Origin of the sequence: Streptomyces sp. MS19 (genome assembly GCF_047200595.1) — a bacterium.
GTDB lineage: Bacteria > Actinomycetota > Actinomycetes > Streptomycetales > Streptomycetaceae > Streptomyces.
The window spans coordinates 450,264-507,048 of sequence record NZ_JBJZOH010000001.1; the positions used below are offsets into that span (position 1 = coordinate 450,264).

Sequence of the window (56,785 nt, forward strand, 5' to 3'; positions counted from 1 at the left end):
TCTCGACGTCTGGCTCCTGGTCAACTGCCTCGCATGCGACCGGACCGGCAAGCTCACCGTCCACGACCGCGTCCCGGTCCGCGCCCTGCCGCCCGTTCTCCTGGCCGGGTACGCGGCCGACTCGCCGTCCCTGGTCGCCGACACCCTCCTCGACCCGCAGCTCGCCCGGCGCAACCGGTTCGCGCTCGCCTGGGACGGGTGCTGGGAACTCGACGCGCCCCCCGTGCCCGCCGACAGTCCGTGGCCCCTGCGGATCACGGTCGCCTTCGCCGATTCCGTGCCGGTCCGTCCGGAACGGCTGCTCGCCCAGGGCCTGGGCATCGGCCGCAAGGAGATCGCCGCCAGGGTCAAGACCGACATCCCGCTGAACCGCAGGACAAGACGGGACTTCTCGTTCGTCCTCATGGGATCGGCCGGATAGGGGTCGGGGACACCGGGGCGGGACGCGGGCGGTCCGTGTCCCGCCCCGGTCACGTCTCCAGCGCGAGCCGTATCCCGAGGGCGATCATCACACCGCCGGATATCTGCTCCAGCCTGCGCCGTACACCGGGCCGGGACAGCGTGACGGACAGGCGGCTGACGCCCCACACGTAGCAGGCGTAGAAGCCGACCTCGAAGACCGCCCAGATGGCCGCCAGCGCCACCATCGCCGCGAAGTGCGGCGCCCCCTCCGGCACGAATTGCGGCAGGAACGCCAGCGCGAAGACGCCCGCCTTCGGGTTGGCCAGATTCAGCAGCAGCCCCGACCGGTAGTCGCGCCAGTCGGTGGCCCCCTCGGCGGGCGCGGCCGGGGCGAGCCCGGCGAGGTCGCCCCGCCGCGCGGCGCGTAGCGCCTGGACGCCGAAGCCGAGCAGTACGACCGCGCCGACCATGTGGATCACGTCGTAAGCGACCCGCGACGCCTCCAGCACCGCCGTCAGGCCGAGGGCGGCGCACAGGCCCCAGACGAAGACGCCGCTCTCGTTCCCCAGCACCGTCCACATCCCGGCCCGGCGGCTGCGCAGGGACTGGCGGACGATCAGCACGGTGCTCGGCCCCGGTGAGAGGGCGATCAGCATGCAGGCGCCGATGAAGGCGGCGAATTGGCCCCCCATGTTCCCCATGTTTCCCGGTCCCCTCGGTCCTCTCGGTCCTCTCGGTCCTCTCGGTCCTCTCGGTCCTCTCGGTCCTCTCGGTCAACTCAAGGCCATTCTGTCCGCGCCCGCCACGGCTTTCCACCGGGCTGTCCACAGGCGGGCGCCGAAGTACGATCCACCGATGATCGACACGACTCAGCAGCCCTACGACGTGCTCGTGGTGGGGGGCTCCGGGGTGGACACCATCGTCCGCGTGGACGAACTGGTGATCCCCGGCGGGGACTCGGTCGGCGTCCCGCCCGTCCGGGACTACGTGGCCCACACCGGCACGGGCGCGGCGCTCGGCTTCCACGCGCTCGGCCGCAGGACCCAGTTCATCGACTATCTCGGCGACGACCTCCAGGGCGCGCAGGTCCGCGAGCGCTTCGCCGCCGCCGGGGTGGACCTCGACACGCTGCCCGCGCCCAACGGCACGCCCCGCAGCGTCAACCTGGTGGACGCCCGGGGGCGGCGCTTCTCCTTCTACGACGGCCGCCATCCCGACGACCTGCTGATGCCGCTGGACTTCGCACTCGCCCACGCGACACGGGCGCGCCACGTCCACCTCTCCCGCAGCGGCTTCACCCGCGAGCTGGTCGGCGAACTGGCCGAAAGGGACATCCCCACGTCCACCGACCTGCACGCCTGGGACGGCATCGCCCCCGACGCGCTGCCATGGGCCCTCGGCTGCGACACCGTCTTCCTCAGCGCCGCCTCCGCCGGCGAGCGGACCGGCGACGTGATGCGGATGATCCTGGACGAGGGACGGGCGCGCCTGGTCGTCGCCACCGACGGCGAGCGGGGCGCGTACGTGCTGGACGCTGCGGCAGGCGGGACGGTCACGCACCACCCGGCCGTCGTCCCGCCGCTGCCCGTGGTGGACAGCAACGGGGCGGGCGACGCGTTCGTGACGGCGTTCCTGCACAGCAGGCTGGACGGCGCGCCCCCGGAGGGCTGCGTGCTGGCCGGGCTGGTGTCCGGCGCGTTCGCCTGCACGCAGTACGGGACGCACGAACGGCAGATCACCGCCGCGGAACTGGCCGCGGCGGTGAGCGAGCTGAACGGGCTCAGCCCTGCGGCTCCAGCCGGATGGCGATGGAGTTGATGCAGTACCGCAGGTCGGTGGGCGTGTCGTAGCCCTCGCCCTCGAAGACGTGCCCGAGGTGCGAGCCGCAGGTGGCGCACAGCACCTCGGTGCGGGGCCTGCCGGGCAGGGACGTGTCGGTCCGCGTCTCGACGGCGTCGCTCTGCGCCGGGTCGTAGAACGACGGCCAGCCGCAGTGCGACTCGAACTTCTCGCCCGACCTGAACAGCTCCGTGCCGCAGGCACGGCAGTTGTAGACGCCGACGGTCGTGGTGTCGGTGTACTCGCCGGTGAAGGCGCGCTCCGTGCCCGCCTCGCGCAGCACGTGGTACTCCTCGCCGGACAGCTCCCGGCGCCACTCCTCGTCGGACTTCTCGACCTTGTATGCCACGGGGCTCTCTCCTTGCTCCTGCTTCCCTGGGCGCGTCACGCGCCGAGCCGGGCGAGGATGACGGGACCGAGGTCCGTCACGTCGCCCGCGCCCATGGTGACAACGAGATCGCCCGGTTTCGCCATTCCCGCGACGGTGTCGGCCACCGCGTCGCGGTCGGGGGCCGGGCGGACGTCCGCGCCCGCCGTACGGGCGGCGTCGGTGATCAGCGCGCTCGTGACGCCCGGCAGCGGGTCCTCGCGCGCCGGGTAGATCTCCAGGACGAGCGACGCGTCGGCCAGGGCGAGCGCCTGCCCCATCTCGGCGCCCAGCTCGCGCGTACGGCTGAACAGGTGGGGCTGGAAGACGACGAGGACCCGGCCGCCCGCCTGGTCCGCGGCGCCGCGCAGGGCCTCGATGTCGGCGGCCATCTCGGTCGGGTGGTGGGCGTACGAGTCGATGACCTGGACGCCGCCCGCCTCGCCCTTGACCTGGAGGCGGCGGCGGACGCCGGTGTACGTGCCGAGCGCGGCGGCGAGCCCGGCCGCGGGCACCCCTGCGGCGACACCGGCGGCGAGGGCGGCGACGGCGTTGTGCGCGTAGTGGCGGCCGGGCACGGAGACGCGGAACGTCAGCTCCTCCCGGCCGGTCCCGCCCTCGCCCGCCGGGAGTTCCACGGTGACGTCGCTGGTCAGCCCGGCGGACACGACGCGCGTGACCCGCACGTCGGCCTCCGGCGCCTCCCCGTACGTGACGATCCGCGGCCCCCCGCGCCCGGCGAGGCGCGCCGTCAGCTCGCGCGCGCCGGCCTGGTCGGCGTTCACGACCAGCGTGCCGCCGGGCACGACGCGGTCGGCGAACAGCGCGAAGGACTCGTGGATCTCCTCGATCGAGGCGTAGTTCGCGTGGTGGTCGAGCTCGACGTTGAGGACGACGGCGACCTCGGGCGCGTAGCGGTGGAAGCTGCGGTCGCTCTCGTCCGCCTCGGCGACGAAGAGGTCGCCGTCGCCGTGCTCCGCGTTCGACCCGGGCGCGTCGAGGTCGCCGCCGATGGCGTACGACGGGGCGAGGCCCAGCGCGGTGAGGGCGACGGCGAGCATCGAGGTCGTCGTCGTCTTGCCGTGCGTCCCGGCCACGGCGATCGCCCGGTGGTCCGCCATCAGGGCGGCGAGGGCGTCCGAACGGTGTACGACGGGCAGCCCGCGGCGCGCGGCCTCGGCCAGCTCCGGGTTGTCGGGCCTGATGGCGCTGGAGACGACGACCGCGGTCGCGTCCGGCGCCAGCTGCTCGGCGGCGTGCCCGACGTGGACGCGGGCGCCGGCCGACCGCAGCGCGGTGGCGGTCGCCGAGTCACGGCTGTCGCTGCCGGACACGGCGGCGCCGCGCCGCGCGAGGATCTTGGCGATGCCCGACATCCCGGCGCCGCCGATGCCGACGAAGTGGGGCCGTTCCAGCGCGGGCGGGATGGCCGGTGTCATGCGCGTCGCTCCAGACAACGGGGGGGCTCCTGACGGCGAGGGGGCTTCCTGACAGCGGAGCTGTCCCGGCCGGGTCTCCCGGTCCGGTGCGGCGATTCTCGCACCAGGCCGCGCGCGGAACGGCCCCGGCTCATTCGGCGTGGGCGAAGAGTCGCAGCACGGGGACGCCGACCTTGTGCCGGGCGCGGGACGCCCAGTCGCGGTGGAACAGCTCCTCGACGTAGTGCGGCGCCGTCAGGACGACCACCTCGTCCGCGCCCGTCTCGCGGACCACCGCCGCCAGCACGTCGAGCGGATGCTCGCCGATCAGCCGCCCGTCGGCCTCGGCGCCCGCCGCGCGCAGCGCGTCCAGCGAGCGGCGCAGGGCGACGGAGGCGGGCGAGTCGGGCTGCTCCTCGGGCGCGGTGGCGCCCTCGGGGACGTCCGCCTCGCGCACGGCGGTGCCGAACTCGCCGAGCGCCACGTCGTCCAGGGCCCGCAGCAGCTGGTCCCGGTCGCCGCGCGGCTGCATCAGGACCACGACGGACTGCGGCGCGTCGTCGTGCAGGGTGGTGACGAGTTCCACGTCGGTGGGCGCGATAGCTTTCTCGATCATCAGAATTGTTGTGACCATATGAGCGCCCTTCGTCGAAACCGGACCCCGCGCGCGCCGGCAGAAACCATCCTTCCCCCGGGACGCATGGGGTGTCGCGTTGTTCAGTCTGCCCGGGACGCGAGAAGCGGAACGTCGGCTTCCGGGACCGCCGTCACGGTCACGGACCCGGCGCGCGCCGCCGCGGCGCCCTGAGCACCCGGGCGTGTACCCCGGACACGCGCCGACGAGTCAACGGCCGCGCGGGACAATTCGCTCTCCCGGGTGGCGGGCGCGCGCCGTTCAGCCCCTGCGGTAGCGCGCGAAGAGGAACCCGCCGTCCTCCAGCAGGTCCGTGAGCAGCATCTCCCGCGGGTCCGCGATCTCGGGACCGCTCATCAGCCGGGGCGCCGTGCCGACCGTGTAGCGCGGCGACGTGGCCAGGCACAGCTCGTCCACCACCCCGGCGGCGGCCAGCTGCCCCAGCAGCCGGGGCCCGCCCTCGGTCAGCAGCCGCGTGTGCCCGCGCGTGACCAGCTCGCGCTTCAGCCGCACGGGGTCCACGCCCGCCTCGTCACCGGCCGTCACGACCTCGACGCCCGCCGTGCGCGCGGCGGCGAGCCCCGCGTGCGGCGCCCGCGCGCCCGTGACGACGAGCGTCGGCACCTCCGGCTCGGTGAACAGCGGCAGCGAGAAGTCCAGGTGCAGGCTCGCGCTGACCACGGCGATCGCGGGCACCGACGTCTGACCGGCCGCCCTGCGGCGCTCGGCGAACTCCGCCCGCCGCCGCGCCGGGCGGTACTGCTCCTCCCGCACCGTCTCGGCGCCGACCACCACGACGTCGGCCAGCGCCCGCAGCACCCCGAAGATCCGCATGTCGGCCGGGCTGGACAGCGGCTTGGACCTGCCCCCGTGGTGCGCGGCGCCGTCGAGCGAGGACACCATGTCGGCCCGCAGCCAGCCGTCCCCGGCACGGTGCTCGTCCGGGTACGCGTAGGCGTCGGCGATCTCGGTCGCCTCCCACTCCCGGTCGGTGGTCGCGTCGGGGTCCTGGGTGGCGGGGAACAGGCGTCGCATGCGCCGCAGTGTGGCACAGGGCGGCGGACGTCCCACGGGGAAGGGGCAGGCCGCGGCGCCTAGACTGGGAGATTGTGTCCGCACCCAGCACGTCCGCGTCCCCAGCGTCCCCAGGACCGGTGTCACTCACCGGCAGGGAGCCCCAGGTACCGCCCGAGCGGCTGGTGGCCGAACTGGTCCCGCCGCCCCGCTTCGACGCGGCGCGCTTCGACACGTACATCCCCGACCCCGCGCAGCCCAGCCAGTCCGAGGCCGTCAAGGCGCTGGGCGCGTTCGCCGGCGGGCTCGGCGACGCGGGGCCCGCCGGCACCGCCCGCCGGGGCCTGTGGCCGCTCCGCTCGCGCCGCCCCGCGCCGCGGCGGCGGGACGGCCCCAGCGGCGTCTACCTCGACGGGGGCTACGGCGTCGGCAAGACGCATCTGCTCGCGTCCCTGTGGCACGCGGTGGCGGCCCCGCCGGAGCGGAAGGCGTTCGGCACCTTTGTGGAGCTGACGAACCTGGTCGGCGCCCTCGGCTTCCAGCAGACGGTCGCGACCCTCTCCGGCCACCGGCTGCTGTGCATCGACGAGTTCGAGCTGGACGACCCGGGCGACACCGTGCTCGTCTCCTCCCTGCTGTCCCGGCTGGTCGGGGAGGGCGTGGCCCTGGCCGCCACCTCGAACACCCTGCCGGGCAAGCTGGGCGAGGGCCGGTTCGCCGCCGCCGACTTCCTGCGCGAGATCCAGGGCCTGTCCGCCCACTTCCGCGCCCTGCGGATCGACGGCGAGGACTACCGGCACCGCGGCCTGCCGCAGGCGCCGCCGCCGCGCCCCGACGCGGAGGTCACCGCCGCCGCCCACGCCGTCCCGGGCGCGTCGCTCGACGACTTCGGCGCGCTCCTCGGCCACCTCGCGCGCGTCCACCCCAGCAGGTACGGGGCGCTGTGCGACGGCGTGGCCGCCGTCTGCCTCACCGGCGTCCGCCCGGTCCCCGACCAGAGCACGGCGCTGCGCCTCGTGGTGCTCGCCGACCGGCTCTACGACCGCGAGGTGCCGGTCCTCGCGTCCGGCGTCCCGTTCGACCGGCTGTTCTCGCCCGAGATGCTGAACGGCGGCTACCGCAAGAAGTACCTGCGCGCCGTCTCCCGGCTGACCGCGCTGGCCCGCGAGGCGGACGGACTTCCCTCCGCCGTCTGAGTGGCGGACGCCGCGGGCGGGGTACACGATCTCCCCATGGGGACAGACATACGCGGCCTGCTCCGCGTCACGCCCGGTTCGCCGGTGGACCTCGCGGCGCACCCGGCCGGGGCGACGCCGGGCTTCGACGGCGGCAAGAAGCGGGCGAAGGAAGAGCTGGCGGACATGGCCGACGACCTGGCCGCGCTCCAGGAACGGCTCTACGCCGCCGCCACGGCGGGCGACCGGCGGCGCCTGGTGCTCGTCCTCCAGGGCATGGACACCTCGGGCAAGGGCGGCACGGTGAAGCACGTCGTCAGCCACTTCAACCCGGCCGGCTGCCGCATCAGGGCGTTCAAGGCGCCCACCGAGGAGGAGCGGCACCAGCACTTCCTGTGGCGGATCGGCAAGGCGCTGCCCGCGACCGGCGAGATCGGCATCTTCGACCGCTCGCACTACGAGGACGTGCTGGTCGTGCGTGTGCACGGCATGGTTCCGCAGCCGGTGTGGGAGCGGCGGTTCGACGAGATCGACGCGTGGGAGCGCGCGCTCGCCGACGACGGCGTGACGTGGGTGAAGGTCTTCCTGCACATCAGCCCCGAGGAGCAGCGCGAGCGCCTGCTGCGGCGCCTGGACCGCGCGGACAAGCACTGGAAGCTGAGTCCGAACGACATCTCGGAGCGCGCCCTGTGGCCCGACTACCGGCGCGCGTACACCGCGGTGCTCGAACGGTGCTCGACCGACGCGGCGCCCTGGTACGTCGTCCCGGCGGACCGCAAGTGGTACCGCAACTGGGCCGTCAGCCGCCTCCTGCTGGCGCACCTCCGGGAGATGGACCCCCGCTACCCGGCGGCGGGGTACGACGCGTCGGACCTGCGCGCGAAGCTGCACGACGAGCGCCTCGCCGCCCCCGCCCGCGACTGAGCCACCAGAAAGCTCAGATAATCCTCTGAACATGACACTCCGTCGTTTGGCGGCACCCCCGTGCGATGAAGACTGACCCCGGAAGGGGACGGGACCATCGCACGGGGGGAGCGGGACATGCGGTCACGTTTCGGCACACTCGGCACCGGCATCGGCTGGCGCCCCGAGATCGCCGACGGCATCGAGGCACTGCCGGGTGTCGACTGGGTGGAGGTCGTGGCGGAGAACGTCTGCCCCGACCACCTCCCCGACGCACTCGAACGCCTCCGGGCACGCGGCACCACCGTCGTACCCCACGGCGTGTCCCTGGGCCTGGGCGACGCCGGACGCCCCTCCCCCGCCCGGCTGGCGCGGCTGGCCAGGGTGGCGGAGTCGCTGGGCGCGCCCGTCGTCACGGAGCACATCGCGTTCGTCCGCGCGGGCGGCCTGGAGGCGGGGCACCTGCTGCCCGTGCCGAGGACCAGGGACGCGCTCGACGTGCTGTGCGAGAACGTGCGGATCGCCCAGGACGCGCTGCCCGTGCCGCTCGCGGTCGAGAACATCGCGGCCGTCCTGAACTGGCCGGGCGAGGAGCTGACGGAGGGCCAGTTCCTCACCGAGCTGGTCGAGCGCACCGGCGTCGGCCTGCTCATCGACGTCGCCAACCTGCACACCAATCACGTCAACCGCGGCGAGGACCCGGCCACCGCCCTCGACACCCTGCCGCTCGACGCCCTCGCCTACGTCCACGTCGCGGGCGGCGTGGAACGCGACGGCGTGTGGCACGACAGCCACGCGCACCCCGTCCCGCCGCAGGTCCTCGGCGTCCTGGAGATGCTGCGCGACCGCACCGAGCCGCCCGGGGTGCTGCTGGAGCGCGACGAGGCCTTCCCGCCCACCGCCGAGCTGGCGGCCGAGCTGGACGACATCCGCGCCGTGCTCACGGGGGCACGCCGTGGCTGAGCCCACCGCGCCCGGTGCCCAGGACGGCACGGAAGCGGCACGCGCCCGGCTCGGCGCCGCCCAGTACGCCCTGCTCGCCGCCCTCACCGCGGGCGCGCCCGACCCGGACGGTTTCGACCCGGCCAGGCTCCGCGTCCAGCGCGACGTGCTCGCCGCCAAACGCGCGGACGTCATCGCGAAGATCGCCCCGCAACTGCCCGAGATCCTCGGCGACTCCTACCGCCGCCTCGCGCTGGCGCACACCCGGTCCCGGCCGCTGACCGGCGGCTACCGGCAGGACGCCGCCGCGTTCGTCCGCGCCCTGCTCACGGACGGCGGCCCCGGCGCGGGCGACCCCGTCCGCAACGATCCCGTCCTCCTCGATCCCGCCGTACGCGATCGCCTGGTCCGGTGGCTGGGCGAGGACCCCGGCACCACCCCCACCCCGCCCGGCCGGTTCGCCCGGCTGCGGCGCGGCACACGAAGCCAGCGGAAAGCCCGGTGACCAGCATGATCCTCTTCACAGCCGCCGCGACGGCCGTCCTCGCGGCCGGCCTCCTGAACCTCCTGCTCGCCCGCGCGCGGGCCCACCGCGCCCTCCCGTCGCTGGCGGCCACGACGACGGGCTCCGTGTACGAGACGGCGTTCCTCACCGGCGGCCCGCGCCGCGTCGTGGAGACCGTGCTGTGCGCCATGATCGGCAAGGGCAGGCTCACGATCGAGGACGGCGCGATCCACGTGACACGCCCGGTCGCCGACGACGACCTCGAACGCGGACTCCTCACCCTGGTCGGCGACTCGTGGCGCCCCCCGGCGGACCAGGTCGTCCTGGCGTTCGCCGCCTCGCGCCCGGTCCAGGCGATCGGCGACGCGCTGCTCTCGCGGGGCCTGCTGTGGGAGCCGAGGACGCACCGGACCTGGCGCCGCGCCGGGTGGGTCGCCCTGCTGGCCGCCGGTCTGGTCTCGGCCTCGACGCTCGTCGCGACGGTCGTCACGGGCGAGGTGGCGCTCCTCGTCCTGATCGCCGCCTCGACGCTGGTGCAGATCACCGCGTTCACGCTGCGCCCGCGCCGCGGGCGCCTGACCGACGCGGGCCGCGCCGCCCTGGCCGGCCTGCGCCACCGGTCGCCGTACAGGCTGGCCAAGGCCCCGGTGACGCAGGTGGCGCTCGACGGCCCGTACGGGGTGACCGACTCGAAGGTGCGCCGCCAGCTGACCACGGTCGTCCTGACCTCAGCGGCCGTCTCCACCTTCACGGCGGCTCCCGCGGTGGCGGACGGCGGCGCCTCGTGGGGGGCGGCGTGCGGCTCGTCGGGCGACTGGACCGGCGGCGGTGACGGCGGCGGCCACAGCGGGGGCGGCGGCGACAGCGGAGGCGGCGGGTCGAGCTGCGGGGGCGGCTCCAGCTGCGGCGGCGGGTCGAGCTGCGGTGGTGGCTGTGGGGGCGGTGGCTGCGGGGGCGGCGGCTGACCCCGGCGCCGACCCCGCCCGGTCCCCGGCGCGCCCGGCGCCGGGGACCGCGGGAGGCTCAGGCGAGCCCGGCGACCAGTTCCGCCAGCGGCTTGCGGCGCCCGGTGTAGAACGGGATCTCCTCGCGCACGTACAGCCGCGCCTTCGAGCCGCGCAGGTGGCGCATCAGGTCCACGATGCGGTGCAGTTCGTCCGCCTCGAACGCGAGGATCCACTCGTAGTCGCCCAGCGAGAACGACGCGACGGTGTTGGCGCGCACATCCGGGTAGCCGCGCGCCATCTTCCCGTGCTCCGCCAGGAGCTGGCGGCGCTCGTCGTCCGGCAGCAGATACCAGTCGTACGAGCGCACGAACGGGTAGACGCTCACGTACTCGCGCGGCGTCTCGTCCGCGAGGAACGCCGGGATGTGCGACTTGTTGAACTCGGCGGGCCGGTGCAGCGCCATGTTCGACCAGACCGGCTCCAGCGCCCGGCCGAGCCGCGTGCGGCGGAACCGGTTGTACGCCTCCTGGAGCGCGTCCGACGTCTCCGCGTGCCACCAGATCATCACATCGGCGTCGGCGCGCAGCCCCGACAGGTCGTACGTGCCGCGCACCGTCACGTCCTTGGCGGCGAGCTGCTCGAACAGCTCGGCGACCTCGTCCGCGTACCCGGCGCGGTCCTCGGGCAGCACGTCGCGCAGCCTGAAGACGGACCAGAGGGTGTAGCGGATGACGTCGTTCAGTTCCTTGGCGCGCTTCCCGGGCGATGCAGCAGTCATGGCGTCATTCTCCCGCGTCACTCGCCGGGCTCCTCACGCGGGCCCGGCGACAGCGTCCGCACCAGCTCGCCCACGGCCCTGGTCGCGCTCGCGACGCACGCCGGGATGCCCACCCCGTCGTACGACGCGCCGCACAGCCGCAGCCCCGGCAGCCCGGCGAGGTAGCCCCGGACGCGGGCGACGCGCGCCGCGTGGCCGACCGTGTACTGCGGCAGTCCGTCGACCCACCGGGTGACGAGGGAGTCGACGGGCTTCGCCGCGAGCCCGGCCGCCTCGCCCAGGTCGTCCAGCGCGGCCCGCACCAGCTCGTCGTCGTCCCACTCCAGCGGCCCGGCGTCGCCGAAGCGCCCGGCGGAGGCCCGCAGGACGAACAGGCCCGGGTCCGCGCCCGCCGCCCAGTCCCACTTGCCGGTCGTGAACGTCGCCGCCTTGATCACGCGGCGGTCCACGGCCGGGACGAGGAAGCCGCTGCCGCGCGGCAGCGTCCCCAGGTCGGCGCGGCGGAACGCGAGCGTGACGATCGCCATCGACGCGTACGCCACCGCCGCCAGCTCACCGGCCGCCGCGGGCGCCTCCGCCGCCAGCAGCCGCCCGGCCGCCGCGGCCGGCGCGGCGAGCACCACGCCGTCCGCCACCAGCGAGCGCCCGTCGTCCAGCGCCGCCGCCCAGCCGCGCGCCGTACGGCGCAGCCCGGTCACCGCGACGCCGCTCTCCAGCGCGCCGCCCCGCGCGCGGCAGGAGTCGGCCAGCGCCTCGGCGAACGTGCCGACGCCCCCGTCGAACCCGGCGAACACCGGCTCACCCGCCGCCCTGGGCGGGGTGGCGCGCTGGACGGCGCGCACGGCGGCGAGCAGCGTGTCGTGGTCGCGCAGCGCGTCGTACAGGGCGGGGACGGCGGAGCGCAGGGAGATCTGGTACGCGTCGCCCGCGTAGACCCCGCCGAGCAGCGGCTCGACCAGCCGGTCCACGACCTCGCGGCCCATCCGGTCCGCCACCAGCCGCCCGACCGCGACGTCCTCGCCGATCTCGACGGGCGGCAGCTCGCTGTCCCGCGCGATCTGCGCGAGACCGGTGTCGGACAGCACCCCCGCGAGGGCGGCAGCCGTGCCGGGCACCCCCATCACGTGCCCCTGCGGCATCGGCCGCAGGGCGCCCCGCGTCCAGATGGCCGAGGTGGTGACGGCCGGGGACCGCAGCGCGTCGGCGAGGCCGATCTCCCCGGCCAGGTCGACGGCCTCGGGTCTGCGGGCGAGTACGGACTCCGCGCCGAGGTCCACCTGGACGCCGGCGACACGGCCGGTGCGGAGCTTGCCGCCGAACCGGCCGGAACTCTCCAGGAGGGTGACCCGGAGCCCGGCGGCCAGCAGCCGGTGGGCGGCGGTGAGGCCCGTGACCCCGCCGCCGACGACGATCACATGCATGGGTCCACTGTCCCAGATGCGCGAACGTGGCCCGCACGTGACCTGTTCGGAACCGGCCGGACCGAACCGGCCGCCTCCCCCGCCCGTCCAAGACACGAACGACGACCAGGACTTGGGAACCAGGGGGACCGGATGACGCACAGGACAGGACCCGTACGAAGAGCGGCGCTCGCCGCCGTTCCGCTGCTGGGCGCGCTGCTGCTCGCGGGGTGCACGGGCGGCGGCAGCGACGGCGGCGGGTCGATGGCCCGGGAGGGCTTCGCCGCGGACGACCGCGCGGACGACCGCGCGGGTGACAGCGCGGGGGACAGCGCCGCCGAGCCCGCCCCGGAAGGCTCCTCGGATGCCGACGGGCAGGACGGCGCCGTGGAGCGGGCGGACGACGGCGCCGCCGCGGAGGCGCTGCTGATCCGCACGGCGCGCCTGGTCGTGGCGGCGGACGACGTGCCCGGGGCGTACGAGGGGGCGCTGTCCGCCGTGGCGGCGGCGGGCGGCTTCGTCAGCGCGGAGAACACCGTGGGCGAGCCGACCGCCGGCGACTGGTCGGAGGTGACGCTGCGCGTCCCCGAGGAGTCCTACGAGGACCTGCTCACCGACCTGGCGGCGCTCGGCGAGCTGCGCTCGCGCGAGGTGACCACCGAGGACGTGACCGAGGAGGTCGTGGACGTCGAGAGCCGGCTCGCCACCCAGCGCGAGAGCGTGGCCCGCGTCCGGGCGCTGATGGAGGAGGCCGTCTCGATCCGCGACATCGTGGACCTGGAGGCGGAGCTGAGCCGGCGGCAGGCCGACCTGGAGTCGCTGGAGTCGCGCAGCGAGTCGCTGCGGGGGCGGGTGGCGATGGCCACCGTCACCCTGGAGCTGCACGAGATGGACACGCCGGTGGACGAGCCCGCGGACTCCGACGACGACCCGTCGATCCCGGGCGCGCTCGCGGGCGGCTGGGACGTGTTCGTGGCGGCGCTGGTGTGGACGGGCGCGGCGCTCGCGGCGGTGCTGCCGTTCGCCGCGGCGACCGCGCTGGTGGTGCTCGTCGTACGGCTGGCGCGCCGCCGCCTGCCGCAGCGGCCCGCCCGCGAGCCGGAACCGGCTCCGGCCGACCAGGTGTTCCGGGCGCCCGGCGCGTGAGGACGCCCGGGGGGCCGCGCCGTGTGACGCGTGACGGCGCGGCCCCCTGGCCCTGTCAACCGGTGTCTACCGGGCTGTCTGCTCGTGGACGTACGAGACGAGGCGCGTCAGCGCGTCCGGGTCCGTGGCGGGGAGTACGCCGTGACCGAGGTTGAAGATGTGGCCGGGCAGCCCGGCGGCGGCGTCGAGGACGCGGCGCGCCTGCGCCTCCACGGCCTGGCGCGGCGCGAACAGGACGGCGGGGTCGAGGTTGCCCTGGAGCGCCTTGCCGGGACCGACGCGGCGCGCCGCCTCGTCCAGCGGCACGCGCCAGTCGACGCCGACGACGTCCGCGCCCGCCTCGCCGAGCAGGCCGAGCAGCTCGCCGGTGCCGACGCCGAAGTGGACGCGCGGCACGCCGTGGTGGGCCACCGCGTCGAAGACCTTGCGGGAGGCGGGCATCACCGAGGCGCGGTAGTCGGCGGGCGCGAGCGCGCCGACCCAGGAGTCGAAGAGCTGCACGGCCGACGCGCCGGCCTCGATCTGCACGGTGAGGAAGGCCGCGGTGATGTCCGCGAGCCGGTCGAGCAGCTCGGCCCACAGCCCGGGGTCGCCGTACATCAGGGCCTTGGTGTGCTCGTGGTTGCGCGACGGACCGCCCTCCACGAGGTAGCTCGCGAGGGTGAACGGCGCCCCGGCGAACCCGACGAGCGGGGTGTCGCCCAGCGCCGCCGTCACCATGCCGACCGCCTCGGTGATGTACGGGACGTCGTCCGGCTCCAGCGGGCGCAGCCGGTCGAGGTCGGCGCGGCTGCGGATCGGCTCGGCGACGACCGGGCCGACTCCCGGCCTGATGTCGAGGTCGATGCCGATCGCCTTCAGCGGGACGACGATGTCGCTGAAGTAGACGGCCGCGTCCACGTCGTGCCTGCGCACCGGCTGGAGGGTGATCTCGGTGACCAGGTCGGGCCGCATGCAGGAGTCCAGCATGGCGACGCCCTCGCGCGCCTTGCGGTACTCGGGGAGGGAACGTCCGGCCTGGCGCATGAACCACACGGGCGTGTGCGGCACCGGTTCGCGGCGGCAGGCCCGGAGGAAGGGGGAGTCGGCGAGTGTCACACGCAGAAGTCTCGCACGACCGGCGGATTGACCCGCGCGGGCTGGTGTGGCGTCCCCGCGTCCCGGCGGCCCGGCGCCTAGGGTTACCGGCCATGGCATCGTCTCGGCACCGGCAGGCGGAGGAGACCGGAGATATGACCGACCCCGGCCCGCGGGTGCCGTTCGCCTTCCGGCAGGCGGTCGCGGGACTGACCGCGGCCAGGCCCCGCGCGGAGGTGCGCCTGACCCCCCTCCCCGCGCCCCGGCGGCTCGCGCCGCACGCCCACGCGCTCGGCGCGGCGGTCGCCGTGGACGGGGAGGAACTGGCGGACGGGCGCTTCGTCCTGCTGCACGACCCGGAGGGCGACGAGACCTGGCGCGGCGACTTCCGCGTGGTGACGCTCGGCCGGGCCGACCTCGAACCCGAGCTGGCCACCGACCCGCTCGTCCCCGAGGTCGCCTGGTCGTGGCTGACGGAGGCGCTCGACGCGCGGGGGCTCGCGTACCGGGAGGCGGGCGGGACCGTGACCCGGGCCGACTCGCAGTACTTCGGCGCCATGGCGGAACGGCCCTCCCGCGCCGAGCTGGAGCTGCGCGCCTCGTGGACCCCGGCGGACGGCGCCGACGCGGCGGGGCACCTGCTCGCCTGGTGCGCGCTGCTGGCGCAGTGCGCGGGCCTGCCGCCCGAGGCGAGCGGGACGGCGGTCACGGCGCTCCCCCGGCGCAGGGGCCCGCGGACCGTCTGACGGGGGACGCGGGAGGGGACGGCTGGGTCGTGTCGTCCGGATCGTGGCGGATCGGCCCGCGTCGTCGGACGCCGTGCGTCGCAAGGCACCGGATCGCCACACGTACCGGGCGTACCCGGGCGACGCGGTGACGCGGTGACGCGGCGAGGCGCGGTGACCGGCGGCGCGCGCCAGGCAAGACCCGAACGACACGGCCTGGGAGACAGCGGGGAGACACGGGCGGGTCCGCCGGGCGTCAGTACCGGACGGCGTATCACCGGTTCGTGATCTTTCTCTAAAGGACCAGCGGCTTCCTGCCGAAGGAGTAGTGACCCTTCCATCCGGAACGCCCCGACTCCTCCCCCGGAGTCGGATTCGGTCCGCCCCCACCCCACCCCCTCCGGGAGGCCCGGTGTCTGTTCTTCTTGAGCACCCCACAAGCCTGGTCGCCTACCGCCCGAACAAGCCGACCGCCATGGTCGTCGTGGCCGACCCCCGAGTCCGTTCCACCGTGACCCGCCATCTGTGGGCCCTCGGAGTCCGGGACGTGATCGAGGCGTCGTCCATCGCGGAGGCCCGCCCCCGAGTCGCGAACCCACGGGACATCTGTGTCGCCGACGTGCACCTGCCCGACGGCTCAGGTCTCACCCTGCTGTCCGAGACCCGCGCGGCGGGCTGGCCCAACGGCCTCGCGCTCTCCGCGGCCGACGACATCGGCGCCGTGCGGAACGCGCTGGCGGGCGGCGTCAAGGGCTACGTCGTCACCGGCACCCGCAACAACCTCGGTCCCCCCACCCGGCACGGCGCGGCGCACATCGGCGCGGCCGCCGCCCGGGGCATGCACCGGCGCCAGCCCGGCGCCCCCGCCCACCAGGGCGGCTACCGCGAACTCTCCGGCCGCGAGGTCGAGGTGCTGCGGCTGGTCGCCGAAGGACAGTCCAACAAGGCGATCGGCGTCTCCATGGGCCTGTCGGCCCTGACCGTCAAGAGCCACCTCGCCCGCATCGCCCGCAAGCTGGGCACCGGCGACCGCGCGGGCATGGTCGCCGTCGCGCTGCGCACCGGCATCATCCACTGAGCGGGCGACCACCGGGAGCCGCCGAGACCCGCCGAGACCCGCCGGGCCCGCCCGTCACGTCCGCCACCGGCCCGCCGTACCGTCACCCACCACCGCATCCGGCGCCCGCCCCGACCGTTCGGGGCGGGCGCCGGTGGTCTGCGGGGACCCCGGGAGAGACGTTGTGCACTGTGCGCACAGAGTTAGTCTTGACTGGTGACCGACGCCCAGCAGACCGCCGACGTGACCGCAGGAACGAGTGACCCGGAGCCGTCAGGACCGGCCCCGGTCCCCTTGCTGGCCCCCCGGGAGGGCGTACCGCCGGTCATCGCGGACGCGGAGGCGTTCGCCGGGGTCGTCGCCGCGTTCGCCGCGGGCAGCGGGCCGGTCGCCGTGGACGCCGAGCGCGCCTCGGGCTACCGCTACGGGCAGCGCGCGTATCTCGTCCAGCTCCGCCGCGAGGGCGCGGGCACCGCGATGATCGACCCGGTGGCCTGCCCCGACCTCACCCCGCTGGGGGACGCGCTCGCGGGCACCGAGTGGGTCCTCCACGCCGCGACGCAGGACCTGCCCTGCCTGCGGGACATAGGCATGGTGCCGACCCGTCTCTTCGACACCGAGCTGGCCGGGCGGCTGGCCGGATTCGCCCGGGTGGGCCTCGGGGTGATGGTGGAGACGGTCCTCGGCTACAGCCTGGAGAAGGGCCACTCGGCGGTGGACTGGTCGAGCCGCCCGCTGCCCGAGCCCTGGCTGCGGTACGCGGCGCTCGATGTCGAGCTGCTCGTGGACCTGCGGGACGCGCTGGAGGAGGAGCTGCGGCGGCAGGGGAAGCTCGGCTGGGCCCTTGAGGAGTTCGCCGCCATCGCCGCCGCTCCCCCGCCCCCGCCGCGCAAGGACCCGTGGCGGCGCACGTCCGGGGTGCACAAGGTGCGCAGACGCAGACAGCTCGCCGTCGTCCGCGAACTGTGGACGACGCGTGACCAGGTGGCGCAGCGGCGCGACCTGTCGCCGGGCAAGGTGCTGTCGGACGCGGCCATCGTCGCCGCCGCGCAGGCGATGCCGGAGGACACCAGGGCGCTCGCGGCGCTGCACGGCTTCGGGCACCGGATGGGCCGCAAGCAGCTCCAGCAGTGGCAGGAGGCGATCGACCGGGTGCGGGAGCTGCCCGAGGCCGAACTGCCGCAGCCGGGCCAGCAGGTGACGGGGCCCCCGCCGCCCCGCGCGTGGGCCGAGAAGGACCCGGTGGCCGCCGCGCGGCTGGCGGCGGCGCGTTCCGCCGTCACGGCGCACGCGGAGGAGCTGCGGCTGCCGCAGGAGAACCTGGTCTCCCCCGACGTGGTGCGGCGCCTGTGCTGGGAGCCCCCGGCCGGTGCCGGCCCGGAGGCGGTCACGTCGGCGCTGCGGGCGCTCGGGGCGCGCGAGTGGCAGATCGAGCAGACCGCGCCGCTGCTGGTGAAGGCTCTCGCGACGGTGGACTGACCGCGGGGTGTGCGCGAGCCGGACTCCTCCGTGCCTGGCGCTTGCCGGTTACCGGCGAGTAGCATGGCGGCGGAAGTGACTGTCCGGCCTGGAGGAGTGCCATCGTGCCGCGTAACGTCAGGGACGTCGTCTTCGTGGACGGCGTCCGTACCCCCTTCGGCAAGGCGGGTCCCAAGGGCATCTACCACGAGACCCGCGCCGACGACCTGGTCATCAAGTGCATCCGCGAGCTGCTGCGCCGCAATCCGCAGCTGCCGCCGGAGCGCGTGGACGACGTCGCGGTGGCGGCGACCACGCAGATCGGCGACCAGGGCCTGACCCTGGGCCGTACGGCCGCGATCCTCGCCGGGCTGCCCCGCAGCGTGCCGGGGTACTCCGTCGACCGCATGTGCGCCGGGGCGCTGACCGCCGTGACGACGAGCGCGGGGTCCATCGCGTTCGGCGCGGGCGACATCGCCGTCGCGGGCGGGGTGGAGCACATGGGCCGGCACCCGATGGGCGAGGCCGTGGACCCGAACCCGCGCTTCGTCTCCGAGAAGCTGGTGGACGACTCCGCGCTGTTCATGGGCATGACGGCGGAGAATCTGCACGACCGCTTCCCGCACCTGGACCGCGCGCGGGCCGACGAGTACGCGGTGCGCAGCCAGGAGAAGGCCGCCAAGGCGTACGCCGACGGGAAGATCCAGCCGGACCTGGTGCCGGTGTCGGTGCGGCGGACCTCCCCCGACGCGGGCGAGACGGGCTGGGGCCTGGCGACGGCCGACGAGCCGATGCGGCCGGGGACGACCCTGGAGACGCTGGCCGGGCTGAAGACGCCGTTCCGCCCGCACGGGCGCGTCACGGCGGGCAACTCGGCGGGGCTCAACGACGGCGCGACGGCCTCCGTCATCGCCGCCGAGGAGGTGGCGCGCGAGCTCGGCCTGCCGGTGAAGATGCGGCTGGTGTCGTACGCGTTCGCCGGTGTCGAGCCCGAGGTGATGGGCTACGGCCCGGTGCCCGCGACCAAGAAGGCCCTCGCGCGCGCCGGACTGTCGATCGGGGACATCGGCCTCATCGAGATCAACGAGGCGTTCGCCGTGCAGGTGCTGGCGTTCCTCGACCAGTACGGCATCGCGGACGACGACCCGCGGGTGAACCAGTACGGCGGCGCGATCGCGTTCGGCCACCCGCTGGCCTCCTCCGGCGTGCGGCTGATGACGCAGCTGGCGCGGCAGTTCGAGGACCAGCCCGAGGTCAGGTACGGCCTGACGACCATGTGCGTCGGCTTCGGCATGGGCGCGACCGTCGTCTGGGAGAACCCGCACTGGGAGAACCGGTGACACACGGGGTAGCCGCCACACAGGTACGAGTGAACGGAGGGCGCCCGTGAGTCGGGTCGCTGAGGTGTTGCAGGGGGCGGCCGGGCGGTTCCCCGGTGAAGTGGTCACGCAGGCGCACGTACGGCATCTGGACCTGCCGGACGGCGGCGGCCGGTTCGCGCTGATCACGCTGGACAACGGCTTCGACCACACGAAGCCGACGACGTTCGGGCCCAGGTCGCTGGGCAATCTCGACGCGGCGCTCGACCAGGTGGCGGCCGAGGCCGCGGCCGGGGAGATCGTCGGCGTCGGGCTGACGGGCAAGCCGTTCGTCTTCGCGGTCGGCGCCGACCTCAAGGGCGTCGAGGTGCTCGGCGAGCGCGCCGAGGCCGTCGCCGTCGGGGCCGGGGGGCACGACGTCTTCCGGCGGTTCGCGTCGCTCGGCGTGCCGTCGTTCACCTACTACAACGGCGCGGCGCTCGGCGGCGGCGTCGAGGTCGGGCTGCACTGCACCTACCGGACGGTCTCGGCGGCGGCGGGCGCGCTCGCGCTGCCCGAGGTCTTCCTCGGACTGCTGCCGGGCTGGGGCGGCTGCACGCTGCTGCCGAACCTGATCGGCGCCGACCGCGCGGTCACCGTGATCATCGAGAACGCGCTGGCGCAGAACCGCACGCTCAGCGGGCCCGCGTTCTACGAACTCGGCATCGCCGACGCGCTGTTCGAGGGCGCCGACTTCCTGGAGCAGTCGCTCGTGTGGACCTCGGCGGTCCTGCGCGGCGAGCTGGCGGTCGGGCGCGACGAGGTGGACCGCGGCGAGGCGTGGGACGCGGCGCTGGCCCGTGGCCGTGCCATCGCCGACGCCAGAGTGCACGGCGCGGCGCCCGCCGCGTACCGGGCGCTCGACATCATCGCGCAGGCCCGCGACGGCGACCTCGACGCCGGTTTCGACGCGGAGACCGAGGCGCTGGCCGACCTGATCATGGGCGACGAGCTGCGCAGCAGCCTGTACGCGTTCAACCTCGTGCAGCGCCGGGCCAAGCGGCCGGCGGGCGCGCCCGACAAGTCGCTCGCCCGGCAGGTGACGAAGGTCGGCGTCGTGGGCGCCGGGCTGATGGCGTCGCAGCTGGCGCTGCTGTTCGCCCGCAGGCTGGAGGTGCCGGTGGTCCTCACCGACATCGACCAGGAGCGGATCGACAAGGGCGTCGCCTGGGTGCACGGCGAGATCGACGCGCTGCGCGCCAAGGGCAGGCTCTCGGGCGACAAAGCGAACCGGCTGAAGGCCGCCGTCACGGGCGAGCTGGACCGCGCGGCGGCGTTCGCGGACGCGGACTTCGTCATCGAGGCCGTCTTCGAGGAGATGGGCCTCAAGCGGCAGGTCTTCGCCGAGCTGGAGGCGGTCGTCCCCGAGCACGCGGTGCTGGCGACCAACACGTCGTCCCTGTCGGTGACGGCGATGGCCGCCGGGCTGAAGCACCCCGGGCGCGTCGTCGGCTTCCACTTCTTCAACCCGGTGGCGGTGCTGCCGCTGCTGGAGATCGTGCGGGCCGAGCAGACGGACGAGGCGACGCTGGCCACGGCGTTCGGCGTCGCGCGGAAGCTGCGGAAGTCGGCCGTGCTCGTGAAGGACGCGCCCGCGTTCGTCGTCAACCGCGTCCTGACCCGTTTCATGGGCGAGGTGCTCGGCGCGATCGACGAGGGGACGCCCGCCGACGTGGCGGACCGCGCGCTGGCGCCGCTGGGGCTGCCGATGTCGCCGATCCAGCTGCTCGACCTGGTCGGGCCCGCCGTGGCGCACCACGTGGCCGGGACGCTGCACGAGGTGTACCCGGACCGGTTCGCGGTCTCGCCGAACCTGGCGAAGGTCGTCGCGGCGGGCAAGCGGACGCTGTACGTGCAGGACGGCGGCGCCCCCCGGCTCGACCCGGAGGTGGCGGCGCTGTTCGAGACCGGCACGACCGTGCTGACCGAGGAGCAGGTCAGGGCGCGCGCCCTGGACGCCATCGCCGAGGAGATCGGGCTCATGCTCCAGGAGGGTGTCGTCGCCGAGGCGCAGGACATCGACCTGTGCCTGATCACGGGCGCGGGCTGGCCGTTCCACCTGGGCGGGGTCACGCCGTACCTGGACCGCGCGGGTGTCTCCGAGCGGGTGCTCGGGCGGCGGCTGCTGGCGCGGGGGGTGGCGAGCGTCCCGGCGTGAGCCGTGGCACCACCGGCCGGGCGGCGCCCGGTCCGTCCCTCCGCGGACGGGCCGGGCGCCGTTCGCGTGGGGGCGCGGCTGGGGGGTGGGGCTGGGGGGGGCGGAGAGAAAACTGAGGGAATCGCGCGTGGGGGCGATGAGTCCTGGCGCCGGGCCCGGTCGTATGGGGTGTGGGGCCGCGCAGGGCGGCCCCGGAGCACCCGCCGGGAGGACGCCGCCATGCCGACCAAGATCTTCGTGAACCTGCCCGTGAAGGACCTCGCCCGCTCGAAGCAGTTCTTCAGCGACCTGGGCTACGCGTTCAACCCCCAGTTCTCCGACGAGAACGCGGCCTGTCTCGTGATCAGCGAGGACATCTTCGCGATGCTGCTGACCGAGCCGTTCTTCGGCAACTTCTCGCGCAGGACCGTCGCGGACACCGCCACCACGATCGAGTCGATCGTCACGCTGAGCGCGGACAGCCGCGCGGCGGTGGACGAGCTGGCCGACCGCGCGCTGGCGTCCGGCGGCTCCCCGGCGATGGACCCGATCGACGAGGGCCCGATGTACGGCCGCAGCTTCCTCGACCCGGACGGGCACCACTGGGAGGTGATGTACATGGACCCGGCCGCCGTGCAGGGGGCCTGACGGCGGCCGGGCGGGGTGCGGTGCCCTGTCAGGCGCCGGTGGTCGCGTCCACCGAGCCGGTGAGGCGCGCGACCAGGCCCGTGACCTGGCGTGCGATGTCCGGGCCCGTCAGCCCGACCTCGGCGAGGACCTGCTCGCGGCTGCCGTGGCTCAGGAAGCGCTCGGGGACACCGAAGTCGCGCAGCGGCACGTCCACGTCCGCGTCGCGCAGGGCCTGGGCGACGGCGGAGCCGACGCCGCCCGCGCGGCTGTTGTCCTCGACCGTGACGACGACCCGGTGCTCGGCCGCGAGGGCGGGCAGCGCCGGGTCGACGGGCTTGACCCAGCGCGGGTCGACGACCGTGGTGGTGATGCCGTGGCTGTGCAGCAGCTCGGCCGCTTCGAGACAGGCGGGCGCGAGCGCGCCGACGGAGACCATCAGCACGTCGGGCCGCTCGGTCCCCGCCTCCGGCCGGCGCAGGACGTCCATGCCGCCGACCGTGCCCACGGCCGGGACGGGCGTGCCGACCTTGCCGCGCGAGTAGCGGACCACGGTGGGGGCGTCCTCCACCTGGACGGCCTCGCGCAGCTGGAGCCGCAGCTGCTCGGCGTCGCGGGGGGCCGCGAGCCGCAGGCCCGGGACGCACTGGAGGATCGACATGTCCCACACGCCGTGGTGCGAGGCGCCGTCGGGGCCGGTGATGCCCGCCCTGTCGAGGACGAAGGTGACACCGCAGCGGTGCAGCGCGACGTCCATCAGCAGCTGGTCGAACGCGCGGTTGAGGAACGTCGCGTAGACCGCGAAGACCGGGTGCAGCCCGCCCGAGGCGAGACCGGCGGCGGAGACGGCGCCGTGCTGCTCGGCGATGCCCACGTCGTACACCCGGTCGGGGAACTCCTCGGCGAACCGGGCGAGGCCGACCGGGCGGAGCATCGCGGCGGTGACGGCGACGACGTCCTCGCGCTCGCGGCCGATGCGGACGATCTCGTCGCCGAAGACGGACGTCCAGTCGGCGCCGGAGACGGACACCGGCAGGCCGGTGTCGGGGTGGATGACGCCGACCGCGTGGAACTGGTCCGCCTCGTCGTCGCGGGCGGGCTGGTAGCCGCGGCCCTTCTCGGTGAGGCAGTGCACGATGACGGGCCCGCCGAAGCGCTTGGCGCGCAGGAGCGCCGCCTCCAGCGCCTGGATGTCGTGGCCGTCGATCGGGCCGACGTACTTGATGCCGAGGTCCTCGAAGAGGCCCTGGGGCGCGATGACGTCCTTCAGGCCCTTCTTGGCGCCGTGCAGCGTGCCGTAGAGCGGGCGGCCGACGACGGGGGTCTTCTCCAGCATCTGGCGGCCGCGGGCGAGGAAGCGCTCGTACCCGGCGGTGGTGCGCAGCGTCGCGAGGTGGGTGGCGAGGCCGCCGATGGTGGGTGCGTAGGAGCGCTCGTTGTCGTTGACGACGATGACGAGCGGCTGGTCCTTGGCGGCGGCGATGTTGTTGAGCGCCTCCCAGGCCATGCCGCCGGTGAGGGCGCCGTCGCCGGTGACCGCGACGACCTGGCGCTGTTCGCCGCGCAGCCGGTACGCCTTGGCGAGGCCGTCGGCCCAGCCGAGGACGGTCGAGGCGTGGCTGTTCTCGATGGTGTCGTGGTCGGACTCGGCGCGGGACGGGTAGCCGGAGAGGCCACCGCGGGCGCGGAGCCCCGAGAAGTCCTGGCGCCCGGTGAGGAGCTTGTGGACGTACGACTGGTGTCCGGTGTCCCACAGGATGCGGTCGGACGGGGAGTCGAAGACGCGGTGGAGTGCGATCGTCAGCTCGACCACGCCGAGGTTCGGGCCGAGGTGGCCGCCGGTCCTGGCGACGGCGTCGATGAGGAAGGAGCGGATCTCCCCTGCCAGCTCCACCAGTTGCTCAGGGGTGAGCCGGTCGAGATCACGCGGTCCCGAGATACCGGTCAGCAGCGGCACCGTTCCTCCTTGCGTCGGGCTTAGGACGGCCGTCCGTCGAGTTTAGTGTGATCGGCCCACGACTGTGGCGCGAGGATCGCGGATACGTACGGATGAGGAACGACCCGGGCCACCGTGCGGTGTCCGGGTCGCTCCCTGCCCGTTTCCGGGCGGATCATGTATGCGTCGGTCGATTCTCCGGCCGGTTATGTCCGTCCGGCGGTCCGCTGGGTGCGCCGGGAGACCGAGTCGAGGACCACGGCGAGGAGCAGGACCGCACCGGTGATCATGTACTGGATCTCGCTGGACATGTTCATGAGGTTGAGCCCCGTGGTGATGGACTGGATCACCAGCGTGCCGAGCAGGGCCGACCAGATCCAGCCGCGTCCGCCGAACAGGCTCGTACCGCCGATGACGGCGGCGGCGATGACGTTCATCAGCAGGTTCCCGGAGCCGAGGCTCTTGGAGGCGCCGCCGGCCTGCGCGGCGTAGAAGAGGCCGCCGACGGCGGCGAGCGCACCGCCGATGGTGAAGACGGTGAGCCGGACGCGGGCGACGTTGATGCCCGCGCGGCGGGCCGCCTCGGCGTTGCCGCCGACCGCAAAGATCTGCCGCCCGTACGTGGTGCGCCGCACCATGAAGTCGGCGAGCAGCAGGACGGCCAGGAAGATGACCAGGGCGAGCGGCAGGCCGCGGTGCTGGTTGAGGGTCCAGGCCGTGACGAACGCGGCGACGGCGACGAGCGCGCCGCGCAGGATGATCTCGCTCGCCTGGCGGGTGGGCAGCCCGGCCTGCCGGCGGCGGCGCTCCTGGCGCCACAGCGCGAGCACGTACCCGGCGGTGACGACGGCGGCGAGGCCGTAGGCGGCGGCGATGTCGCTGAAGTAGTAGCTGTTCAGGTCGCGGACGAAGCTGCCGCGCGGGATGTTGATGGTGCCCTCGTCGCCCATGACCCAGATCTGGACGCCGCTCCAGCCGAGGAAGCCGGCGAGGGTGACGACGAACGCGGGCACGCCGATGTGGGCGAAGAAGAAGCCGTGGACGCTGCCGACGACCGCTCCCGCGGCGATGGCCAGGAGGATGGCGACGATGTCGTTGACGCCGTTGGTGACCGAGAGGACCGCCCACAGAGCGGCGGAGAGGCCGGCGACGGAGCCGATGGACAGGTCGATCTCGCCCAGCAGCAGGACGAGCACGATGCCGACGGCCATGATGCCGGGGCCCGCGATGTAGACCGAGATGTTGGTCAGGTTGCGGGGGGTGAGGAAGGTGCCGGTCTGCGCCTCGAAGACGACGGCGATCACGATCATGCCGATGACGACGGGCAGCGAGCCCAGTTCGCCGCCGCGCAGGCGCCGCCTGAAGTCCTCGGCGTAGCCGGCCAGGCCGCGTTCGCGGACCAGGAGGCGCGGGTCGGGTGCGAGGTCCTTACTCATGGGTGTCATCACCGTCCGTGCCTTCTGTGCCCTCGGTGGCCTCGGCGGCCTCGGTGCCGGCCGTGGTGTCCTTGCGGGTGCGCCGGCGGGAGACCGCGTTGTCCGTGGCGCCGGTGATGGCGGCGATGATGTCCTCGCCCGTGGTGGTGGCCACGTCGAAGACGCCGTTGTTCCGCCCGAGCCGGAGGACGGCCACCTCGTCGGCGACCGCGCGGACGTCGGCGATGCTGTGGCTGATGAGGACCACGGCGAGCCCCTGCTCGCGCAGCCGTTCGACCAGGTCGAGTACCTGGGCGGTCTGCTCGACGCCGAGCGCGGCGGTGGGCTCGTCGAGGATGACGACCTCGGGCGAGCCGACGAGGGCGCGGGCGATGGCGACGACCTGGCGCTGGCCGCCGGAGAGCGAGGCGATGGGGATGCGCACGCTCGGGATGCGGATGGAGAGGCTGTCGAGCAGTTCGCGGGAGCGCTGTTCCATCCGCACCTGGTCCAGCACGCCCCAGCGGCGGATCTCGCGGCCGAGGTAGAGGTTGGCGACCACGTCCAGGTTGTCGCACAGCGACAGGTCCTGGTAGACGGTCGCGATGCCGAGGTCCTGCGCGTCGGCGGGCTTGGTGACCCGGACCGGCCGGTCCTTCCAGCTGATCGTGCCCGAGTCGATGGTGTGGACCCCGGCGATGGTCTTGATGAGGGTGGACTTGCCGGCTCCGTTGTCGCCCACGAGGGCGGTCACACGGCCGGGGCGTATCTCCAGGTCGACGTCGGTGAGCGCCTGGACGGCGCCGAACCGCTTGGAGACGCCGCGCAGAGCCAGGACGGGTGCGGCGGTGGCGGTCATGGCAGGAGTCAACTCCTATGGGGGCGGCCCTCTCCCGGAGGGCACGGGGGCGGAGCGAAGTCCCGGGCCCCGGTCCGCCGCGGCGCCCGGCGGGGGGCGGCGGCGGACCGGGGCGGGGGAACGGGCGGCTGGCTCAGCCGATGCCGGCCGCCGCGCACGCGTCCGCGTACTCGGCGGTGCAGATGTCCTCGACGCTGTAGAACCCGTCGGCGACGACGGTGTCCATGATGTTGTCCACCGTCACGGGGACCGGGTCGAACAGGCGGGACGGGATGCCGCTGTCGGTCGGGCTGTCGGCGCTGTCGGGCGCGAGGCTCGCGATGTCCTCGCCGCGCAGCAGCGCGACGGCGATCTCGGCGGTGGTCTCCGCCTCCTGCTGGAGCGCCTTGTAGATGGTGAACGCCTGCTGGCCGGCGACGATGCGCTGGAGGCCCGCGAGTTCCGCGTCCTGGCCGCCGACCGGGACGCTGATGCCGGCCGACTCCAGGGAGGTGATGACGGCGGCGGCCATGCCGTCGTTGCCGACGTAGACCGCGTCGAAGCCGTCGTCGCCGAGGGCCTCGATGGCGTCGGTCATGTCCGAACCGGCCTCCGGGGCCTGCCAGCCGTCGACGTCCTGCTCGAAGACGACGTTGGCGCTCTGGTCGATGACCGAGTGCGCGCCCTCCTTGAACATGGCGGCGTTCGGGTCGGTCGGCGAGCCGTTGATCATGACCACGTTGGCGCCCTCGGCCTCGTCGCCGAGCGCCGCGAGCAGCGTCTCGCCCTGGAGTTCGCCGACGCGGAAGTTGTCGTAGGAGACATAGGCCTCGATCGGGCCCTCGGCGAGCCGGTCGTAGGCGACGACCTGCACGCCCTCGGCGGCGGCCTCCTCGACCCAGGCCGACGTGGAGGTGGACTCCACCGCGTCCAGGATGATCACGTCCACGCCCTGGGTGAGCATGGCGTCGAACTGCTGCTTCTGCGTGTTCACGTCCTCACCGGCGTTCTGGTACTGGACGTCGCAGTCGGGACACAGCTCCTCGATCTTGTCCTCGATGAACGGCCGGTCGAACGCCTCGTACCGGGTCGTGCGGTCCTCGGGCAGGAGCAGGCCTATGGTGCCGCTCTCGCTGCCGCCGCCGCCTTCGCCGCCGCCGTCGCCCTCGTCGTCTCCGCCGCCGGCCTCGCCGCAGGCGGCGAGCGCGACGCTCAGGACGACGGACGTGGCAGCCATGGCGGCACATCGCTTGTATCGACGCATGGTTGGCTTCGCCTCCCTGTCGGGCCGCTGCTCTGCGGCCGTCGGTCGGCGAGCAGCTAACTCCGGCGCGACCCTTGGCGTCAAGACTTAAAGCAAGGGTCAACCGAACCGAGACTTTCGACGTCTGACGCCTCAGACGTTTCAACTCCGGTTTCAGGGGGTAAATACGCGGATCGCATGTGCGTACGCGGTGGCACACGTTGCTTTCTGTTGACTTGCCGTGACTTTACTTCTTGTCGACGTGTCCTACAGGTCGGACCCGCGCGGGCATGCCGGGACGGCTCTGATCGGCCCGGCGGCTCAAGTGGCCCCGCCGGGCGCGGCGTCCGCAGCGTGCGGCGGGTCAGTCGACCGGGCCGAGGAGCAGGCCGTCGCCCATCTCGCGCAGCACGAGCGCCAGCGCCCCCAGCACCTCGGCGCGCCCGCCGAGCGCCCCCGGCACCAGGGCGAGCCCCGCCCCCGCGCTGGGGATGGCGTACCGGCCGACCGCGTCCCTGATCGGGCCGAGCGCGATCTCCCCCGCCTCGGCGAGGTCGCCGCCCAGGACGACGCGGCTCGGGTTGAGCAGATTGCACAACTGGGCGATCCCGGCGCCGATGTGGCGGCCTATGTCGGAGACCACGCGGCGGCAGCCGGGGTCGCCCTCCCGCGCCAGCTGGACGACACGGTGCATCGTCAGATCGGTGCCGTGGCTCGCGTGGAGCAGCGGCAGCACGTGCCGGGCGGCCGTGAACGTCTCCAGGCAGCCGCGGTTGCCGCACCGGCAGACGGGGCCCGACTCGTCCAGCGTGATGTGGCCGATCTCGCCCGCCGTGCCGCCGGGGCCGCGGTAGATCTGCCCGTTGATCACGAGCCCGGCGCCGACGCCGCTGGCGACCTTGATGTACGCCAGGTCGCGTGAGCCGCGCCCGCTGCCCCAGACCAGTTCGCCGAGCGCGCCGAGGTTGGCGTCGTTGTCCACGTGCACGGGGACGCCGGTGCGCGCCTCCAGTTCCTCGCGCGGGCTGATCCCGCGCCAGCCCGGCAGGATCGCGGTCGAGCCGAGCGCGCCCGTCTCCAGGTCGATCGGGCCCGGCACGCCGAGGCCGATCCCGATGATCTTGCGGCGGTCCACCCCGGCCATCGTCAGCAGGCGGCCGACGAGCTTCTCGGCGCGGTCGAACCCCTCGTCCGCCGAGGCGTCCACGTCGAACGGCTCGGCCTCCTCGGCGAGCACCTGGTGCGCCAGGTTCCCGACCGCGACGCGCAGGTGCGAGTGGCCGAAGTCCACGCCCACGACGATCCCGGCGTCCGTGGAGAGCGAGACGCTGCGGGCGCGCCGGCCGCTGGCCGAGGTCGTCCTGACGTCAACCGTGCCCAGCTCCTTCAACTCCCGAACGATGTTCGAGACGGTCGCGGCCGACAGCCCGGTGGTCCTCGCGATGTCCGCCTGGGTCAGCGAACCGGCGGCCCGGACGGCGCGTACGACACGTTCCAGGTTGGCCCGGTGCAGCGACGACTGCGACCCAGGAGTCTCCACGGCTCACTCCACTTCCGATTGCCTGGCGGGCACGGCTGTGGACCCACCGGCCGCCCCGAGCGTGGGTGGCGGGAGACGGCGCCGCGCCCACTATATGAACTCGGGGCCGCCCGTGGGGGAACAGGAGGGACACCGTTCTCCCTGCCGCGCCCGCCCCGCGTCACCGCACCGCGCCCGCCGTCAGGCCGGTCTGCACCTGCCGCTGGAAGGCGACGTACACGGCCAGCACCGGCAGCATCGCCAGCGTCACGCCCGCGTACAGCGCGCCCCAGTCCCCCTCGTACCCCTGCTGCACCATGAGGGCGGCCAGGCCCTGCGGCAGCACGGCGTCGTCGGGATCGCCCACGTTGAGGACCCGGGGCAGGACGAACTGGTTCCACTGGCCGAGGAAGTTGAAGATCCCGACGCTGATCAGCCCCGGGCGGGCCATCGGCATCATGATCTGGAAGAACGTCCGGGTGTGCGAGGCGCCGTCCAGTGTCGCCGCCTCCTGCACGGCGCCGGGCAGCGTGCGGAAGAAGGAGACGAGGAAGAAGACGGTGAACGGGAGGGAGTAGGCGATGTAGACGAGGATCAGGCCCTGCCGGGTGTTCAGGAGGCCGAAGTTGTTGAGGACGAAGAACAGCGGCACGATCGCCAGGAAGACCGGGAACATCATCCCGCCGGTGAACAGCAGGTGCACCGCCCGGTTGCCGGGGAAGGTGAACCGGGCCACCACGTACGCCGCCATCGCGCCGAGCAGCATCGTGCCGGTCAGCGAACCGCACAGGATGACCGCCGAGTTGAGCGCGTAGCGGCCGATGTCGGCGGACGACCAGGCGTTCGAGAAGTTCTCCCAGGCGAGGTCGGTCGGCAGGCCGAAGGGGTCGGAGACCAGGTCGCTGTGCGGCCGGAAGCTGGAGATGACGACCCAGAGCACCGGTCCCGCCGCCAGCACGGCCCACAGGACGAGGAACGAGTGGGCGAAGACGTTCAGCACGCCGCCGCCCGTACCGGCGCGCACCTCGGCGCCCTCGCCGGAGCGCGTGTTGCTCATCGCTTGGGTTCTCCTCAGAACTCGATGCGGTCCCGCCGGCCCACGCGCATCATGAGGACCGCGAAGACGAGGGTGATGAGGAAGAGGGCGACGCCGATCGCCGTGGCGTACCCGGCCTGGCCGTCGCGGAACGCCTTCTCGTAGAGGTAGCTGGGAAGGACGTCCATGCCGTGCTCCGGCACCATCACGTTGACGAGGGCGAAGGCGTCGAGGGCCTGGATGCCCATGTAGATCCAGCCGGTCCTGACCGTCTCCCAGGTCAGCGGGAAGGTGATGCGGAAGAACGTGACCGAGCGCCCGGCGCCGTCGAGCAGCGCCGCCTCGTAGATCTCCCCCGGGATCGCGCTCATCGCGGCGGAGAACAGCACGACGTAGAAACCGACGAACGACCAGCACAGGACCGCGAGGACGCACCAGCGCGCGACGTCGCCGCCGAGCCAGTCCTCGCGCCGCCAGGAATCGAGGCCGACGACGCCCAGACCCTCGTTCAGAATTCCGCTGCGGGGGCTGTAGATGCGCGTCCAGATCACCGCGATGATCGCCAGTGAGAGCACCTGCGGGAAGAAATAGACGATCTTGTAGAAGCCGGAGCCGGCCACCCCGGAAATCGCCTGGTCGCGGCGTCTGCGTCCGCCCGCGCTCAGCATGAAGGCGAAGAACAGGCCGAGCGCGAGCGTGATCAGGGGCGCGGCGACGAGGAGCAGCAGGCTGTTGCGCGTCGCGTCCCAGAAAGACTGGTCGTTCCACAGCCGTTCGTAGTTCTCGAAGCCGGTGAAGGTGTAATCGCTGCTGAATCCGGTCCAGTCCGTCATCGAGTAGAAGAACGCCTGGACGAAGGGCGAGACGACGAGGACCAGGTAGACCAGCAGCGGGAGGGAGAGGAACCACGCGACGAAGCGGTACTGCTCAAGGCGCCGGTAGCGGCGGTCGTACCGCACGCGGCGCGGGGTCCAGCGCGGCGGCGTGAGGAACGCCGCCGCGAACAGCAGCCGGTCGGCCGCGGAGAGCCGGTCGGGTGCCCTGGTGCGCGCGGGCGGCGGGCCCCCCTGCGGCGGGACCGTGCCCGCCGCCGCCCGCTCCGTGCTCGTTGCGCCTTCCATGCCGCCCCTCAGCGTGTGAACTTGGTGATGGAGTCGTCCTGGGCGGTGGCGTCCGCGGCGCGCTGGCAGCGGTTGATCGCCTCGTCCGGCTCGATCTCCCCGGCCATCATCTCGGCGATGGCGCCGCCGATCTCCTCGTTGTTGAGCTGCCGGTACCAGCCGGGCATACGGGGGATCAGCAGGTTGTCGCCCGCAGCGGCGAGGACCTCCGCCGCGCTGGTGAGGCCCGGGGGCAGTTCGAGGCCGTCCGCCGCGCCGCGCACGCAGGACAGCGACGAGACCAGCTCGGTGAAGTTCCGCGCCGACTCGCGGCCGAGCATGATCCGCAGGAACTCCAGGCCGCCCGCGACGTTGTCGCCCTGCGCCGGGACGAAGAACGGCTCGCTGCCGGACGCCCACAGCGTGCCGAACGGCATCGCGTCCGACGTGTCGAGGCCGGTGGGCGGGCCGACGGCCATGTCGAAGTCGGGCGGGGTGTTGGCGGCCGACTCGTTCTCGACCCAGGAGCCGTTGGGGATGAACAGGGCGCGGTACTGGTTCCACTCGTCCTGGGACTCCTCGTGGGTCATCCCGGGGCTGCCCTGGAGGACGTAGCCGCGCGCGGTCAGCTCGTGGTACGCCTCGAAGGCGGCGCGTACGGCGTCGTGGCGCCAGGCGTTGGGCTCCAGGTTGTCGATCGCCTGGAGGACCTCGGGGCCGCCGATCTTGCCGATGAAGGGGTAGAGCGTGAAGTTGAAGTAGTACGGATAGACGCCGGCGTACGTCCAGCCCGCCATGCCCTCGCGCTTCGCGGCCTCGCAGACGGCGAGCATCTCGTCCCAGGTCTGCGGGTACTCGGCGCCGATGCGGGCGAGCGCCGTGCGGGAGTACCACTGTCCGTAGACGGTGAAGGCGTAGTTGAGCTGGTACATCTGCTCGCCGCCGAACTGGCCCACCTCGATGGTGCCGGGCATCAGCGAGTCGCGGACCGTGACGGACGGGTCGTCGAGGGAGGGGGCGTCGAGCAGCTCGGTCAGGTCGTGCGCCTGCTCGTTGCGGATCAGGGCGGCGATGTCCAGGGCCTCGGCGCCCGAGTTGTTGATGACGTCCGGCGGGTCGCCCTGGACCAGGCGGGGCTGGAGGCGGGTCTGGATCTCCTGCGTCTTGTCGTGCGCGACCTCGCCGTAGGAGGCGCTGTAGATGGCCTCGGCGTCGAGGGCGTACTGGTCGCCGAAACCGCCGTCGAAGATCATGACTTCGAGTTCCGCGTCGGTGACGCCGAAGGGGTTCGTCTCGGAGGTCTCGCCGCGTTCCGCGTTCTCTCCGTTCCCGTCGTCCCCGCCGCCGCTCGCGCAGGCGGAGAGGGCGCCGACCGCCGGAATCGTGAACAGACCCGCGGCCGCGGATCTCCTGATGAGGGTCCTGCGCGGGAGGTACGGACCTGAATTCATGTTCGAGTCCTCGCCTTCGTGGGGCCGCGCGGGTGAGGCCCGCCCGGATTCCCGACAGGTATAGTCCACTCGCCGCGGGCGGGGAAGATCGCCGACGCCCGACGGCGGGAGACTTTCCCGAGTTGAGATCTCCGGGACACACGCGAAGGGCCGCCCGCATCGTCAAATGCGGGCGGCCCGTGCGTTTGGGACGTGAACGCGCTTTTGCCGAAAGCGCGTTATCGCGTCACTTCCGTCACTTGCGGATCAGGGAACGGAGCACATACCGCGACATGCTTCCACTACCCGGTCGTTCCACAGGATTTCGAGGACGAGGGCGTTCTGGCACTGATCCCCGCATAAAATCGCCGCAATGCCCATGGTTTCCGGGGGTGGAGGGCAGACCTGGCCAGGTTTTCCTACCGCCGACGCAGCAGCTCGACACGCGCGACACGCGCGACACGGCGAGTCAACGTGCTCCGTCGGCGATCGTTGTCGGCGTGAGGGGCGACACGGCCGAGAACAGCAGCGATGCACCACGGTCAGTTCGACGCTCGGCACGCACGACCGCGAGCGTCGAGCACGCCGACCATCAGAGTGCCTTGCGAACACGATGGCCGCGCCGCCCACGAGTGACATCAAGGTCCACGGTCGCGGCAACCACACAGCGATGATCCTCATAGGACGCGCGCTCACCGACCATGGGGTGAGGCGCTGCGAAGCGCGCCTACTTCGTCTCGTTCGGGTGACTCGTGTGCACCTGCTCCAGGAAGACCGTGCGCTCGTGGACGTAGAACCAGATGCGCGCGGTGCCCTTCGCAGTCGGTTTGTGCTGCCACCGATCATGGGTCGCGCCGCCACGCTCGATGACGCCGAGCTCACCCTTGAGCCGATAGTTCGTCGGCGTGGTGGACAGTGGTGTCCGCGTGAGGAAGTCCCAGGTCTCCGTCATGGGGTTGCGGATCGTCGCCACGAGGTCGCGCCACCCCTTCTGCGCGTCGGCTGTGGCGCAGCGGAGCTCGTACTCGATCTTCTTCGGAGGGCGAGGAACCAGCTCGCCCTTCCTGGCGGCTGCCACGGCTACGGACGCTCCACGGTCTCATCGTCGTCGAACCACTCCAGACCGGCGCTGCCGTTGCCGAGCCCGGCCGCGACGGCGGTGGCCGTCTCCTTCCAGGAGGTCAGCTCTGCGATCGCGAGGTGCGGCTGGTCGGTGGAGAACGACGCGCGCGCCGCATCGACGAGGTCCTGCGCGCAGGACCCCCGGTCGGCCGGCGACAGCGCGAGCATCCAAGGGAACACCCTGGACATCCGCTCGGCGAGCGAGCCGCGGTCGTCGAGGGTGACGGTGATGAGCTGCGCGGCGAAGCGCAGCAGGCGGGCACGGCCCTCGGCCTCGCGCTGCGACATCAGGACCAGAGCCTCGCCGTCGCGCCGGGTCACTGTCACGGGGTGGTCCTCGGCCTCGGCGAAGACCTCGGCGGAATGCCTGCTCAGGTCCGAGGAGCGCCGAGTCGCCACAGGGAGGTCTGATGCGATGGCCATGGAACCATGGTATTCGGAACGTATTCGGAAATCCAGTGGAAACCGCGGAGTGCATGCGCCAGGCTCGACCTCTGGATGCGGGACGCCGGAGGTCTGCGTCGTCACAGGACGCGCAGCTCCGCTCCGGGAACAGATCGCACGCGATCATGGTCACAGGCGGCATCTCCCGCACCGTCGAACGCGAGCGCCCTGCCCCCGCACGAGATGCGGGGGCAGGGCGCTCCTTCATGCCAGGTCAAGAACGGGCAAGTTGGCGCAGCACGTAGTGCATGATGCCGCCATTGCGGTAGTAATCAGCTTCCCCAGGAGTGTCGATGCGCACCACGGCGTCGAATTCGACGCCGGTGTCGGTGGACACGCGCACCGTCTCCGGGACGCCGCCGTCGTTCAGCGCGGTGATGCCCGCGATGGCGAACGTCTCCTCGCCGGTCAGACCGAGGGAGTCCGCCGTCTCGCCGGCCGGGAACTGGAGCGGCAGGACGCCCATGCCGATCAGGTTCGACCGGTGGATGCGCTCGTACGACTCGGCGACGACCGCGCGCACGCCCAGCAGCGCGGTGCCCTTGGCCGCCCAGTCACGGGACGAGCCGGAGCCGTACTCCTTGCCCGCCAGGACGACCAGCGGGACGCCCGCCTCCTGGTAGTTGCGCGACGCGTCGTAGATGAACGCGACCTCGCCGTCCCGCGTGAAGTCGCGGGTGTAGCCGCCCTCGGTGCCGGGGGCGATCTGGTTGCGCAGCCGGATGTTGGCGAAGGTACCGCGGATCATGACCTCGTGGTTGCCGCGGCGGGAGCCGTAGGAGTTGAAGTCGCGCCGCTCGACACCGTGCTCGGTGAGGTACCTGCCGGCCGGGGTGTCGGCCTTGATGGCGCCGGCGGGCGAGATGTGGTCGGTGGTGACCGAGTCGCCCAGCTTGGCCAGGACGCGGGCGCCGGAGATGTCGGTGACGGGCTCCGGGTCGGTCCCCATGCCCTCGAAGTACGGGGGCTTGCGGACGTAGGTGGACTCGGCGTCCCACTCGAAGGTGTCGCCGGTCGGGATGGGCAGTGCGTTCCACTGGGCGTCGCCCGCGAAGACGTCGGAGTAGCTCTGGCCGAACATCTCCTGGCCGATGGCGGAGGCGACGACCTCCTCGATCTCCCGCTCGGTCGGCCAGATGTCCTTCAGGTAGACCGGCTCGCCGTCGGTGTCGGTGCCCAGCGGCTCGCTGGTGATGTCCACGGTCATGGACCCGGCGATGGCGTAGGCGACGACGAGGGGCGGGGACGCCAGGTAGTTCATCTTGACGTCGGGGTTGATGCGGCCCTCGAAGTTGCGGTTGCCGGAGAGGACGGAGACGACGGCGAGGTCGTTCTCGTTCACCGCGGCCGACACCTCGTCCGGGAGGGGCCCGGAGTTGCCGATGCAGGTGGTGCAGCCGTAACCGACCAGGTTGAAGCCGAGCTTGTCGAGGTACGGGGTCAGGCCCGCGCGGTCGTAGTAGTCCATGACGACCTTGGAGCCGGGCGCCAGGGTGGTCTTGACCCACGGCTTGCGGGTGAGGCCGCGCTCGACCGCCTTCTTGGCCAGCAGGGCGGCGCCGACCATGACCGACGGGTTCGACGTGTTGGTGCAGGAGGTGATCGCGGCGACGGTGACCGCGCCGTGGTCGATCTCGTACGTGCTGCCGTCGGGGGCCGTGACGGTGACCTGGCGGCTCGTCACACCGTTCGAGACGGCCGGGGCGTCGGAGGCGGGGAAGGACTCTTTGCCCGCCTCGTCCACGTCGCTGCTCGGCAGGTACGCGCGGACGTCCTCGCCGAACTTGCGCTTGGCGTCGGTCAGCGCGATGCGGTCCTGCGGGCGCTTCGGGCCGGCGATCGACGGCACGACGTCGGCCAGGTCCAGCTCCAGGTACTCGGAGAACTCCGGCTCGGCGGCCGGGTCGTGCCACAGCCCCTGCTCCTTGGTGTACGCCTCGACGAGCGCGAGCTGCTGCGCGTCGCGGCCGGTCAGCCGCAGGTAGCTGATGGTCTCGGCGTCGATCGGGAAGATCGCGGCGGTGGAGCCGAACTCCGGCGACATGTTGCCGATGGTGGCGCGGTTCGCGAGCGGCACGGCGGCGACGCCGTCGCCGTAGAACTCGACGAACTTGCCGACCACGCCGTGCTTGCGCAGCATCTCGGTGATGGTGAGCACGAGGTCGGTGGCGGTGGTGCCGGTGGGCAGCTCGCCGGTCAGCTTGAAGCCGACGACGCGCGGGATCAGCATGGAGACGGGCTGGCCGAGCATGGCCGCCTCCGCCTCGATGCCGCCGACGCCCCAGCCGAGGACGCCGAGGCCGTTGACCATCGTGGTGTGCGAGTCGGTGCCGACGAGGGTGTCGGGGTACGCCTGGCCGTTCCTGACCATGACGGTGCGGGCCAGGTGCTCGATGTTCACCTGGTGGACGATGCCGGTGCCGGGCGGGACGACCTTGAACTCGTCGAACGCCGTCTGCCCCCAGCGCAGGAACTGGTAGCGCTCGCGGTTGCGGCCGTACTCCAGCTCCACGTTCTGCTGGAACGCGTCGGCGGTGCCGAAGCGGTCGGCGATGACGGAGTGGTCGATGACCAGCTCGGCGGGCGCCAGCGGGTTGACGCGCGACGGGTCGCCGCCCAGCTCGCGGACGGCCTCGCGCATGGTGGCGAGGTCCACGACGCAGGGCACGCCGGTGAAGTCCTGCATGATCACGCGGGCGGGCGTGAACTGGATCTCCTGGCTGGGCAGCGCGCTCGCGTCCCAGTCGCCGAGGGCGCGGATGTGATCCGCGGTGATGTTGGCCCCGTCCTCGGTGCGCAGGAGGTTCTCCAGCAGAACCTTCAGGCTGTACGGCAGGCGGCCCGAGCCCGGCACCTTGTCCAGCCGGTAGATCTCGTACGACTCGTCGCCCACCCGCAGGGTGTCGCGTGCGTCGAAGCTGTTGGCCGACACGACTGTCTCCTTCACCACATGGATTCGCGCGTTACACGGCAATCCTGCCGTTCGCACCATGCGGTGGCTCGCTAAGGTGACCCTAACCAAGCCCCCGTACGGGCGGGGCGGCGGCCGTTGCCGTCTCCAGATATCTCGATGTCAAGATAAGACTAGTACATCGCCTGCCCTCGGCACGCCACCCCACACCTCCGGCGGCGGCGCGTGCGCGTCCGTGCGGGTCAGCGCCGGGCGCGGCGGCGGCGCAGGAGGGCGGCGGTCACGCGTCACCTCGGGTAGGGGGTCAGGAAAGAAGAACAGAGGGTCTGAAAGACCGGCCGAGCCTATCCCCGGCGGCCGGGGCGCAGCTGGAGGGGCGGCGGGGCGACTGCCCCACCTGCGTCTTCCCGGATATGGGATATTCTCCCGGCTATGAGAGAGAAAGCGGGAGACGCCGAGGAGATGGAGGCGCGGCTCGCGCGGCGCCTCGGGGAGTTGCGGACCGGTCGCGGCTGGTCGCTCGACGAGCTGGTGGGGCGGACGGGGGTCAGCCGCTCCACGCTGTCCCGGCTGGAGCGGGGCGAGATGAGCCCGACGGCCGGCGTGCTCAACAAGCTGTGCGCCGCGTACGGGCACACCATGTCGCGGCTGCTGGCCGAGGTGGAGGAACGGCCCGCGCACCTGGTGCCGGCGGCGCGGCAGTCCATATGGCGGGACGAGGCGTCCGGATTCGTGCGGCGGTCGGTGTCGCCGCCGCACCCGGGGCTGCGCGGCGAGGTCGTGGAGGGGACGCTGCCGCCTGGCGCGGACCTCGCGTACGACGGGCCGTCCGTCGCCGGGCTCGAACAGCACCTCTGGGTGCTGGAGGGCGCGCTCACCGTCTCGGTGGGCGGCGGGGAGCGGGAGGAGACCTACGAGGTGGGGACGGGCGACTGCCTGCGGTTCCGCGTGTGGGGGCGGTCGCGGTTCCGCTGCGCGGGCCGGGAGGCCGTACGGTACGCGCTGCTGGTGGTGCTGCCGTGACGGCGCGGATCGTCCGGCCGGCGGCCCGGGACTTCGCGGCGGCGGTGCCTGGCCTCGCGGACCTCTTCGCCGACGTGGTGGCGGACGGCGCGTCGCTCGGCTTCGTGGCACCTTTCGGTCGTGCCGCGGCGGAGGCGTGGTGGACCGAGCAGGGCGCCGCGGTGGTGGACGGCGGTCTCACCATCTGGACGGCCGAGGAGGACGGACGGATCGTCGGGACGGTCAGTCTCGCGCGCAACCCGAAACCGAACGGGCGGCACCGGGCGGAGATCGTCAAACTGATGGTGCACCCGGACGCGCGCGGCCGAGGGCTCGCGCGCGCCCTGCTGGCACGCGCCGAACAGGCGGCGGCGGACGAGGGATTCGGGCTGCTCCTGCTCGACACCGAGACGGGCAGCCCGGCCGAGCGCCTCTACCTGAGCGCGGGGTGGATCCGTTACGGCGTCGTCCCCGCGTACGCGGCGGACCCGGCCGGGGCGCTGAAGGACTGTTCCTTCTTCTACCGGACGCTCGGCTGACGCCGGGGGCGGGCCTCACACGGCGGGGCCTGCCCCAACCGCCTCCAGGTCGCGCGCGACGGCGCCCGCCCGCCCGGCGAACAGCCGGACCGCGCCCGTGTCGTCCCCCAGCCGCCAGACCAGTCCGTATCGCACGGGCGGCGCGTCGCGCACCGGCAGCCAGGTGACGCCGGGGCGCGCGTGGTACAGGGCGGTGCGCGCGCCGGTGGGCAGCGCGCCCTGGCCCGCCGCGACCATGATCAGCGCCTCCTGGAGCGTGGTGGCGACCGGTCCGCGGGACGCGCCGTCCGCCAGGTGGCGGGCCGGCCAGACGTCGAGCAGCGGGACGCGCGCGAGGTCCGCGACCGACACCGAGTCCCGCGCCGACAGGGGGTGACGGGACGCGACGGCGACCGTCTGCTCCTCCGTGAACAGCGTGGGCCCGTGCGCGAGGTCCGGCTGCCGGACGGGGAAGTCCGCCAGCTGGACGTCGAACTCGCCCTTCCGCAACTGCCCGTACGGGTCGGAGAGCGACACCTCGCAGACCTCGATGGACAGTCCGCGGTGGTCCGCGCGCAGCGCCTCCGCCACCCGCATCACCACCTCACCGGCCATCGGCGTCGTGAAGCCCGCGAGCAGCACGCCGTCCACGCCGTTCGCCGCCGCCCTGGCGCGGGCCACGGCGTCCTCGATGCCCCGGTGGTGCGGGGCCAGGTCGTCCCGCAGCCTGCGGCCCAGCGCGGTGAGCGCGACCCGGCGGCTGGTCCGCGTGAACAGCGGCGCGCCGACGCGGCGTTCGAGGCGCTGCACGAGCTGGCTGACGCGCGCCTTGGACAGGCGCATACGGTCCGCGGTGCGGGTGAAGTGCAGCTCTTCGGCCAGGATGAGGAAGCACTCCAGCTCGTCGCGCTCCATACGGACCCTCCGGGTCGGGGCGGTTCGTCAAGGACAGCTGAACGAACGTCGAGCGGATCGGCGTTGTTCCCGCGCGCGTGACGGCGGAGGCTGGGAGAGCGCGGCACCCCCGGTCCTCCGGCCGGCAAGGGCTCCCGCGCACACCGTCCCGTTCCTCCGCACCGTGTTTCCCGCGCCTCTCCAGCGCACCTTTCATCCCGATACACCCCTTTTCCCTCTCCATCACTTCGAGGAGTGCACATGAGCGCGCTGAACACCCGTAAATGGGGCGTGCTTCTCGTCCTGTCGGGCGCCATCTTCCTGGAGGGCATCGACGTGGCGATGCTCAACGTGGCGCTCCCCGCCATCCGGGCCGATCTCGGGCTCGCCACGGGCGAGCTGCAATGGGTGATGAGCGCCTACGTGCTCGGCTACGGCGGCTTCATGCTGCTCGGCGGGCGGGCCGCCGACCTGTTCGGCCGGCGGCGGATGTTCCTGTTCTGGCTGACCGTCTTCCTGCTCTTCTCCGGCCTCGGCGGATTCGCCACCGAGGGCTGGACGCTGATCACGGCCCGCTTCGTCACCGGCGTCGCCGCCGCGTTCATGACCCCGGCCGGTCTGTCGATCGTCACCACGACGTACGAGGAGGGCCCGGAGCGCGACAAGGCCCTGCTGATCTACTCGGGCACCGGGGCGGGCGGCTTCACGGTCGGCCTGGTCGCCGGTGGCCTGCTCGCGTCGGTGGGCTGGCGCTGGGTGTTCTTCGCGCCGGTGATCCTGTCGCTGGTCCTGCTCGTCGCGGCCCTGGTGTGGGTGCCGAAGCCGCAGGCGGCCGAGCCCCGTACGGCGCGGCGGGTGGACGCCGGGGGCGCGCTGGCCGTCACGGCGGGGCTGATCCTGATCGTGCTCGGTGTCGAGCGCGCGTCCCACACCACCGCCGCGTGGACGGTGGGGACGCTCGGCGCGGGGCTGCTGGCGCTCGGCGCCTTCGTCGCCGTCGAGCGGCGGACGGCCGACCCGCTGGTGCGGCTCGGGATCTTCCGCAACGCCGCCCTGGTGCGGGCGAACATCGGCGCGCTCCTCTTCGCGGCCGGGTTCTTCGCCTTCCAGTTCATCGTGGTGCTCTACCTCCAGGAACTGCGCGGCTGGTCCACGGTCGAGACGAGCCTCGCGCTGCTGGTGGCGGGCCTGGACGCGGTGCTGTCGCCGACCCTGACGCCCCGGCTCGTCGCCCGCTTCGGGAACGCGCGCGTCATCTTCGGCGGGCTGCTGACGGCGGCGCTCGCGTACGGGCTGTTCCTGCGGGTCGAGGCGGACTGGACGTACGCGGCCATGTTCCCGAGCCTGCTGCTCGTCGGGCTGGCGTTCGCGCTGGCCTACGGGCCGCTGACCATCGTCGGGACCGAGGGCATCGCGGAGGAGGAGCAGGGCCTCGCGGGCGGACTGCTCTACACGTCCTTCCAGTTCGGCGCGGCCCTCGGGCTGTCGGCGGCGACGGCGGTGAACGTCGCGGCGACGGCGTCGGCCTCACCCGGCGCGCTGCTCGACGGGTACCGGGCGGCGCTGCTCGTGCCGCTCGTGGCGGCGCTGGTGGCGGCGGTCGTCACGGCGTTCGGGCTGCGGGGCGGGCGGCGGCGGCAGGTCGCGGTGGCCGGGGGGACGGGCGCGGAGGCGCCGGAGCGGCTGGCGGCGCCGACGGCCGGGTGACCGTACGGCTTCAGCCGGCCGGGAGGGCCGCGATCCAGGCGACGCGTTCCGCCAGGGCGGCGGCGCGTGCGCGGTCGGGCGCGGGCAGCGCGCCGGTGGTGCCGACGATCCGCGGGCCCCACTCGGCGAGGAGCGGATCGTCCGGCGCCAGGGCCGCGGCGCGCACCATCAGACCGGCGGCGCGCTCGCGGGAGTCGGCCGTGGAGGCGGCGCGGTGCAGCAGGACGGCATCGCGCAGGTGGCGGTGGGCGCGGTCCACGTCGAGGAGGCGGGCGAGGTCGGCGAGAGGCGCGCGCGAGTCGTCCACCCGCAGGTCCACGGGCTCGTCGTCGCCGACGACCAGCAGCGCGGCCGACTGCCTGCCGCGCCGGTCGCCACCCGCCTCGTCGCCCGCGCGGAGGGCGGCGAGCAGCCGTTCGGGCAGGGGCAGTCCGGCGGCGGCGCGCCAGCCGCGCACGAGGGCGGGGACGATGTCGGGACCGGCCAGGGTGTTGCCCTGGGCCGTGGCGTGTTCGACGGCCATGTCCGCGGCGCTGTCCGCGCACTCCCCGCCTGTCCAGGCGGCGGTGCGGCCGGTCGTGTCCACGACGGCGAGCTGCCGCACGGCGGCGTCCGGGAGCGCCCGCAGCGCGGCGACCGCCTCGTCGGGGGAGGCGCCCCGTTCCAGGAGGTCGAGCGCCGCGCGCGGGTGCCGGAAGTCGGACGCGGCCTGGCCCACGGCGACGCCGACGCCGCTCCTGGCGACCGGCGCGCGGGCACCGATGGCCAGGACGCAGCTGGCCACGGCGACGCCCGTCAGCCCGCCGGCGGGGTCGTGACCGATGAGGGAGAACGTCATGCCGCCCACCCTGCCGGTCGGCCGGCGGCGAGGGCCAATGGATTGCTCAGCGTTGTGCGACGCCACGCGGGTCGAGAGGCGTGAACGTTCCCAGCCGGTCCTCGACGGCCTGGGCGGCTGCCAGGCACAGGTCCTCGCGGAAGGCGCGGCCGACGAGCTGCACCCCGTGCGGCAGGCCGTCCGCCACGCCGGTCGGCACCGCCACGGCGGGGACGCCCGCGAAGCTGGTCGCCGTGCACAGGCGCATGGCGGTGGCGACCCTGTCGCGGCCCGCCGCGTCGCGCGACTCGACGCCCGGCTCGACCGGCGGCTCGGTGAACACCGGTCCGAGCAGGAGGGGATGGGCGTACAGGAACTCGGCCCAGGAGCGCCGGATGCCGAGCCAGGTGCCCGTCAGCCGGACCAGTTCGGCCGCGTCGGCGGGGTGTGCGCGTTCCATGGCCATGGCGATGTACCGGTCCCCGCCCTCGCCGAGCAGGGTGCGGACGACCGGCCAGGTGGGCGCGAACTCGGTGAGGGTGACGCGGCCGTAGACGTCGAGCGCCTCGTCAAGACGGGGCACGTCGTCCACCTCCCGGACGTCGTAGCCCGCGTCACGCAGGGCGTCCGCCGCGGTGGCGACGGCCGCGCGCACCGCCGGATGGACGCCGTGCCCGCCCGGGTCGGCCACGACGGCGACCGTGGGCGGCCCCGGCAGCGGCTCGCCGTACAGCGGCACGGGCACGGCGCGCGGGTCGCGCGGGTCGGTCCCGGCCAGCGCCTCGTAGGCCAGCCGCAGGTCGGCGACGGTGCGGGCGAGCGGTCCGTCCGTGACGAGGGCCTGGGTCGCCGGGCCCGGGTCGTCCGGCCCGATGACGCGGAGGTCGGCGGGGAAGCGGCCGGTGGTCGGCTTGAGCGCGGTGACGCCGCAGAACTGGGCGGGGACGCGCACCGATCCGCCGGAGTCGTTCCCGAGTCCGAGGGCGGCCATACCCGTCGCGACGGCCACCGCGTCACCGCCGCTGGAGCCGCCGGGGGTCCTGCCGGGGTCCCAGGGGTTGACGGTGTCGCCGAAGAGTTCGCTGCGCGTGTGCATGCCGGCGAGGACGAGGGTGGGCATGTTGCTGTGGCCGAGCGGCACGGCGCCCGCCGCCCGCAGCCGGGCGACGGGGAGCGCGTCGCGCTCGGCGACCATGTCCCGGAAGCGCGGGACGCCGAACGTCGTCGGCAGCCCTTCGACGGGGGTGCTCTCCTTCACGGTGAACGGCACGCCCGCGAGCGGCCCGAGGGGCTCGCCCGCGGCTCTGCGGCGGTCCGTCTCCGCGGCCGCCCCGCGCGCCCGGTCGGCCTGCTGCTGCGTGACGGCGTTCACGCGCGGGTTGACGTCGGCGACGCGTTCCAGGTGGCTGTCCACCAGGGCGGCGGCCGAGACGTCCCCGCGCCGCACCGCCGCGGCCTGTTCGGCGGCGGTCATCCTCCACAGCGCGTCGTGCATGGGGCGTTCCCTTCCTGTTTCGCGGACCCGTTCCGATGCGCTCGCATCGGATACCGCGTCGGAACCCTAGCGCGGAACCGATACGGGCGCATCGAATAAAGTGGGGGCGCGCGGCCGGACGGGCCGCCGACGCGTCGAGGAGGCGAACGGGCGTGCCCAGACAGGTGGATCACGCGGAGCGGCGGCGCGTCGTCGCCGGGGCCGTCTGCCGCCTCGCGGACGAGCGGGGGCTCGAAGGCGTGACCCTGCGGGACGTCGCGGACCGGGCGGGGGTGTCGATGGGCGCCGTGCAGCGGTGCTTCGGGACCAAGGAGGAGATGCTCGTCTTCACGCTCGGCCTGATCGGCGAGCGGATCGGGGAACGCGCGCGGGCGCGCCTCGCGCGGAGCCCGGCCCAGTCGGCCGCGACCGCCGTGGGGCACGCGGCGGTCGAGATCGCGCTGCTGGAGGAGGAGCACCGGGCGGAGGCGCGGGTGTGGCTCGCCTTCGTGGCGCAGGCTGCGGTGAGCGAACCGCTCGCCGCGACGCTGCGGGAGAACTACGCGGCGCTCCAGGGCTCGTTCACCCGGCTGCTCGCGGAAGCGGGCACGGGGGCCGACGCGGAGCGGGAGGCGCACGCCCTCCTCGCCCTGGCGGACGGGCTCACCGCACACGTGCTCGTCGGCCACCTCACGGCCGCGCAGGCGCGGGACGTCCTCGACGCGCATCTGCGGCAGCTCTGGACACGGGTCTCCCCCGGCACCGCCTGAACCGAACGGCCGGGGGCGGGCGCGCCGCCCCGGGCGCGCCGCCCCGGTCGAGGAGGCGTCGCAGGCCGGGGCCGGGTGCCGATTCCACATCGTCCGACCACCGACCCGCCGCCCGGCACAGGCCCGAGTCAGCACGCCCGGCGACCGCACGCTGACCCACTGGGGGAAAGGTCCCGCACCGCCCGGTCTTCCCCGGGACCGTGGACGGCGGACGGCAGACTCACCACCCCGGGGCGGCGCCGGGGCGGGACCTGGCGTTCCGGTCAGGCCGGGGCGGGGCCCGCTAGCGCGGCCCGCAGCAGTGTCACCAACTCCTCGTCGCCCACGCCGAGTTTCCGCGCCTCGGCGACGAGGGCGTGGACCGAGGTCAGCAGCGCCGCCCGCGAGCGGGCGGTGGCGTCCGAGGTGACCGCGGCGCCCCGGCCCCGGCGCAGCTCTATCAATCCCTCGTCCCGCAGCCGCTGGTAACCGCGCAGGACCGTGTGCATGTTGACCCCGAGCGAGGAGGCCAGCTCGCGGGCGGGCGGCAGCCGCTCCCCCGGCACGGCCGCGCCGTCCGCCACCGCGCCGCGCACGCAGGCGGCTATCTGCTCGCCCAGCGGCACGGGCGACTCGGGGCTTATCCGGAAGAGCACGTCAGCCGTCCGCCCGCCGCTGTTCCAGCAGCCCGTTGAGCAGCGCGGCGGCGGTGACGGAGTCGTCCACGGTGACGACGAACTCCCGCCCGTTCCGCAGCCGCAGGCTCAGCGCCTTCCCCGAGCGCAGCACGACGCCCGACGCGCCCGGCCGTATGCGGTAGCCCCAGCCGCCGAAGTCGGCCAGCGGGCTCACGTCGCGCGTCCCGGCGTTGGTGATGCGGTCCAGGGGGAACCGCAGACGGGGGCGGGGCAGCAGCGGCGAGGCCACCGCGACGCCACGCCGGTCCACTGTGACCCGGACGCTGCCGAGCAGCCCCGTGAACAGGGCCACGCTCAGCAGGACCAGCCCGGCGGGCCACTCTCCGAATATCAGCGCCACGAGACCCGCCGTTCCGGTGACGACGCCGGTGCCCAGCAGGACGCGTGACCCGGCCCGGCGGCTCCAGACGGCGGACTCCCTCGGGGCGAGGCGCAGCGGGGGCGTCGCAGCGGCGGCGGCACCCTCCCCCGGCTCCGGGTCGCGGCCCGCGAGCAGCCAGGCCAGGGCGCCCACGGCCAGGGCGGCGGCGAAGGCGACGGCCATCAGCCACAGCGGCATGGAGGCGTCGGCGGGATCGGCGGCGTCGCGGTTGACGACCACCAGGCCGACCAGCGGCGGGCCGATCACCGTCGCCGTGCCCGCGCCGATCGCCGTCATCCAGCGCTGCGCCGGCGGTCCGCTCCTGCGCGCCAGCACGACCGTCACGACGAGCAGGACGCCCACGCCCAGCAGGACGCCGGTCCCCGTCCACAGCGCCGCCGCGCGGCTCTGGAAGTCGTCCGCCCCGCCGCTGCCGGTGAAGTGGGTGGCGAGCCGGTCGGGCAACTGGTCGTACCAGGCGAGGAAGCAGGCGGTGAAGGCCGCGAGCGCGGCGGCGAACGGCACGGCCACCAGCGCGGCGCGCCGCGCGGTCCGCGCCCCTCCCATGTCCGGCTTCCCTCCGCTTGCCCCGCTCCCCCGTCGGGCCTCGCTCCTCGGCATCTCACATCCCCCTTCGTCGGCGTCCCTGGCCGGTGCCCACCGGGCCTTCGGCCAGTTGTTCGCGTATCGCTAGAACAATCCAACCATACCCTCGAACGGCGTGTCGTCACCCGAACGGGGGAGCCCAACAAGCGTCATCTCATATGTGAGATAGGCTCAGTCATATGATCGACGACTACCTCGCCCGGATCGGACAGCTCATTCGGGACGCACGTCAGCATCGTGGCTGGACGCAGGTCCAGCTCGCCGAGGCGCTCGGCACCAGCCAGAGCGCGGTCAATCGCATCGAGCGGGGGAATCAGAACATCAGCCTTGAGATGATCGCACGTATCGGCGAGGCCCTCGACAGCGAGATCGTGTCGCTGGGTTACGCCGGTCCGATGCATCTCAGGGTGGTCGGCGGCCGGCGGCTGCACGGCAGCATCGACGTCAAGACGAGCAAGAACGCCTGCGTCGCCCTGCTCTGCGCCTGCCTGCTCAACTCCGGGCGCACCGTGCTGCGCAGGGTCGCCCGCATCGAAGAGGTCTTCCGCATCCTGGAGGTCCTCGGCTCGATCGGCGTACGCAGCCGCTGGATCAACGACGGCAGGGACCTGGAGATCGTGCCCCCCGCCGAGCTGGACCTCGGCGCCATCGACAAGGAAGCGGCCCTGCGCACCCGGAGCATCATCATGTTCCTGGGCCCGCTCCTGCACCGCATGGACTACTTCCGCATCCCCTACGCGGGCGGCTGCGACCTCGGCACCCGCACCGTCGAGCCGCACATGATGGCGCTGCGGCGCTTCGGCCTCGAAGTCACCGCCACCGAGGGCATGTACCACGCCCAGGTCACCCGGGGCGTCTCCCCTGACCGGCCGATCGTCCTGACCGAGCGCGGCGACACCGTGACCGAGAACGCGCTGCTCGCCGCCGCCCGGCACGACGGCATCACCACGATCCGCAACGCCTCGTCCAACTACATGGTCCAGGACCTCTGTTTCTTCCTGGAGCAGCTCGGCGTGCGGATCGAGGGCGTGGGCACCACGACCCTGACCGTCCACGGCGTGCCCGACATCAACCGGGACGTGGACTACTCGCCCTCCGAGGACCCGGTGGAGGCGATGAGCCTCATCGCGGCGGCCGTCGTCACCGAGTCCGAGCTGACGATCCGCCGGGTGCCGCTGGAGTTCCTGGAGATCGAGCTGGCGGTCCTGGAGGGCATGGGCCTCGACCACGACCTCGGCCGCGAGTACCGCGCCGACAACGGGCGGACGCGGCTCGCGGACCTGACCGTGCGGCCCTCCAAACTGGAGGCGCCGATCGACAAGATCCACCCGATGCCGTTCCCCGGCCTCAACATCGACAACGCCCCGTTCTTCGCGGCCATCGCGGCGACGGCGCACGGCTCGACGCTGATCCACGACTGGGTCTACGACAACCGGGCGATCTACCTCACCGACCTGAACCGCCTCGGCGGCCGCCTCCAACTCCTCGACCCGCACCGCGTCCTGGTCGAGGGCCCGACACGCTGGCGGGCGGCGGAGATGATGTGCCCACCCGCACTCCGCCCGGCAGTGGTCGTCCTGCTGGCGATGATGGCGGCGGAGGGCACCTCGGTGCTCCGCAACGTCTACGTGATCAACCGCGGCTACGAAGACCTGGCCGAACGCCTCAACTCCGTGGGCGCCCAGATCGAAACGTTCCGCAACATCTGAGGCGGCGAAGCCACCGCACCCCGACTGGCCTTCACGGATGAGGCGCGAGGGTGGGTGCGGTGGCTTCCGCGGAGCTTCCGGCCGGGACACGTAAGCACTCCGCGATCACGTGGTACGCGCACACCCGGCACCGGCCGGCGACGGCGCGCAGCGGCGCGGCCCGCCCCCGGCTCGCCGCCGCGCCTGGCGGGAGCGACGCATGCATGGGTCACGCCATCGTCCCCGCCCGGATCGAAGGCCGGCCGTGCCCCCGGAACCGGGGAATGCCGGACGCGCTCCCCCGTCGGCCGGCCCGGACATCCGGGGACGGACGCCACACGGCCCGCCCCTCGCGGAGAACACCGGCCTCGCGGGGGATGTCCGGCCGGCATGCTCGCTCCGGGCCCCCTCAGGCGCGCGGGGCCGTGGAAGGGGTGAGGGTGTACAGGCCGAGGTCCGGGGGGCCGAGTGGCCGCGCACAGAGCCCCGCGGCTTCCGACTCCGCTCGCAACGTCGTCCCGTCGAGGAGATGCCAGGGGTAGCTCACCGTCTGCTCGGCCACCTGCCGGCCGTCATGGTGGGTGCGGTAGGTCATGTGCCAGAGCAGGGTGGTGTCGCCCGCGGGCTCCGCGCGGGCCCATCCCTCGTACCGGCGGCGTCCCACGTGAGCCGTGGCGGCCAAGGTGTCGGGGATGGCGATGGGTTCGGTGGGCGGTTGGAGGTTGAGCAGGGCACGGCCGCCGGGAGCGAGGCGGGTGGCCAGCAGATGCCAGACGGCCCGGCGTTCGGCCGGGGGGAAGTGGCCGATGACGTTGAGGGCGATCACGAGGCCGAGCCGGTCCGGCAGTTCGGCCGCCGGCAGGGGTTCCGGCAGGACGGTGACCCGGGGGCGCAGCGCGTCGTGGCCGGCGAGCCTGGCGAGCAGGGCCGCCCGCAGACCGGGGGACGGTTCGACGGCGATGATCTCCGACTCCGGCAGGGTCTCACCGAGCAGCAGCGTGCCCCGGCCGCTGCCGGCGCCGATGTCGAGGACGGGGCCCGTCGCGGCGTCGATGTCCCGGATGGCTTCGGCGAGGACGGGGCCCGCGACATCCCAGAACGGGGTGATCAGGAGGTCGATGTACTCGGCGGAGGCGGCGTAGGCGTCGGCGTCGGTCATGGGGTTCCTGCCCTGGACGAGGAGAGGTCGAGGAAGTGGACGAGCGGATCGCCGCGCAACGCCTCCATGACGTGCCCGGGGTCGAGGACGTCGGCGGTGAAGTGGGCGCCGGGGGGTGTCCGGCCTGCGAGAACGGCGTGAGCGGCGAGGGCCGCCATGAGGCCGCTGACGTGGTAGGGGTCGCCGATGCGCAGGGTGAGCGAGCGGACGACTCCGTGGGCGGTGCGGGTCTGGAACGCCAGGACGTAGTAGGGGGTGCGGTCACGTAGGTCGGCGTTGGCCGCGGCGGTCAGCGCGGCGGCGTGTTCTGGCAGGTACCGGGGGTCGTCGGCCCAGGCCATCGCGAGGGCGGTGGGAATGGCCTCGGAGGGGTAGGCGGCGTGGGCGCGCAGTTCGGCGAGGCCGAGGTCGGCGGCGAGGCGGGCGCACTCGGTGGTCAGGTAGGGCATGGCGTCGACGGGTTCGGGGAAGCCGGCCGGCTGGACGCCGCGTCGTGGCGCGAGGGACCGGGGGACGGCCTGTCCGTGGCGCCAGGAGGCCATCGGCTCGCCGAAGTCGGGGCCCTGGGCGAGCAGGATGTCGAGGGCGGAGGCCGGGGTGATGCGGACCGCGCCGCCCGCGTAGCTGTCGAGTCGGTCGCCCGCGCCTGCGATCAGCCGGGGCAGCAGCCCGGTGAGGCCGGGCATGATCCCGGCGGAGAACAGGGCGGTACGGCCGCCGAAGCCGGCGTCCTCGCGGGCGAGCAGCGCCCGGTGGGCCGGGAGGTCTCCGGCGGCGTCCACATAGGAGGCGCCGGCCGCGCGGGCGGCGCGGGCGACGGTGTCGAGGAGCCGGTAGGAGGGCCCGGCGCAGTTGACCACGAGCTGTGTACCCGCGCAGAACTCGCCGAGGGCGAGCGGGTCTTCGGCGTCCACGGCAAAGGGCTGGGCGCCGGGCAGTTCGGCGCAGAGTGCGGCGGCCCGGTCCCGGCTCCGGCCGCCGACGCGCAGCCGACGGTGGCCGAGCGCGGCGAGCCGGCGGACGGCGGTGGCGCCGACCGCGCCGTAGCCGCCGAGCACGGCGATCAGCGGATCTCTCATCGTTCCTTCCCTCAACATCCTATTCTAATGATAATCGTTTCCAGTAGATCTGTTGCTACGGGAGGGAGTTTCCCCGGTGTTCGAGGTGATCGTGATCGGTGGCGGTCCGGCTGGGCTGAGCGGGGCATTGGTCCTGGGGCGTCAGCGGCGGCGCGTGCTGGTGGCGGACGGAGGCCAGGTACGCAACGCACCGGCCGACCAGATGCACATGTACCTGAGCCGGGACGGCTTCCCGCCGAAGGAGTTGCTCGCGCTGGGCCGTGAGGAACTCGCCGCCTACCCCGGCGTCGAGCTGCGGAGCGGGGAGGTGAGCTCGGTCAAGGGCGAACTCGACGACTTCACCGTGCGGTTCGCGGACGGCCGCGAGGAGCGGGCGCGGCGGTTGCTGCTGGCCACCGGGCTGGTGGACGAGCCGTTCGCCATCCCCGGCCTCGCCGAGCGATTCGGACGCGGCGTCTACCACTGCCCGTTCTGTCACGGCTGGGAGGCCGGCGGCCACACGCTCGCCGTGATCGGCCGGGACGTGCCCCAGGTCATGCTCGGCCTGTACCTGGCGGACCGCTACAGCGACGACGTGGTGGTGCTGACGGACGGCCCGCACGAGCTGCCGGACGAGGTCCTCGGCCGGCTCGCGGCGCGCGGCGTGGTGGTGCGTACCGAGGGGGTGGCGGAGGTGACAGGCGGACCCGGCGCGCTGCGGCTGCGGTTGGCGGACGGTTCGGTGGTGGAGCGGCAGTCGGTCTTCCACCGGGCGCCGGTTCGGCAGCGTGCCTCGTTCGCGGCCGACCTGGGCTGCGAGGTGCTGCCGGACGGCTGCGTACGGGTGGACGAGTTCCAGGCCACCACGGTGCCGGGGGTGTCGGCGGCCGGCGACATGGCCAGGCTGGCGGCGTTGCCCGACGCGTTGACGCTGGTGAGCCAGGCCGCGGCGGACGGGGTGCGGGCCGCGGTCTGGCTGGAGCAGGGTCTGTTCCGGGCGGGTCTGACGGCCGGCTGACAGAGCCGGGTGGCGGGTCCGCCGACCCGCCACCCGGGAGCTGGGCCGGGTCACCCGGCGGGCGCCGCCAGCCTGGCGAGCCCGGCGACCGTCGGCGCTTCGAGGAAGTCCCGGACGGTCACGGTGATCCCGGCCTCACGGGCGAGCCGGCCGAGCACCCGCACGGCGAGCAGCGAGTCGCCGCCGAGGGCGAAGAAGTCGGCCGCCCTGTCCACCCCGGCCACCGCGAGCACGTCCTCCCAGACCGCCGCGACGGCCCGCTCGGCGCCCGGCCGCGGCGGCCCCGGCTCCTCACCGGACGCCTCACGCTCGTAGGCGCCGAGCCGTGGCTCCTCGGCGCCGGCCGGCGGATCGGCCGGCGCCGGCAGCCCGACCACGTCGGACCAGCCCGCCGGCGTGGCCAGCTTCCCCACGAGGCCCGTCAGTTCGGTGAACATCCCGTCCACGAGCGCGGCGTCGAACACCTCGTCCACCAGCGAGAACACCAGGAACATCTCGTCCCGCAGCTCGAACATCCGCACTTCGAGCGCGACCTGCGGGGTACGCAGCTGCTGCTGGTGGTCGGCCATGTCGATGCGGCCGAGCGGCCCCGCCGTCTCCGGCAGCCGGTCCCCCATGGCCGCGTCCATCCCCAGCGTGCTCTGGAAGACCACGGGGGCGACCGGGCGATGGGTGCCGCGACGGCGGCCGAGCTCCCGGGACACCTCGACGCCACTGACCAGGTTGTGGGCGGCGGACTCCCCGAACCGCCGCTGGCTGTCGGCGGCCAGCTCGGCGAAGGCGGCGCCCTCCGCCAGCTCCACCGGGATCAGTGTGGTTGAGGCGAAGGCGCCGACGATCCGGTGCACGTCGGGGTGGAGCGGCAGCCGGTTGAGCTGGAGCGAGTTGAGCAGCATCCGGCGGTGTCCTGCCCGCCGGGCCAGCACGACGGCGTAGGCCGTGAACATCGCGGCGGACGGGGTGACCTCGTGCGCCGCGCACTGTTCGCGGAAAGCCGCCCAGGTGGCCGCGTCCACCCGGTGCTGGCGGCTGCCCATCAGCTCGGGCCGCGCCTGCCTCGGGTCGGCGACAAGGGGCAGGGCAGGCGGCTGCGGCAGCTCGTCGAGCCGGTCCCACCACCAGTCGCGGTCGGCCTCCCAGGCGTCGGTGTCGGGCAGTCCTGCCACCGAGGTCACATAGTCGCCGTAGTCGATCTCCAGCGGCGGCAGCATCGCGTTCCAGTCGGAGACCAGCGCGAACAGGTCCCGGTACAGGACGTTGGAGGACCAGCCGTCGATGATCAGCAGGCTCACGGCCGTGTGCAGCCGTGCGCGGTCGCCGGGCAGCAGGGTCAGCCGCATCGCGATTCCCGGCCCCTTGGCGGGGTCGGGGCCGCTGGTGGACATCTCGGCGCGGATCGCGGCGACGGCCGCGTCGGCCTCCTCGGGTCCGGCGTCGCGGAGGTCGGTCACCGTCAGCTCGGGCACGGCGCCAGGCGCGTCGGCCGGCAGGATGTGCTGCGACCCGTCAGGCAGCACCCGGGCGCGCAGGGTCGGCTGCCGCCGCACCAGGCGGGCGAGCGCGTCCTGGAGCGCCTCGGGGGCCTCGTCCCCGTCGACCTCGCTCAGTCCGATGTCCACATAGTGGTGCGCGGAGGAGTAGGACAGCTCCCAGCCGTCCTGCTGGCCGACGAAGTAGCCCTGCTGGAGCGGCAGGAGCGGGAACGGGGCGTGCGGGTCCTTCCTGGTGGTCACCTCGACCGGCAGCGCCCGGCCGTCGGCGGAACCGGCGCGGCGGCGCGCTACCAGGTCCGTCAGCTCGGCGAGCGTGATCTCCACCCGGACGTCGGAGAGCGCCAGCACGACACCGAGGCTCCGACGCACCATGGCGGACATGCGCACCGCGAGTACCGAGTCACCGCCGAGGCTGAGGAAGGCCCGGTCCTCCGGCACCTCGTCCGGCGGCAGGGCCAGCAGTTCGGACCAGATGCCGGCGAGCGCGGCGTGGAGGTCGCGCTCTCGCACGGCGGTCCGGGGTCCTGAAGGCATGGTTGTCACTCCTGTGTCTACGCGAGGGTTGTGGACGACGGCCTGGCGCCGGGGGCCCGCGCGACGAAGAGTCGCTGGCCGAGCGCGGTCAGGGGATGATCGGGGTCCGGCAGGTCGAACAGCGGCCGGTATCCGTCCTCGGCCAGCACGGCGCGCCACTCCTCCGCGGTGAGGAAGATCCGGTCGGTGCCGGCCCGGATGTCGCTGGTGCCGGGGCGCGGGGCGCCGTCCGGCGGCGACATCAGGAACTGCATGGAGGTCATGGCCTGGTAGTGCTCGCGGCAGGACTCGATCACCAGCAGCAGCCCGCCGGGCGCCAGCAGCCGGCGCACCCGGGTGAGGGCCGCGCCGATGTGCAGCGCGTTGTGCAGCACGTTGGCCGCCACCACGACATCGGCGGCGCCGGGCGGGACCCGTGGCTCGGCGAGTTCGGCGTTGATGTCGAGGAGGGCGTAGCGCAGCCTGTCGCCGAAGCGCTGCCTGGCCGCGTCGAGGAAGTACCGGGAGACGTCGGTGAACAGGTAGTCCACGGGGCGGTCGGCGAGGGCGGCGAGCAGCGTGGTGGTGGTGCCGCCGATCCCGGCGCCGAGTTCGAGCACCCGCACGGGGCGTGCGGCGGGCGCGGGCGTCCGGCGCAGCAGTTCAGCGGCGGCGGCGTTGAGGTAGCGGTTGATGGTGTTGTCGCGGTAGGCGCCCTCGGCCGCTGACGTGTCGTCGTCGCGGAACAGCAGGCTCTGGACGGTCACCTCGTCGCGCAGGAGCCTGGGGAGTTGGTCGGCCGCGGTGAGGAAGAAGTCGGCGATCGCCCCGGGGTAGCCGAGGCCGCGGCAGGCGGCGTGCACGGCCGGCGCCGTCGCGGCCACCTCGGCGCGTCGCACGGTGCGCAGGTCGCGCACGTTCCCGGTGGCCGCGTCGCGGTGGAGCATGCCTTCCTCGGCCAGTACGGCGAGCCAGCGGCGCAGAATCCACCGGTGGCGGGGCGCGACGCCGAGCCGGTCGGCGATCTGGTCCCAGCGGTGGGCGACGCCCGGCCTGAAGAGCCCCTCACGGCCCAGGGCGCGGGCCATGGCGAGGAGCGCCGCCTCGTCGAGCCGCCGCAGGTGGCCGGGGAGCACGTCGGTATCCGTTCCCGTGATCGCCATGAGGCCGGCCAGGCCGGCCCACTCGTGATCAGTGCTCATCGAGGTCTCCCGGCGCGGTCGGCGTGACGTCGATCGGCACCGGCGCCAGGCCGGCGCGGCGCAGTTCGCGGCGGGCCGCCTCGGCGAGCCGGCGGCGGACGAAGCGGCGCAGCGGCTCGTGCGCCGTTCCTGGGCCGGCGAGCGCGGCGGCGGGGCGGGGTGCGGCGCCCGCCGGTGAGACCACCTGGAGGAGTTCCGGTCGCCGGGGGTCGAGGAGTACGGCTGCGTCCAGGCCGGCCAGGGCGCGTCGCAGTTCGGCGGCGCTGACGCCGGTGCCGGGGGCGAGCAGCCGGTTGGGGATGCCGGTGACGCGCAGCGCCCGGCGCCCGGCCAGCTCGCGCAGGCCGGTGAGGCGGTCGTGTGCCGGCACCTCCGCCCAGTCCAGTTCGCCGGTGGACGGCGGTTCCGCGGTGCCCGCGGCGTCCACGCGCAGTACGGCGTCGAAGCGGTAACGCGTCAGCTCGGTGTCGGCGTCGAGTGTCTTGGGGTGGAAGGTGAGCCGCACCTCGCGGCCGGACTCCGCGGCGATCCGGGCGAGCAGCGGCGGGTCGAAGAGCAGTTCCTCGTCGTGTGCGGCCCGCTCGGCCGCCCTGCGGTCCACCTCCGCCGGTGGGAGCCCAGGGTTGGCGGACGACTCGACCCAGCGCCAGTGTGCGGTGAGCAGCCCGGAGTGCCTGATGTCGCCGACGACGACGGTGCCGCCCGGGGCGACAAGCGTGATGGCGTCGTGCACCACGGCGCGCAGATAGGCGACTCCGGGGAAGCACTGGGTGACGGAGTTGAGCACCACGCAGTCCGGGCGGCCTCCGGGGAACCCGGCCTCGGCCAGGGCGCGTTGGACCACCGGGCCGTGCGCCTCGTGGGCGGCGGCCTGCACGAACGCCGTCCCCCGCGGGGCGGTGGCCGTCAGCGTGCCGACGGACTCGGCGGACACGTCGGTGCCGAGGTAGCCACGCAGCCGGGGCCGCATGCGGTGCATCAGCAGACCGGTGCCGCAGCCGAGTTCGAGCACCCAGTCGGGGTCGGTGCGCAGCACCAGGTCGGCGGTCTGCCGCACCCACTCGCGCATGTGCGCCACGGGCAGCGGCCGGCCGGTGTCGGAGGCGCGCCAGCCCGAGAGGTCGAGTTCGGTGGAGTGCCGCCCGGCCGCCTCGGCGTAGGTGGCGTCGTAGACCTCGGCCCACTGCGTCAGGTGTTCGGCGAGCAGCGCCCCCGGCCGGGGGCGCACCGCCAGGGCCTCGGGTGCGGGGGAGATCCGGACCGTGCCGTCGCCGACGTCGGCCGTTCCCACCCACGGGTGGCGGCGCAGGACATCGGCGGCGTGCCGCAGTCCGTCGTCCAGGTCAGCCTGCATGGTGGTGCTCCGTTCTGTACTGGCCGCCGGGGATGAGCGCGTTCCGGTCGAACCGCAGGACGCGGTCCGCGCGTTGGGCGATGTCCTGGTCGTGGGTGACGAGCAGGACCGCTAGTCCGTCGGCGCACAGCGCCCCGAGCAGGTCGAGGACGCCATGCGCGGCGTCGGGGTCGAGAGCCGAGGTGATCTCGTCGGCCGCGAGCACCCCTGGTCCTGCGGCCAGGGCGCGGGCGACGGCGGCGCGTTGACGTTGCCCGCCGGAGAGCTGGGTGGGCCGGCTGCGGGCGACGCCGCTGTCGAGACCGACCGCCGTCAGGAGTCCGGCGGCCAGGTCCTGGGCCGCGGACGGGGACAGCCCGCGCAGCAGCCGGCCAGGCCGCGCGATGGACGTCCCGACGCGGTGGGCGGGATTCAGGGCGGTGGCGGGGTCCTGCGCGACCAGTTGCACCGCGCTGACGCGGGCGGGCCGGCGGTCCTCGACGCTCCAGGACAGCGGCTCGCCATGGGACCGCAGCTGTCCGGCCGCCGGCGGCCGGAGCCCGGCGAGGGCGCGCAGCAGGGTCGACTTGCCGCAGCCCGACGGGCCGGTGATGGCGACCAGTTCCCCCGCGCGTATCTCGAAGGTGCCGTTGTCCAGCAGGAGTTGCCCGGTCGGCGAGACGAGGCGGAGGCCGTCCGCGGACAGGACCGCGGCTTTCGCTTCCCCGACCGTCCCGGCGGGCACCGCCGGTTGCGCCGCCGGGGCCGAGGGGGCGCCGGGGCCGGGCCGGATTGACCGCCCGGCCGGTGCCGCTGTGCCCAGGTGGACGACGCGGTCGCCGATCCGGTGGACGAACTCCGCGTCGTGGGAGACCACGATCGTCACCGAACGGGCGTCGCCGCGCCTGGCCTCGACGGCCGCGACCACCAGGTCGAGCGCGTCGGGGTCGAGTCCCGTGGTCGGCTCGTCGAGCACCAGCAGCGGCGGGTCGCCCATCAGCGCCCGTGCCAGCGCGACCCGTTGCGCCTGTCCGCCGGAGAGCTGTCCCGGGTACCGGCGCCACAGCGCGGCCGGGTCGAGGCCGAGCCGCGTCAGCGCGCCGCGTACCGCCATGTCGCCCGGCCGGCGCCCGTCCGCGATCACCGCGGGCACCCGGCGCAGCGGGTGCAGCGCCGCCGCCGGCTGCTGGCCGACGACGCCCACGGTGCGGTGGCGCCAGCGGCGGGCGGGGCGGCCGGGTGGCACGGTCCCGCCGTGCCAGCGCACCGTTCCGGCGGTGCGGCGCAGTCCGTCGGGCAGGGCGTCGAGGACGGCGCGCAGCAGCGTGGACTTGCCGCAGCCTGACGGGCCGACCACGGCCACCACCTCGCCGGGCCCGGCGCACAGCGACACCCCGTCGAGCAGGCGCCGTCCCCGCCGGTCCGTCACCGTGAGACCTTCGACGCTCAGCAGGGCGCCGTCGGGCCGCTCGCCGTCCGCGGTCTCGCGCGGTGTCTCGGCCGGCGACGGCAGGGGCGCCGCACCGGTCGGAGCACCCGTGGTCGGCGCGCCGACGGCGCGCCCACCCGGACGCGGGCGGCGACGCGCCGCC

Annotated in this window: 48 protein-coding genes and 1 pseudogene (2 of these 49 only partly in view); 19 read left to right on the plus strand and 30 right to left on the minus strand. The window is 73.7% G+C overall.

The window, feature by feature from the left end; all coding sequences use genetic code 11:
• Positions 1-421 carry the 3' portion of a DUF1062 domain-containing protein gene (locus tag ACL02R_RS02095; protein WP_412795062.1) on the plus strand. It extends 137 nt beyond the left edge of the window, so the window shows 421 of its 558 coding nt (coding positions 138-558); the start codon falls outside the window, past its left edge; it ends in the stop codon at positions 419-421.
• Between the two features lie 49 nt (positions 422-470).
• Here ACL02R_RS02095 and ACL02R_RS02100 read toward each other — a convergent pair whose 3' ends face one another.
• A complete protein-coding gene (locus ACL02R_RS02100; RefSeq protein ID WP_412795063.1) occupies positions 471-1,094 on the minus strand; it encodes a LysE family translocator in 624 nt (207 codons plus the stop codon).
• 163 nt (positions 1,095-1,257) lie between these two features.
• On the opposite strand from ACL02R_RS02100, the gene ACL02R_RS02105 reads away from it, so the two are divergent.
• Positions 1,258-2,220 (plus strand): carbohydrate kinase family protein, encoded by a 963-nt coding sequence (locus ACL02R_RS02105; RefSeq protein ID WP_412795064.1) that lies wholly within the window; start codon positions 1,258-1,260, stop codon positions 2,218-2,220.
• On the opposite strand, the gene msrB is transcribed toward ACL02R_RS02105, so the two are convergent.
• From msrB to ACL02R_RS02125, 4 genes are all read right to left on the minus strand, one after another.
• Complete coding sequence (msrB, locus tag ACL02R_RS02110; protein ID WP_362965865.1) at positions 2,183-2,590, minus strand: peptide-methionine (R)-S-oxide reductase MsrB; 408 nt, start codon at positions 2,588-2,590, stop codon at positions 2,183-2,185. The two genes, ACL02R_RS02105 and msrB, sit on opposite strands and share 38 nt — an antisense overlap.
• A gap of 35 nt (positions 2,591-2,625) precedes the next feature.
• On the minus strand, positions 2,626-4,047 hold the full coding sequence (gene murC / locus ACL02R_RS02115) for a UDP-N-acetylmuramate--L-alanine ligase (RefSeq protein ID WP_412795065.1): 1,422 nt from the start codon (positions 4,045-4,047) through the stop codon (positions 2,626-2,628).
• Positions 4,048-4,177: 130 nt separating this feature from the next.
• A complete protein-coding gene (locus ACL02R_RS02120; RefSeq protein WP_412795066.1) occupies positions 4,178-4,642 on the minus strand; it encodes an indole-3-glycerol phosphate synthase in 465 nt (154 codons plus the stop codon).
• Positions 4,643-4,921: 279 nt separating this feature from the next.
• Complete coding sequence (locus ACL02R_RS02125) at positions 4,922-5,695, minus strand: pyrimidine reductase family protein (protein WP_412795067.1); 774 nt, start codon at positions 5,693-5,695, stop codon at positions 4,922-4,924.
• Positions 5,696-5,814: 119 nt separating this feature from the next.
• Here ACL02R_RS02125 and zapE point away from each other — a divergent pair, with 119 nt between their 5' ends.
• The 4 genes and pseudogenes from zapE (at position 5,815) to ACL02R_RS02145 (ending at position 10,164) form a co-directional block, all read left to right on the plus strand.
• Positions 5,815-6,870 (plus strand): cell division protein ZapE, encoded by a 1,056-nt coding sequence (gene zapE, locus ACL02R_RS02130; protein WP_412795068.1) that lies wholly within the window; start codon positions 5,815-5,817, stop codon positions 6,868-6,870.
• A 36-nt stretch (positions 6,871-6,906) separates the two neighbouring features.
• A complete protein-coding gene (locus ACL02R_RS02135) occupies positions 6,907-7,773 on the plus strand; it encodes a PPK2 family polyphosphate kinase (protein ID WP_412795069.1) in 867 nt (288 codons plus the stop codon).
• A 117-nt stretch (positions 7,774-7,890) separates the two neighbouring features.
• A pseudogene (locus ACL02R_RS02140) lies at positions 7,891-9,199 on the plus strand (DUF692 domain-containing protein).
• A gap of 5 nt (positions 9,200-9,204) precedes the next feature.
• A complete protein-coding gene (locus ACL02R_RS02145) occupies positions 9,205-10,164 on the plus strand; it encodes a TIGR04222 domain-containing membrane protein (protein WP_412795166.1) in 960 nt (319 codons plus the stop codon).
• Positions 10,165-10,222: 58 nt separating this feature from the next.
• Here ACL02R_RS02145 and hemQ read toward each other — a convergent pair whose 3' ends face one another.
• Positions 10,223-10,924 (minus strand): hydrogen peroxide-dependent heme synthase, encoded by a 702-nt coding sequence (gene hemQ, locus ACL02R_RS02150; protein ID WP_412795070.1) that lies wholly within the window; start codon positions 10,922-10,924, stop codon positions 10,223-10,225.
• Between the two features lie 17 nt (positions 10,925-10,941).
• Positions 10,942-12,345, minus strand: a complete 1,404-nt coding sequence (gene hemG, locus ACL02R_RS02155) for a protoporphyrinogen oxidase (RefSeq protein ID WP_412795071.1) — start codon at positions 12,343-12,345, stop codon at positions 10,942-10,944.
• A gap of 132 nt (positions 12,346-12,477) precedes the next feature.
• Here hemG and ACL02R_RS02160 point away from each other — a divergent pair, with 132 nt between their 5' ends.
• A complete protein-coding gene (locus tag ACL02R_RS02160) occupies positions 12,478-13,470 on the plus strand; it encodes a DUF4349 domain-containing protein (protein WP_412795072.1) in 993 nt (330 codons plus the stop codon).
• Positions 13,471-13,536: 66 nt separating this feature from the next.
• Here ACL02R_RS02160 and hemE read toward each other — a convergent pair whose 3' ends face one another.
• Positions 13,537-14,574 (minus strand): uroporphyrinogen decarboxylase, encoded by a 1,038-nt coding sequence (hemE, locus tag ACL02R_RS02165; RefSeq protein WP_412795167.1) that lies wholly within the window; start codon positions 14,572-14,574, stop codon positions 13,537-13,539.
• Between the two features lie 128 nt (positions 14,575-14,702).
• On the opposite strand from hemE, the gene ACL02R_RS02170 reads away from it, so the two are divergent.
• From ACL02R_RS02170 to ACL02R_RS02195, 6 genes are all read left to right on the plus strand, one after another.
• Positions 14,703-15,293 (plus strand): DUF3000 domain-containing protein, encoded by a 591-nt coding sequence (locus tag ACL02R_RS02170; RefSeq protein WP_412795073.1) that lies wholly within the window; start codon positions 14,703-14,705, stop codon positions 15,291-15,293.
• A 391-nt stretch (positions 15,294-15,684) separates the two neighbouring features.
• Entirely contained in the window at positions 15,685-16,350 is a 666-nt protein-coding gene (locus tag ACL02R_RS02175; protein ID WP_412795074.1) for a LuxR C-terminal-related transcriptional regulator, read from the plus strand.
• 195 nt (positions 16,351-16,545) lie between these two features.
• Entirely contained in the window at positions 16,546-17,808 is a 1,263-nt protein-coding gene (locus ACL02R_RS02180) for an HRDC domain-containing protein (RefSeq protein WP_412795075.1), read from the plus strand.
• A 104-nt stretch (positions 17,809-17,912) separates the two neighbouring features.
• On the plus strand, positions 17,913-19,127 hold the full coding sequence (locus ACL02R_RS02185) for a thiolase family protein (RefSeq protein ID WP_412795076.1): 1,215 nt from the start codon (positions 17,913-17,915) through the stop codon (positions 19,125-19,127).
• A 46-nt stretch (positions 19,128-19,173) separates the two neighbouring features.
• Positions 19,174-21,303, plus strand: coding sequence for a 3-hydroxyacyl-CoA dehydrogenase NAD-binding domain-containing protein (locus tag ACL02R_RS02190; protein WP_412795077.1), 2,130 nt, complete (start codon positions 19,174-19,176; stop codon positions 21,301-21,303).
• 219 nt (positions 21,304-21,522) lie between these two features.
• The gene (locus tag ACL02R_RS02195; RefSeq protein ID WP_412795078.1) at positions 21,523-21,930 is read left to right on the plus strand and encodes a VOC family protein; all 408 of its coding nucleotides are present in this window, start codon (positions 21,523-21,525) and stop codon (positions 21,928-21,930) included.
• A gap of 28 nt (positions 21,931-21,958) precedes the next feature.
• Here ACL02R_RS02195 and dxs read toward each other — a convergent pair whose 3' ends face one another.
• The 11 genes from dxs to acnA form a co-directional block, all read right to left on the minus strand.
• Positions 21,959-23,866 (minus strand): 1-deoxy-D-xylulose-5-phosphate synthase, encoded by a 1,908-nt coding sequence (gene dxs, locus ACL02R_RS02200; RefSeq protein WP_412795079.1) that lies wholly within the window; start codon positions 23,864-23,866, stop codon positions 21,959-21,961.
• A 185-nt stretch (positions 23,867-24,051) separates the two neighbouring features.
• Entirely contained in the window at positions 24,052-25,281 is a 1,230-nt protein-coding gene (locus ACL02R_RS02205; protein ID WP_412795080.1) for a sugar ABC transporter permease, read from the minus strand.
• Positions 25,274-26,119, minus strand: a complete 846-nt coding sequence (locus ACL02R_RS02210) for an ATP-binding cassette domain-containing protein (protein ID WP_412795081.1) — start codon at positions 26,117-26,119, stop codon at positions 25,274-25,276. Before ACL02R_RS02210 ends, ACL02R_RS02205 begins: the two co-directional genes overlap by 8 nt.
• A gap of 133 nt (positions 26,120-26,252) precedes the next feature.
• Complete coding sequence (locus ACL02R_RS02215; RefSeq protein ID WP_412795082.1) at positions 26,253-27,362, minus strand: sugar ABC transporter substrate-binding protein; 1,110 nt, start codon at positions 27,360-27,362, stop codon at positions 26,253-26,255.
• A gap of 343 nt (positions 27,363-27,705) precedes the next feature.
• A complete protein-coding gene (locus ACL02R_RS02220) occupies positions 27,706-28,881 on the minus strand; it encodes an ROK family transcriptional regulator (protein ID WP_412795083.1) in 1,176 nt (391 codons plus the stop codon).
• Positions 28,882-29,041: 160 nt separating this feature from the next.
• Positions 29,042-29,917 (minus strand): carbohydrate ABC transporter permease, encoded by an 876-nt coding sequence (locus ACL02R_RS02225; protein WP_412795084.1) that lies wholly within the window; start codon positions 29,915-29,917, stop codon positions 29,042-29,044.
• A 14-nt stretch (positions 29,918-29,931) separates the two neighbouring features.
• Positions 29,932-31,017 (minus strand): carbohydrate ABC transporter permease, encoded by a 1,086-nt coding sequence (locus ACL02R_RS02230; protein WP_412795085.1) that lies wholly within the window; start codon positions 31,015-31,017, stop codon positions 29,932-29,934.
• Positions 31,018-31,025: 8 nt separating this feature from the next.
• On the minus strand, positions 31,026-32,447 hold the full coding sequence (gene ngcE, locus ACL02R_RS02235; RefSeq protein ID WP_412795086.1) for an N-acetylglucosamine/diacetylchitobiose ABC transporter substrate-binding protein: 1,422 nt from the start codon (positions 32,445-32,447) through the stop codon (positions 31,026-31,028).
• 706 nt (positions 32,448-33,153) lie between these two features.
• A complete protein-coding gene (locus ACL02R_RS02240; RefSeq protein ID WP_412795087.1) occupies positions 33,154-33,504 on the minus strand; it encodes a hypothetical protein in 351 nt (116 codons plus the stop codon).
• Positions 33,505-33,506: 2 nt separating this feature from the next.
• On the minus strand, positions 33,507-33,971 hold the full coding sequence (locus ACL02R_RS02245) for a prevent-host-death protein (protein ID WP_412795088.1): 465 nt from the start codon (positions 33,969-33,971) through the stop codon (positions 33,507-33,509).
• Between the two features lie 235 nt (positions 33,972-34,206).
• A complete protein-coding gene (gene acnA / locus ACL02R_RS02250; RefSeq protein WP_412795089.1) occupies positions 34,207-36,924 on the minus strand; it encodes an aconitate hydratase AcnA in 2,718 nt (905 codons plus the stop codon).
• A 411-nt stretch (positions 36,925-37,335) separates the two neighbouring features.
• Between acnA and ACL02R_RS02255 the strand changes: the two genes are divergently transcribed.
• Together ACL02R_RS02255 and ACL02R_RS02260 are read left to right on the plus strand one after the other, a co-directional pair.
• Positions 37,336-37,926, plus strand: coding sequence for a helix-turn-helix domain-containing protein (locus tag ACL02R_RS02255; protein ID WP_412795090.1), 591 nt, complete (start codon positions 37,336-37,338; stop codon positions 37,924-37,926).
• Positions 37,923-38,444: an N-acetyltransferase family protein gene (locus ACL02R_RS02260; RefSeq protein WP_412795091.1), complete on the plus strand. Its 522-nt coding sequence runs from the start codon at positions 37,923-37,925 to the stop codon at positions 38,442-38,444. Before ACL02R_RS02255 ends, ACL02R_RS02260 begins: the two co-directional genes overlap by 4 nt.
• A 15-nt stretch (positions 38,445-38,459) precedes the next feature.
• Here the strand turns inward: ACL02R_RS02260 and ACL02R_RS02265 are convergent, their stop codons facing one another.
• Positions 38,460-39,338 carry a LysR family transcriptional regulator gene (locus ACL02R_RS02265; RefSeq protein ID WP_412795092.1) on the minus strand — a complete coding sequence of 293 codons (879 nt, stop codon included), beginning with the start codon at positions 39,336-39,338 and terminating at the stop codon, positions 38,460-38,462.
• A gap of 240 nt (positions 39,339-39,578) precedes the next feature.
• Between ACL02R_RS02265 and ACL02R_RS02270 the strand changes: the two genes are divergently transcribed.
• A complete protein-coding gene (locus ACL02R_RS02270) occupies positions 39,579-41,024 on the plus strand; it encodes an MFS transporter (protein WP_412795093.1) in 1,446 nt (481 codons plus the stop codon).
• A 10-nt stretch (positions 41,025-41,034) separates the two neighbouring features.
• Here the strand turns inward: ACL02R_RS02270 and ACL02R_RS02275 are convergent, their stop codons facing one another.
• Together ACL02R_RS02275 and ACL02R_RS02280 are read right to left on the minus strand one after the other, a co-directional pair.
• On the minus strand, positions 41,035-41,862 hold the full coding sequence (locus ACL02R_RS02275; protein WP_412795094.1) for a DUF1028 domain-containing protein: 828 nt from the start codon (positions 41,860-41,862) through the stop codon (positions 41,035-41,037).
• A gap of 46 nt (positions 41,863-41,908) precedes the next feature.
• A complete protein-coding gene (locus ACL02R_RS02280; RefSeq protein WP_412795095.1) occupies positions 41,909-43,336 on the minus strand; it encodes an amidase in 1,428 nt (475 codons plus the stop codon).
• A gap of 152 nt (positions 43,337-43,488) precedes the next feature.
• Here ACL02R_RS02280 and ACL02R_RS02285 point away from each other — a divergent pair, with 152 nt between their 5' ends.
• Positions 43,489-44,085, plus strand: coding sequence for a TetR/AcrR family transcriptional regulator (locus ACL02R_RS02285; RefSeq protein ID WP_412795096.1), 597 nt, complete (start codon positions 43,489-43,491; stop codon positions 44,083-44,085).
• Positions 44,086-44,348: 263 nt separating this feature from the next.
• Here ACL02R_RS02285 and ACL02R_RS02290 read toward each other — a convergent pair whose 3' ends face one another.
• Complete coding sequence (locus tag ACL02R_RS02290; RefSeq protein ID WP_412795097.1) at positions 44,349-44,720, minus strand: GntR family transcriptional regulator; 372 nt, start codon at positions 44,718-44,720, stop codon at positions 44,349-44,351.
• 1 nt (position 44,721) lies between these two features.
• On the minus strand, positions 44,722-45,690 hold the full coding sequence (locus ACL02R_RS02295) for a DUF1648 domain-containing protein (protein WP_412795098.1): 969 nt from the start codon (positions 45,688-45,690) through the stop codon (positions 44,722-44,724).
• Positions 45,691-45,908: 218 nt separating this feature from the next.
• Here ACL02R_RS02295 and ACL02R_RS02300 point away from each other — a divergent pair, with 218 nt between their 5' ends.
• Complete coding sequence (locus tag ACL02R_RS02300; protein ID WP_412795099.1) at positions 45,909-47,438, plus strand: helix-turn-helix domain-containing protein; 1,530 nt, start codon at positions 45,909-45,911, stop codon at positions 47,436-47,438.
• A 388-nt stretch (positions 47,439-47,826) separates the two neighbouring features.
• Here ACL02R_RS02300 and ACL02R_RS02305 read toward each other — a convergent pair whose 3' ends face one another.
• Entirely contained in the window at positions 47,827-48,576 is a 750-nt protein-coding gene (locus tag ACL02R_RS02305) for a class I SAM-dependent methyltransferase (RefSeq protein ID WP_412795100.1), read from the minus strand.
• Positions 48,573-49,655: a saccharopine dehydrogenase NADP-binding domain-containing protein gene (locus ACL02R_RS02310; protein ID WP_412795101.1), complete on the minus strand. Its 1,083-nt coding sequence runs from the start codon at positions 49,653-49,655 to the stop codon at positions 48,573-48,575. Before ACL02R_RS02310 ends, ACL02R_RS02305 begins: the two co-directional genes overlap by 4 nt.
• 76 nt (positions 49,656-49,731) lie before the next feature.
• Here ACL02R_RS02310 and ACL02R_RS02315 point away from each other — a divergent pair, with 76 nt between their 5' ends.
• Positions 49,732-50,652: an NAD(P)/FAD-dependent oxidoreductase gene (locus tag ACL02R_RS02315; protein ID WP_412795102.1), complete on the plus strand. Its 921-nt coding sequence runs from the start codon at positions 49,732-49,734 to the stop codon at positions 50,650-50,652.
• Between the two features lie 50 nt (positions 50,653-50,702).
• On the opposite strand, the gene ACL02R_RS02320 is transcribed toward ACL02R_RS02315, so the two are convergent.
• The 4 genes in view from ACL02R_RS02320 to ACL02R_RS02335 are tightly spaced (at most 17 nt apart) and all read right to left on the minus strand, a layout consistent with a single transcriptional unit that may run on beyond the window.
• Positions 50,703-52,679, minus strand: a complete 1,977-nt coding sequence (locus tag ACL02R_RS02320) for a condensation domain-containing protein (protein ID WP_412795103.1) — start codon at positions 52,677-52,679, stop codon at positions 50,703-50,705.
• Between the two features lie 17 nt (positions 52,680-52,696).
• Positions 52,697-53,860 carry a class I SAM-dependent methyltransferase gene (locus tag ACL02R_RS02325; protein ID WP_412795104.1) on the minus strand — a complete coding sequence of 388 codons (1,164 nt, stop codon included), beginning with the start codon at positions 53,858-53,860 and terminating at the stop codon, positions 52,697-52,699.
• Positions 53,850-55,214, minus strand: coding sequence for a methyltransferase domain-containing protein (locus ACL02R_RS02330; RefSeq protein WP_412795105.1), 1,365 nt, complete (start codon positions 55,212-55,214; stop codon positions 53,850-53,852). Before ACL02R_RS02330 ends, ACL02R_RS02325 begins: the two co-directional genes overlap by 11 nt.
• Positions 55,204-56,785 carry the 3' portion of an ATP-binding cassette domain-containing protein gene (locus ACL02R_RS02335; RefSeq protein ID WP_412795106.1) on the minus strand. The gene runs 824 nt beyond the window's last position, so only the last 1,582 of its 2,406 coding nucleotides appear in the window; its start codon lies off the right edge, out of view; its stop codon occupies positions 55,204-55,206. The genes ACL02R_RS02330 and ACL02R_RS02335 overlap by 11 nt, the downstream gene beginning before the upstream one ends.

What these genes read in the sequence shown, in the direction of transcription:
- ACL02R_RS02100 (WP_412795063.1), bottom strand. Translation starts at nt 1,094, where the DNA reads ATGGGGGGCCAATTCGCCGCCTTCATCGGCGCCTGCATGCTGATCGCC.
- ACL02R_RS02105 (WP_412795064.1), top strand. Translation starts at nt 1,258, where the DNA reads ATGATCGACACGACTCAGCAGCCCTACGACGTGCTCGTGGTGGGGGGC.
- murC (WP_412795065.1), bottom strand. Translation starts at nt 4,047, where the DNA reads ATGACACCGGCCATCCCGCCCGCGCTGGAACGGCCCCACTTCGTCGGC.
- ACL02R_RS02120 (WP_412795066.1), bottom strand. Translation starts at nt 4,642, where the DNA reads ATGATCGAGAAAGCTATCGCGCCCACCGACGTGGAACTCGTCACCACC.
- ACL02R_RS02125 (WP_412795067.1), bottom strand. Translation starts at nt 5,695, where the DNA reads ATGCGACGCCTGTTCCCCGCCACCCAGGACCCCGACGCGACCACCGAC.
- ACL02R_RS02135 (WP_412795069.1), top strand. Translation starts at nt 6,907, where the DNA reads ATGGGGACAGACATACGCGGCCTGCTCCGCGTCACGCCCGGTTCGCCG.
- ACL02R_RS02145 (WP_412795166.1), top strand. Translation starts at nt 9,205, where the DNA reads ATGATCCTCTTCACAGCCGCCGCGACGGCCGTCCTCGCGGCCGGCCTC.
- hemQ (WP_412795070.1), bottom strand. Translation starts at nt 10,924, where the DNA reads ATGACTGCTGCATCGCCCGGGAAGCGCGCCAAGGAACTGAACGACGTC.
- hemG (WP_412795071.1), bottom strand. Translation starts at nt 12,345, where the DNA reads ATGCATGTGATCGTCGTCGGCGGCGGGGTCACGGGCCTCACCGCCGCC.
- ACL02R_RS02160 (WP_412795072.1), top strand. Translation starts at nt 12,478, where the DNA reads ATGACGCACAGGACAGGACCCGTACGAAGAGCGGCGCTCGCCGCCGTT.
- ACL02R_RS02170 (WP_412795073.1), top strand. Translation starts at nt 14,703, where the DNA reads ATGACCGACCCCGGCCCGCGGGTGCCGTTCGCCTTCCGGCAGGCGGTC.
- ACL02R_RS02195 (WP_412795078.1), top strand. Translation starts at nt 21,523, where the DNA reads ATGCCGACCAAGATCTTCGTGAACCTGCCCGTGAAGGACCTCGCCCGC.
- ACL02R_RS02205 (WP_412795080.1), bottom strand. Translation starts at nt 25,281, where the DNA reads ATGAGTAAGGACCTCGCACCCGACCCGCGCCTCCTGGTCCGCGAACGC.
- ACL02R_RS02210 (WP_412795081.1), bottom strand. Translation starts at nt 26,119, where the DNA reads ATGACCGCCACCGCCGCACCCGTCCTGGCTCTGCGCGGCGTCTCCAAG.
- ACL02R_RS02215 (WP_412795082.1), bottom strand. Translation starts at nt 27,362, where the DNA reads ATGCGTCGATACAAGCGATGTGCCGCCATGGCTGCCACGTCCGTCGTC.
- ACL02R_RS02225 (WP_412795084.1), bottom strand. Translation starts at nt 29,917, where the DNA reads ATGAGCAACACGCGCTCCGGCGAGGGCGCCGAGGTGCGCGCCGGTACG.
- ACL02R_RS02230 (WP_412795085.1), bottom strand. Translation starts at nt 31,017, where the DNA reads ATGGAAGGCGCAACGAGCACGGAGCGGGCGGCGGCGGGCACGGTCCCG.
- ngcE (WP_412795086.1), bottom strand. Translation starts at nt 32,447, where the DNA reads ATGAATTCAGGTCCGTACCTCCCGCGCAGGACCCTCATCAGGAGATCC.
- ACL02R_RS02245 (WP_412795088.1), bottom strand. Translation starts at nt 33,971, where the DNA reads ATGGCCATCGCATCAGACCTCCCTGTGGCGACTCGGCGCTCCTCGGAC.
- ACL02R_RS02255 (WP_412795090.1), top strand. Translation starts at nt 37,336, where the DNA reads ATGAGAGAGAAAGCGGGAGACGCCGAGGAGATGGAGGCGCGGCTCGCG.
- ACL02R_RS02265 (WP_412795092.1), bottom strand. Translation starts at nt 39,338, where the DNA reads ATGGAGCGCGACGAGCTGGAGTGCTTCCTCATCCTGGCCGAAGAGCTG.
- ACL02R_RS02270 (WP_412795093.1), top strand. Translation starts at nt 39,579, where the DNA reads ATGAGCGCGCTGAACACCCGTAAATGGGGCGTGCTTCTCGTCCTGTCG.
- ACL02R_RS02275 (WP_412795094.1), bottom strand. Translation starts at nt 41,862, where the DNA reads ATGACGTTCTCCCTCATCGGTCACGACCCCGCCGGCGGGCTGACGGGC.
- ACL02R_RS02280 (WP_412795095.1), bottom strand. Translation starts at nt 43,336, where the DNA reads ATGCACGACGCGCTGTGGAGGATGACCGCCGCCGAACAGGCCGCGGCG.
- ACL02R_RS02295 (WP_412795098.1), bottom strand. Translation starts at nt 45,690, where the DNA reads ATGGGAGGGGCGCGGACCGCGCGGCGCGCCGCGCTGGTGGCCGTGCCG.
- ACL02R_RS02300 (WP_412795099.1), top strand. Translation starts at nt 45,909, where the DNA reads ATGATCGACGACTACCTCGCCCGGATCGGACAGCTCATTCGGGACGCA.
- ACL02R_RS02305 (WP_412795100.1), bottom strand. Translation starts at nt 48,576, where the DNA reads ATGACCGACGCCGACGCCTACGCCGCCTCCGCCGAGTACATCGACCTC.
- ACL02R_RS02310 (WP_412795101.1), bottom strand. Translation starts at nt 49,655, where the DNA reads ATGAGAGATCCGCTGATCGCCGTGCTCGGCGGCTACGGCGCGGTCGGC.
- ACL02R_RS02320 (WP_412795103.1), bottom strand. Translation starts at nt 52,679, where the DNA reads ATGCCTTCAGGACCCCGGACCGCCGTGCGAGAGCGCGACCTCCACGCC.
- ACL02R_RS02325 (WP_412795104.1), bottom strand. Translation starts at nt 53,860, where the DNA reads ATGAGCACTGATCACGAGTGGGCCGGCCTGGCCGGCCTCATGGCGATC.
- ACL02R_RS02330 (WP_412795105.1), bottom strand. Translation starts at nt 55,214, where the DNA reads ATGCAGGCTGACCTGGACGACGGACTGCGGCACGCCGCCGATGTCCTG.